Here is a 56,847-nt window from a genome sequence, read left to right as displayed (position 1 = left end):
GAACTGGTTGGCGAGCGGCTGCTGATTGGTCGTCCGTTGGTCGAAGCGATGCCGGAAATCGTCGATCAGGGCTATCTGGGTCTGCTCGATGAAGTGCGTCGCAGTGGCCAGCCCTTCATTGGGGAATCGATGACCGCCTACCTGCAGCGCACGCCCGGCAGTGCGCTGGATGAAACCTTCGTGGATTTTCTCTATCAGCCGATGCGCGATAGCGAAGGCTGCATCGATGCGATTCTGGTGCACGGATTCGACGTCACCCAACAACGCCGCGGCGAGAGTCGCGACAGTTTCCTGTTGATGCTCGAGGACGCGCTGCAGCATGTGTCCGATCCGCGCCAGATCATCGACACCAGCGTGCGTTTGCTCGGCGAACATCTGCAGGCCAATCGCTGTGCGTTTGGTCTGGCGGGTGCGGACGGCAAGACCATGCACGTGATCAGCGACCACGTGCAGGACATGCCGAGCCTGCAAGGCGATTTCCCATTGGAAGTGGCGCAAGGACTGCGCGATGCCTTGCTGGAAAATCGCCCGTGGTTCACCACCGATGCCACCGCGCCCGGTGCACCTGACTATGTGGCAGAGCAGTATCGCCGCTCCGGCCTGCGTGCATCGCTGGCCATTCCGTTGCACAAACACGGCCGTCTGGTCGCGGCGATCGGCGTGCATCAGCGTGCACCACGACGCTGGTTGTCGACCGAGATCGAACTGGTCCGCCTGGTCGCGGCACGCTGCTGGGAATCCATGCAACGGGCCAAGACCCAGCAGCAACTGGCTGCCAGCGAAGCACGTCTGCGTCGCCTGGCAGACACGCTGCCGCAGATCATTTTCATTGCTGCAGCGGATGGGCATCCGCACTACTTCAACCAACGTTGGTACGAGTACACCGGGCTGAATCCCGCAGACAGCGAAGCGGCTGCATGGCAGCAAGCGCATACCGCCGATGGCCTGCAACTGTCCGCGCAGGCGTGGACGCAGGCATTGCGTGGCGAGCGCGCTTACGAGGTCGAATGCGAACTGCGGCGGCACGACGGCCAGACGCGCTGGCATCTAGCGCGTGCGCTGCCGGTGCGCGGTGACGATGGCAGCATCAGCGAATGGATCGGTACCTATACCGACATCCACGACCGGCGCGCGTTCGAGCAGCAATTGCGCGAAAGTGAGACGCGCTTCCGCGCCTTGTGCGAGACCGTGCCGGCAATGATCTGGATGTCCGATGCGCAAGGCGACTGCGTGTACTGGAATCCGCGCTGGTACGACTTCACCGGGCAGGCCGAAGACCAGGCCATGGATCAGGGCTGGTGGGATGTGATGCATCCCGACGATGCCGCGCGCGTGCGCGACGCGTTCGAACAATCGCTGCAGCAGCGCGGTGAATTTCTGGCCGAATACCGCGTGCGTCGCCATGACGGGCAATACCGCTGGTGCATCGATAACGCCTCGCCGCACTTCGCCAGCGATGGACGTTTTCTGGGCCACATCGGTTCGCTCACCGACATCTCCGAACGCAAGCACATCGAAGATGCCACTGCCTCGGACCGCGCCATCCTGAGTCTGATCACCACCGGCGCGCCACTGCAGGTGGTGCTGGACGCCATCGCCTTGAGCGTGGAAGCGCGTGGCGAAATCCCCTTGTATTGCGCGGTGATGGTGCTGGATGAAGTACGAAAAACACTGAGCTTCGGCTCGGCGCCGCATTTTCCGATCGAGTACCGCGGGCATTTTGAAGCCTCGCCGATCGGACCGAACGGGCCGCCCTGCGCGCGCTCGGCCTATCTTGGCCGGCAAGTGGTCTGCGAGGACATCCAGGCAGACCCCAGCTTCAGCGACCATCACGCCGTCTCGTCGGCATTGGGCATCGTGGCTTGTTGCGTGACGCCGATCCTGGACAGCAATGGCCAGGTGCTGGGTACGCTCAACATCTATTACGACCGCACTCACCTGCCCTCGCTGCGCGAACAGGCGATGGCGCGCTCTGCATCGCATCTGGCCGGCATCGTCATCGAACGCACGCGCGTGGATGCCAAGCTCAAGCTGTCGCTGCAAGCGGAAACCAGCGCGCGCGGCCAGGCCGAACATGCCAGCCGGGTCAAGGACGAGTTTCTGGCCACGCTCAGCCACGAATTGCGCACGCCGCTCAACGCCATCCTGGGCTGGTCGCGGCTGATGCAGTCGGACATCTTCGAGCCGGCCAATCTGGGCAAGGGCATGGTCATCATCGAGCGCAGCGCGCGCGCGCAAACGCAGATCATCGACGACCTGCTGGACATGAGCGCGATCCTGTCCGGCAAGCTCCGCCTGCAGCCGGAGCATTTCGACATCGCCGGGCTGGCGCGCAGCACGGTGGAATTGATGCAGCCGGCCGCATTCGCACGCGAGATCAGCTTGGAGCTGGATGCGCCCACGCAGGGCGAATTGTGGTTCTTCGGCGATGCCGGGCGCCTGCAGCAGGTGCTCACCAACCTGCTCAGCAACGCGCTCAAGTTCACCGCCCCCGGCGGCACGGTACGGGTGGCGTTGGACATCGAAGACGAGCGACTGCGGCTATGCGTGCAGGACAGCGGCATGGGCATTGCGGCCGACTTCCTGCCGCACGTGTTCGACCGTTTTCGGCAGGCCGATGCAGGCACCACGCGTCGTGTCGGTGGGTTGGGCTTGGGCTTGTCGATTTCGCGCCAGCTGGTGGACCTGCATGGCGGCAGTCTGGGCGCGTCCAGCGAAGGCGAAGGCAAGGGATCGACCTTCACCATCGTGCTGCCATTCCAGCACGGCGTCAGCGATCTACGTCCGGCCTCGACAGAAACCAAGCAGGTCGGCCCGTTGCCGGCCGATTGCCATGGCCGGTTGGAGGGCGTGCGCTTGCTACTGGTCGACGACGACCAGGATTCGCGCGAGGCGGTGATGCAATTCCTGATGCACGCGGGCGCGCAGGTGCATGCGGCCGGCTCGGTGGACGCCGCCGAACAGTGCCTGGCACAAGGGCAATTCGACGTACTGGTCAGCGACATCGCGATGCCGGTACGCGATGGCTACGATCTCATTCGCACGGTGCGCTCCGGCTGCGCCGACCTGCCGCAGCATATTCCGGCGATCGCGCTGACCGCCTATGTGCGCGAAGAAGACCGCGACCGCGCCGTCATCGCCGGGTTCGATGCACATATGGGCAAGCCGGTGGAGCCGCCCGGCCTGGTCGATCTGATCGAACGTTTGATGTTGCCGAAGCGCGCGCTACTGGACGAGGTTTGATATCGCCGAGAGCTGGTGACTAAAAACGACCTTGTTTGCCATCGGGCGCGCACTTTAGACCGACATTGACGATGCTCAACCGCTTCGTGCGCTGCTCGGCTATTGCGTTGCGGAGATAGGTCAAAAGCTAGTAAATCAGAAGCCTAGTGAGTCGAGTGCGCGGTGCCCTCACCGCTCGCGGGACACGCCGCAAGTACGTCCATGTAGGCTCAGTAGCGGCATCCATGCCGCCACATAGTCCCGCAAGCGGTAAGGACACCGCACCAGAAAGTTAGTCGGTAGCTGGTTTAAAAATCGCGCCATGTCGCGGGTTGCGTTGGCTTGCTTGTGCAGTTCGCAGCACTAGCTGAAAGCTAGCGAGTTGAAACGTCATGCACTTGCTCGCAACCGGAAAAACCGACCATCCCAACTGGTCCTTGCCCGCCCACCGTTGCGGGACCTTATGCGGCATGGATGCCGCAGAAGAGCCTACATGGACGTACTTGCGGCGTGTCCCGCGATGGTGAGAGGGCAAGGGCCCTGCAGCCAAGCTTCAGATCCCCGCCTTACAACTGATCTATCCGCAGCACTACCCAACGTCCCCAAGACAGCAGCCTGACAACATCCCTCAAGTGCGCTTGGCGCGTGCAAACGCGGCTGCTAGCGCGTTGTCGGCCGGCGGTGCAGTGGTGCGCGGTTTGTTGTTGCCCTGCCCAGGGCCTCGCCCACCACCACCGTCGCGGCGGCCCTGCCCCGGGCCGCCATTGCCGCGTTGATCGCGTGATTGGGCTGCCGCATCGGCCGGCGGTGGCGTGTCGGACAGGCGGCAGGTCAGCGCGATGCGCTTGCGCGCCACGTCCACTTCCAACACCTTGACCTTGACGATGTCGCCGGCCTTGACCACATCGCGTGGATCCTTGACGAAGGTGTCCGACAACGCCGAGATATGCACCAGACCATCCTGGTGCACGCCGATATCGACGAAGGCGCCGAACGCGGCCACGTTGCTGACCACCCCTTCGAGCACCATGCCAGGCTTGAGATGCTTGATGTCCTCGATGCCTTCAGCAAACTGCGCCGCCTTGAACTCGGGGCGCGGATCGCGGCCGGGTTTTTCCAGCTCTTTGAGGATGTCGCGCACGGTCGGTACACCGAACTGCTCGTCGGTGAACAGCTCCGGCTTGAGCCCGCGCAGAAAGCTGCCGTCGCCCAGCAAGGCCTTGATCGGCTTGCCGGTGCTGCCGACGATGCGCTCCACCACCGGATAGGCTTCCGGATGCACCGCCGACACGTCCAGCGGCTCGTCGCCATCGGCGATGCGCAGGAAACCGGCGCACTGCTCGAAGGTCTTGTCGCCCAGGCGCGGCACTTTGAGCAAATCCTTGCGGCGCTTGAACGGGCCATTGTCGTCGCGATGGCGCACGATGTTTTCCGCCACCGTGCTCGACAGCCCCGACACCCGCGACAGCAACGCCGCCGAGGCGGTGTTGACGTATACGCCAACCGCGTTGACGCAGTCTTCCACGCGCGCTTCCAACGCCTTGGCCAGACGATATTGATCCACGTCGTGCTGATACTGGCCCACGCCGATCGCCTTGGGTTCGATCTTGACCAACTCGGCCAACGGATCCTGCAGACGCCGCGCGATCGACACCGCGCCGCGCAACGATACATCCAGATTCGGAAATTCCTTGGCCGCAAATTCGGACGCCGAATACACCGACGCACCGGCTTCGCTGACCACCACCTTCTGCAGCTTGGCCGCGCCGCACAGCGCGATTGCTTCACCGGCCAGCTTGTCGGTCTCGCGGCTGGCGGTGCCGTTGCCGATCGCGATCAGTTCCACGTTGTGCTGCAGGCACAGCTTCTTGATGATTTGCAGCGACTGATCCCACTGCCGCTTGGGCTCATGCGGATAAATCGTCTCGGTGGCCACCAGCTTGCCGGTGGCATCGACCACTGCGATCTTGCAACCAGTGCGGATGCCCGGGTCCAGCCCAAGCACCACGCGTGCGCCGGCCGGCGCGGCCAGCATCAGGTCCTTGAGGTTGTCGCCGAACACCGCGATCGCCTCGGCCTCGGCCTTCTCGCGCGCCTGGTTGAACAGGTCCAGCAGCAGATGCATGTGCAGCTTGGCGCGCCAGGTCAGCCGGCAGGCGTCCAGCAGCCAGCGGTCGGCCGGGCGGCCCTGGTTGGACACGCCGGCGCTGAGTGCCACCCGGCCTTCGGCGTACTGGTGGCCGGCCTCGGCGTCGCTGCCCGGGTCCAGGTCCAGATACAGAAATTCCTCGCGACGCGCGCGGAACAACGCCAGCAAGCGGTGCGAGGGAATCTTTGCCAATGATTCGACATGGTCGAAGTAATCGCGGTATTTGGCGCCGGCCTCTTCCTTGCCCTCGGCCACGCGCGCGCGAATCACGCCGTTGTCATTCAACCAGCTGCGCAGCTCGCCGACCAAGGCGGCATCTTCGCCCCAACGTTCCATCAGGATCGCGCGCGCGCCTTCCAGCGCCGCCTTGATGTCGGCAACGCCCTTCTCTGCATCGATGAACGGCGCGGCGGCCACTTCCGGCGCCTGGCTCGGATCGGCCAGCAACCCATCGGCCAGCGGCTCCAGGCCGGCTTCGCGCGCAATCTGTGCGCGGGTACGGCGCTTGGGCTTATAGGGCAGATACAGATCTTCCAGCCGCGACTTGGTGTCGGCCGCGCCGATCTCGTTACGCAATTCGTCGCTGAGCTTGCCCTGCTCGCCGATGCTGGACAGGATCGCTGCGCGGCGCTCTTCCAGCTCGCGCAGATAGGTCAGGCGCGTTTCCAGATTACGTAGTTGGGTGTCGTCCAGACCGCCGGTGACTTCCTTGCGGTAGCGGGCGATGAACGGAACACTGGCGCCCTCGTCGAGAAGGGCGATGGCGGCGCGCGCCTGGGCGGGTTGGGCACCGATCTCATCGGCGATGGTGCGAGCGATCTGCTGGGCAAGCTGACTGTCGATCATGACGGCGCGGTAAGAACCGCTTCACTGAAAAAAGCATTTTCGCAGTGCTGGCCCGCCGCGGGAACCCGTTGACAGGGCACCCGTAAACCTATGCCGACGCGCTCAGCTGACGCGGCGCGCGTAATGGGTGGCTGCGCGCTCGACCAGAATGCTTTCGTGCAGCGATTCGAGCGCCATCACACGGATCTTGCCGACGTCTTTCAGCGGTACCATGCGCTCCACATAGACCTCCGGGCCGGCATCGGTCATCGCACGTGACTTGCTGAACCCATAAGGCACAACGCCTTTGTCGCCATCTTTGCTGCCACCGACGTACAAAACGATCGACATACCCACACCCTCGTTAACAACTGTGACTACGTTAGTGGCGCGAGCATAACGACCGTGCCGTGAGGAGCTTTCCACGCACGTTAACGCCGGCTGTTTGCGGTTTGGTGACGGCCCCGCGTCTGCTCGATCTGCACGACCGCTTCACCCCGCTTGGCCGTCAAATTGCAGACCGCCCGCTCTCTGACGACACCGCATGGACCTCAAAAGTGGCTACCCGTTCTGGTCGATCCGCAACGGATTGATGCGCGCCTATCCGCGCCTGGAACAAGACGCCCACTGCGAGGTCGCCATCGTCGGTGGCGGCGTCACCGCAGCCCTGATCGCGCACGAACTGCTCAAGCACGGGCACGACGTGGTGGTGGTCGAACAACGCGAGATCGGCTGGGGCAGTACCTCGGCCAGCACCGCCTTGCTGCAATACGAAATCGATACACCGATGATCGAGTTGGCCAGGCAACACGGTATGCCGACGGCCGCGCTCGCTTACGGCGCGTGTGCGCAGGCCATCCTCGACCTGCAGGGCCTGTGCAATACGCTCGGCGGCTGCGATTTCACCCGCCAGGACAGCCTGTATTACGCGAGCCGGGCACGCGATCTGAAAGATTTACGCAGCGAGCTGGAGGCACGCCAGGCGCATGCCTTGCCGGTGGAGTGGATCGAGCGCGCACCGCTATGGCAAAACTACGGTGTACGCTCCCAGGGCGCGATCCTCAGCCGCCTGGCCGCCAGCGTCGACCCGTACCGGCTGTGCTATCGCCTTTTCGCCGAGTGCGAGCAGTACGGTGCGCGCATCTACGACCGCAGCACGATCGCCACTCTGGAACCTCACGACCAGCACGTGGTATTGCGCACCCAGGACGGTGTCAACCTGCGCGCGCGCCACGTGATCATGGCTGCCGGTTATGGCAATCAGCAGTGGCTATCGCAACGCGTGGCGCGCAATCGCAGCAGCTACGCATTCGTGACCGACCCCTTGCACGACAGCGAGATGGGTGCGCTCAAGCACACCATGATGTGGGAAACCGCGCGTCCGTATCTGTACTTGCGCAGCACGCCGGATGGGCGCGTGGTGGCCGGTGGCGAAGACGACAACGTTGATCTCCCGGCACGTCGCGATGCGCGCGTCATGCGCAAGCTGAAGACCCTGCTGAAGAAGATCCAGCAGACGATGCCGGATGTGAGCTTGCGCCCGGTGTTTGCCTGGGGCGGCACCTTCGCCGAAACCGCAGACGGATTGCCGTTCTTCGGCACTCACCCTCAATACGGGCCGCGCGTGTCGTTCGCTATGGCTTACGGCGGCAACGGCATCACCTATAGCGCGATCGGCGCCGGGTTACTGCGCGCGCAACTGGAAGGCAGACCTCATCCCTTGTCCGAGTTGTTCGGGTTCTCGCGACTGGGCTGAACCCACCACGGCCACCACCCATGGCCGTGCATCGCATAGTGATCGGCAGCCCGCTCCAGCGGGTTGCGCACATGGATGCCGCCGCACAGGACATAGACCGGCAAGAACAGCGGCCCGAGCAGCATGTATTGATAGACGTGTGCACGTTCGTGATCGCCCAGACGCACCGGCGGATGCTGGCAGCGGCCAGCGGCATGCGCATAGGTGCTGCACTGCAGATCGAGCGAGGCACCTTTCAACAGGATCACGTTGCCCAGCGTCATCGCCCCGCCCGGCCCCCACGGCCAGGCGTGGAAGACCAGTGCCAGCTCCTGGCTGGACCAGCGCGGGCGTGCGCCGAAACAGCTGCCCACCGCACCGATCACGATGCCAAGCACGGTGTTGGGCAGCGTCCACAACGCGCCCAACACCTGCGCTGCGGGCCACCCTCGCGGGGCGGGCGTCAATCGGCCTGATTGGGGATCAGCAGCCACAGGATCAGATAGACCAGGATGCCCGGGAATGCGGCAGAAGCGATCGACACGATCACGAACAACACGCGCAGCAACGTGGAACTCCAGCCGAGCCGGCGCGCGATGCCGCCGACAACGCCAGCGATCATGCGATCGTTGAGAGAACGGGACAGCGTGGTGCTGGTGGACATGGCAAGACTCCTGCAAACGTTGCGTGTAGTCTAAAAAGACCGGCGACAGCGTGTGGTGATGGCGACGGTGGCGTGCTTGATGGCAGACGCCTGGATCACGCCGTCGCGCCGCATCAGGCGTTGCCGCCACGCTCCTGCAGCCAGCGATGGATCGCCACCGGCACTTCGCGCTGCGCACGTCCGGAGACGTAGATACCGATATGCCCGCCGCGAAAACTCAGCTCGCTGTAATCGTCGCTGCCGACCAGGCCACGCAGCGCGCGCGAGGCATCGGGTGGCACCAGGTGATCGTGTTCGGCGTAGATGTTCAGCACCGGCATGTCGACGGCCTGCAGATCGACCGCCTGCCCGCCAATGGTCACCTGCCCCGTCACCAGCCCATTGCGCTGATAGAACAGCTTGACGAACTCGCGGAAGGCTTCGCCGGCCAGGTCGGGCGAATCGAAGATCCACTTTTCCATGCGCAGGAAATCTTCCAGCGCCTGCTTGTCGTCAAGGATGTCGAGCAAGCCGACGTACTTCTGCAGATTCAGCCGGAACGGCTTGAGCATCAGGTAACTGGCATTCATCAAATCCGCCGGCACGTTGCCCATCGTATCGACGAACAGATCCACATCGACCATGCGCGCCCAGTTGGAGAGCATGTTGTCGGGGGTGTGGAAATCCACCGGCGTCACCATGGTGACCAGGTTGCGCACCTTGTGCCGTTGCAATGCCGCGTAGCACAGCGAAAAGGTGCCGCCCTGGCAGATGCCGAGCACATCGACCGCGTCCAGACCTGATTGCGCACGCAGATGATCCACCGCGCCATCGATATAGCGCAGCAGATAATCCTCGAGCGTGAGGTAACGCTCGGAGCGGTCCGGGTAGCCCCAGTCCAGCACATAGACGTCCTGGCCATGACTCAACAGGCCCTTGACCAGCGAGCGGTCGGCCTGCAGGTCGACCATATATGGGCGATTGACCAGCGCGTAGACGATCAGCAGCGGCGTCTTGGCCACCGGCGCCTGTTCGCCGACAAAGCGGTACAGCACCACCTTGCCGTCGCGCCAGATTTCTTCGCGCTCGGTGACGCCGTAATCCACGTCTTCCACCCCGGGCAGCAGCTTGAGCCCCTCGCGCAGCTTGCGCTGCATCGACAGGGTTTCCTGCATCAGGTCTTCGGCGCTGAATCCCAACGGGCCTTTCATGCCTGCGCTCCACGTGGCTTGCGTGCGGCCGCCTTGCTGGCGGGCTTGCCAGTAACTGGCCTGGAGACCGGTTTCGAAGCGGTCGCTTGTTTGGCCGGAGACTTTTTAGCTGCAGTCTTTTTCGCTGCGGTCTTTTTGACGGCGCTCGCTGCATGCGCTGCTTCGGACACTGCGCTCGCCCTGGACGACGACGCACGCTTGGCCGTGGCCGATGCCACCGGATCTGCTGCCGGCGCTGCCGCAGGTTTGCTCGCCGGGCTCGCTGCAGTGCGCAGCATCCGCCGCACCGCTCGCTCCAGCTCGGCAATGCGGCGATGCGCAGCATCCATCTCCGACCGGGTCGGCATGCCGAAGCGCTCGCTCAGTTGCTCCACTTCTTCTTGCAACGCGGCGCGCAGGCGCATATGCGCGTTGGCAAAGCCGCCGTACACCTCGCGGAACCGGTCGGACAACGCAATGTCGGCGTAAGACTCTTCAGCCGCTTCGATCCACAGATCGAACAAGGCGCGCGCACTGGTCAGCTGGCTGCCACTGCTTTCATGCTCGCCCAGCTTGGAGGTAAACCGCCCGAACGCCTGCTCGATGGCCGACTTGAGTTGTTCGCCATAGGCCTGCGATTGCGCCTGATAGTCCTGCTGCGCGCGTGCCAGCGTCTGCAGGCGTGCTTGATGATTGCGGTTCAAGCCGAATGCCGGCATCTGCAGCCAGGGCGCGTTTTCCTGCTGCCACTTTTCCAGACTTTGCGCTGCCTGCTGCAGCCACGGATCGAACCCGCCCGGGCTGCCGCCGCGCAACGAGCCCAGCGTCCACTGCATCAGTTGCTCGCCCTGCCCTTGCACGGCCTGTCGCCAGGCATCGGAGACTTCGTTGGCCGAGGTATCGCGCCCGGCAAACTGCGCGGCCACCTGTTGCATGGTGCCGAACCAGTCGCCGGCCTGATTGCGGAAACGGTCGATCGCCTCCTGCGCCTGCGGCGCGGCCTGGGTGGGCAACAACTGTGACCACCAGTCCATCGCCTTGCGCCAGTCCTGCGGTGCGTCCGTGCCCGACCCCATGCCTGGAACCGCACCCGGCGGCGCAGCGGAGCCGGACTGGCCGTGGCGCATGGCATCTCCCCAGGCGTTCCAGTACTGGCGCGCCTTGTCTTCGTTGCCATTGTCCGAACCGCTGCTTGCCATCATCCCTTCCTGTGCCTGTTCACCGAGCCATCCTACCGCGTGTGTCCCGGCGTGCCGGTCAGGGTTTGGGAATACGCAGCGTCTTGCTGATCATGAGCGAGCCGGAGACCGCAAACAGCAGCACCAACGGATGCAGCTGCCACGGCCCGAGCTGCCACTGGCCCCACCACAGGCTTTGACCGATATGACCGCTACTGGCAGCGATGGCGAGCAGGATCACCAGCAGCAGACTGCTGGGAATCGGCGTGCCTTCGAAATACGGCACCTTGTCGGCCTCGCCTGCGATCTCTTCGGCGGTCACGTTGTAACGCGCCAACCGGCTCACGCCGCAGCACACGAAATAGCTCAGCACCAGCCAGTCCCAGCCGCCGCGCATGCCGCAGGCATAGCCCAGCGCCGCCGGCGCCACGCCGAACGAGATCACATCGGCCAGCGAATCCAGCTCGCGCCCCAGCGTTGAAGAGGCCTTGCGCCAGCGCGCCACGTGCCCGTCCAGCGCATCGAAGACGAACGCCAGCGGGATCAGCGCCATGCCCAGCAGCAGGTCGCCGCGATGGCCTTCCTGCAGAAAGCGCATCGAGGCAAACACCGCACCGGTGCCGCAGAAGGCGTTGGCCAGGGTGAACCAGTCCGCGAGTTGGAAATCGCGCAGCATCGAGAAATGGCGTTTCATGCGCAGCCTGAGGTGATCGAGGCGCAAAGGGTAACGCGCGCGCGCTACGCAGGCGACCGTTTCGCGGGACTCGGCTAGTCTGACGGCCAGCGTTGCCGCCCTGGCCGCGCACGATTCCCGAGAAGGACACCCGATGCGCAGCATCCTGATCACCGGCGCAGGCAGCGGCATTGGCGCCGGCATCGCCACCGAGCTGGCCGCCGCTGGTCACCATCTGATCGTCAGCGATATGGACCTGGCGGCCGCCGAGCGCACTGCGCAGGCCTTGCGCGACGCCGGCGGTTCGGCCGAAGCGCTGGCGCTGGATGTGACCGATGACGACAGCGTCGTGCGTGCGCTGGCCAGCGCGTCGCGCGCGCCGCAGGTGCTGATCAACAATGCCGGGCTGCAGCAGGTGTCTGCGCTGGAAGACTTCCCGATGCAGCGTTGGTCCTTGCTGGTGGAGGTGATGCTGACCGGCGCCGCACGGCTCAGCCGCGCTGTCCTGCCCGGCATGCGTGAAGCCGGCTACGGGCGCATCGTCAACATCGGCAGTATCCATTCGCTGGTGGCCAGCCCGTACAAGAGTGCCTATGTCGCGGCCAAGCACGGCCTGGTCGGCCTGGCCAAGGTCATCGCGCTGGAAACCGCCGACTGCGACATCACCGTCAACACGCTGTGCCCGAGCTATGTGCGCACGCCGTTGGTGGAGCGCCAGATCGCCGACCAGGCACGCACGCGCGGCATTGCCGAAGACGCGGTGATCCGCGATGTGATGCTCAAGCCGATGCCAAAAGGCGCCTTCATCGCGTACGACGAACTCGCCGGCACGGTCGCGTTCCTGATGTCGCATGCCGCACGCAACATCACCGGGCAGTCGATCGCCATCGATGGCGGCTGGACTGCGCAGTAATCGTGGCTGGTGAAAATTTCACCAGCCGACTTGACCGCCTTGCGCCGCAAGGCGCGTGCAGAGTTGTCCACAGACTTGCGCAGGTTTCATCCACAGCGGATGTGGAAAAGTGCGCAGCGCGGCAGGCGAATTCAACGCAGCTTCGACACGCGATGAAGATCCACGCTTGCGCTCGCTAACGCCACCAAGCGCTCAGATGCGCGAATACGTCCACGATTGCATGCGCCCGTCGCGATACGGCATCACGCCATGGAACGGACGCGGGTCGCCGTCGAACACCAGCGGCAGGAAATTGCGGTCGCCTTCCCACATCGGCAACTGATCCATGCGCTCGAGCGCCACCCATTCCAGCGTGCCTTCCGGGTTGGAGGCCTGCGGCGTGCCCTGGAAGCTGTGAATCAAAAAGACGAAGCCCAGCCAGTCCTCGCCGTGCTTGCCGAAACCCGGCCAGCTGATGGTGCCGCGCAGTTGCATGTCGCCGCATTCCACGCCGGCTTCTTCACGGATCTCGCGGCGCATGCCGGCCAGCACGTCTTCGTGCGGCTCCACCTTGCCGCCGAGCCCGTTGTACTTGCCCAGGTGCTGATCGCCGGGGCGGGCATTGCGGTGGATCATCAGGACCTGGCTGCCGTCCGGCGACAACAGGTAGCCAAGTGTGGCGACGATAGGGGTATAGGGCATGGCACGCGATCTGACACGAAGCACATCAGTATGACCGATGCGCCATCAACAGCGGACGCGTCGTCAACGACGAGTGGGCACGGCAGCGACGCGCCCGCTCAGCCGATCTGCGAATTGGCGCGCGGCGGTGCAACGTAATCGTGATCCCGGCGCAGCGTGGCGACACCGTGACCGCGCTCGGCCAGATAGTCCAACCATTTGCCCAGGAACGTATTCATGCGCATGCGATGGCTGATCAGCTCGGCCGGCGGCGGGAACATACCCATCACGTCCTGCCAGCGGCGGCCGACATAGCAATGCGTGGTCTCGGCCTGACGCGCGTCGCGGTACAGCCGCACATAAGCAGAGGGATCGGGTTCCCCGGTCACCGGGTCGCACAGGTCGTAGGTCAGCCGCAGCTCCACCGTGTAGCGGTGGCACTCGATCACGTCCAGACGCAGGTTCAGCCCATCGCCGATTGAAGACACATAGGAGCCGGGAGCGAGGTCGGCCGGTGCGAACAGCCGGGTCAGGTGCTGGAAGTTTTCTGCGTACAAACCCATCAGCCAGCCAAATCGGCTCAACTTGGGGATGCGTTCGAGTTTGCTCAGTGCTTGCGCCATAAACCGATCCTACACGCTGCGCTGCCGCACGGGCAGCATTGACGACTGCCCATCGGCAGGCCTACTTTATTCGAGTACTGTCCCGCCCGCTTGATTTCGCTTGGCTTGTCAGCAAGCCGTCAGCCGCGTCGCGGCAGCACCCGGATTGTGTGTGAACGCGCCGCCTGCTTGCCCAATCCCGAATCCCGCCCCACCAATCCCGGCCTCAAAACATCTCGCGCTGCAGCCCCAGCGTGGACAACACCTTGCTGGAGATTTCCTCGATCGAAGTATTAGTGGTGCTCAAGGTGGGAATCCGCTCCATCTGGAACATGCGCTCGGCGGTGGCGACTTCACGCCGGCAGGTCTCCGCCGCGCTGTAGCGCGAATTGGCGCGCCGCTCCTGACGGATCTGCTGCAGCCGCTCCGGGTCGATGGTCAGACCGAACAGCTTGCTGCGGTAGTTGCGCAAGCGCGGCGGCAAACGTTCGTTTTCCAGATCTTCTTCGGTCAACGGATAGTTGGCGGCGCGGATGCCGTAATGCAATGCCAGATAGATGCAAGTGGGCGTCTTGCCCGCGCGCGACACTGCGACCAGGATCACATCGGCCTCGTCGTAATTGAGCGCGATGCCGTCATCGTGGCTCAGCGCGAAGTTCATCGCATTGATGCGGCGGTGATAGGTCTCGAAGTCCACCATGCCGTGCGCGCGGCCCACCAGCGAGTGCCGCGGCGCGTTGAGTTCGCGCTCCAGCGGCTCGATGAAGGGTGCGAACACATCCAGCATCAACGCGCCGCTTTCGGCCAGGATCATGCTCAATTGTGGGTCGACGCACGAATTGACCACCACCGGGCGCACCTGGTACCGCTCGCCTGCCGCACGAATGCGCAGCGCGGCATCGCGCGCTTTTTCTGCATCGTCAATGAACGACATGCGGTCGGTGACGAAGTTGAATCCACTGAACTGGGTGAGCAGGCTATGCCCAATCGTTTCAGCGGTGATACCGGTTCCATCGGAGACGTAGAACACCGGTCGAATTGTTGACATCAAGGCCACCTCTTTGAACTGGCGTTCAAAACTTACGGGTTCATGCTTGTGCAGATTCCGCTGTGCACTGCATCATAGCGGCTTCTTCCTACGGTCGCGGCCATCCAGCCCGCTCGGGCGATGGCCTTACGGAGCATCGCGCTTGAACGAGAATATCCTGTGGTTGCATGAGCTACGCCTGGTCGATCTGGCCCGCGTAGGCGGTAAAAATTCCTCGCTTGGCGAGATGATTGGCAACCTGGCCGGGCTTGGCGTTTCGGTTCCCGGTGGATATGCGACCACTGCGGAAGCTTTCAAGGACTTCATCGCCCACAACGATCTGTCCAAGCGCATCTTCGACAAGCTGGCCACGCTGGACGTGGAAGATGTCACTGCGCTCACCATCGCCGGCAAGGAAATCCGCGGCTGGGTGATCGATGCGCCGCTGCAGCCGGAACTGGACCGCGACATCCGCACCGCCTACGAACAATTGTGCGCCGAAAACGGCGGCGGCGAAGTGGCCGTGGCAGTGCGTTCGTCGGCAACGGCCGAAGATCTGCCCGATGCCTCGTTCGCCGGCCAGCAGGAAACCTTCCTCAATGTGACCGGCGCCGACGATGTGGTGCACAAGGTCAAGGAAGTGTTCGCCAGCCTTTACAACGACCGCGCGATTGCCTATCGCGTGCATCACGGCTTCAAGCACGAAGACGTGTTCCTCTCGGCCGGCGTGCAGTTGATGGTGCGCTCGGGCGTCGGTGCAGCCGGCGTGCTGTTCACGCTGGACACCGAATCGGGCTTTCGCGATGTGGTGTTCGTCACCTCCAGCTTCGGCCTCGGCGAGATGGTCGTGCAAGGCGCGGTCAACCCGGACGAGTTCTATGTCTACAAGCCCACGCTCAATGCAGGCAAGCCGGCGATCCTGCGTCGCTCGCTCGGCAGCAAGGCAATCCGCATGGTGTATTCGGATGTGCCCGGCGAGCGTGTGCGCACCGAGGACACGCCGGTGGAACTGCGCAACACCTTCTCGATCAGCGATGAAGACGTGCAGGAGCTTTCCAAGCAGGCGCTGGTGATCGAAAAGCATTACGGCCGCCCGATGGATATCGAGTGGGCCAAGGACGGCGTGAGCGGCAAGTTGTTCATCGTGCAGGCGCGCCCTGAGACGGTGAAGTCGCGCAGTCACGCCACCCAGATCGAGCGTTTTTCGCTGGAAGCCAAGGACGCCAAGATCCTGGTCGAAGGCCGTGCGGTCGGCGCCAAGATCGGCAGCGGTGTGGCACGCGTGGTGCGCTCGCTGGACGATATGAATCGCGTGCAGGCCGGCGACGTGTTGATCGCCGACATGACCGATCCCGATTGGGAGCCGGTGATGAAGCGTGCCTCGGCGATCGTCACCAACCGCGGCGGCCGCACCTGCCACGCGGCGATCATCGCGCGCGAACTCGGCGTACCGGCCGTGGTCGGCTCGGGCAACGCCACCGACATGATCAGCGATGGTCAGGAAGTGACGGTGAGCTGCGCCGAAGGCGATACCGGCTTCATCTACGACGGCCTGCTGCCGTTCGAGCGCACCACCACCGATCTGGGCAACATGCCGCCTGCCCCGCTCAAGATCATGATGAACGTGGCCAACCCGGAGCGTGCGTTCGACTTCGGTCAGCTGCCCAATGCCGGTATTGGTTTGGCGCGTCTTGAAATGATCATCGCCGCGCATATCGGCATCCATCCCAATGCGCTGCTGGAATACGACAAGCAGGACGCCGACGTCCGCAAGAAGATCGACGCCAAGACCGCCGGCTATGGCGACCCGGTGAGCTTCTACATCAACCGTCTGGCCGAAGGCATCGCCACGCTGACCGCCTCGGTGGCACCGAACACGGTGATCGTGCGGTTGTCGGACTTCAAGTCCAACGAGTACGCCAACCTGATCGGCGGTTCGCGTTACGAGCCGCATGAAGAAAACCCGATGATCGGCTTCCGTGGCGCCAGCCGCTACGTCGATCCGTCCTTCACCAAGGCCTTCGCGCTGGAGTGCAAGGCGGTGCTGAAGGTGCGCAACGAGATGGGCCTGGACAACCTCTGGGTGATGATCCCGTTCGTGCGCACGCTGGAAGAAGGTCGCAAGGTGATCGAGGTGCTGGAGCAGAACGGTCTGAAGAAGGGCGAGAACGGCCTGAAGATCATCATGATGTGCGAACTGCCATCCAACGCGCTGCTGGCCGACGAGTTCCTGGAGATCTTCGACGGTTTCTCGATCGGCTCCAACGACCTGACCCAGCTGACCCTGGGCCTGGATCGCGATTCCTCGATCGTGGCGCATCTGTTCGACGAGCGGAATCCGGCGGTCAAGAAGCTGCTGTCGATGGCGATCAAGTCCGCGCGCGCCAAGGGCAAGTACGTGGGCATCTGCGGCCAGGGGCCGTCGGATCACCCGGAACTGGCCGAGTGGCTGATGCAGGAAGGCATCGAGTCGGTGTCGCTGAATCCTGACACCGTGGTCGACACCTGGTTGCGTCTGGCCAAGTTGAAGAGCGAGAGCTGATGGGAATGTTGGGTGTGGTGTGGGCGGCGGCTGCAGGAGCAGTCGCCGCAAAGCCGGCAGCGGCAGCCACCAAGGCGGCGGAGCCGGCTTTCAACTGGGCCAACATCCCGTGGGCGCAGTACGCGCTCAACTGGGGGCTGGCGCTGCTGATCGTGGTGGTCGGCATGTGGCTGGCCAAACAGCTCAGCCAGTGGCTGCATCGCGCACTGACCCGCGCGCGCATCGAGATCACACTGACCAACTTCCTGCGCAACGTGCTGTATGCGTTGTTGCTGGTGCTGGTCTTCGTCAGCGCGTTGAGCAAGATCGGCGTGCCGCCGACCTCGTTGATTGCGGTGCTGGGTGCGGCTGGTCTGGCGGTCGGTCTGGCGTTGAAGGACTCGCTGTCCAACATCGCCGCAGGCGTGATGCTGATCGTGCTGCGACCGATGCGCGATGGCGACCACGTGGTGATCGCAGGCCAGGAAGGCATCGTGGACGAGATCCGGATCTTCCAGACCCGGCTGCGCTCGTTCGACGAACGCATGATCACGCTACCCAACAGCACCATCACCACCTCGCCGATCGTCAACTACAGCACCCTACCCAACCGTCGCCTGGAAGTGACCGTGGGCGTGGGCTATGGCGATGATCTTAAGAAAGCCCAGCAGCTGTTGCTGCAGATCGCCAAGGACAACCCGAACATCCTGGAGTCGCCGGCACCGTTCGTGCAGGTCACCAACCTGGGCGAAAGCACGGTGGATCTGATGTTGTTTGCGTATGCCACCAACGGCAACTTCGGCGCGGCCAAGAGCACCACGCTGGAACAGATCCGCAACCAGCTGCTGGAAAACGGGCTCAATATCCCGTACCCGCAGCGCGACCTGCATGTGTATCACCACGATGCCGACGGCAAGCCGATCTCGGATCTGTTGCTGAAGGGCATTGCCGATGATGGCGATGTGAGCAAGGGGCCGTCGCTGGCGCGTTGAGTGCGTTTTCGCGTGTAAAGCAATCTGTCATGCAAAAGGCCGCATCCAGTGATGCGGCCTTTTGTTGTGTGGCGTCTCTGGCGCCTGCTGCATCGAACGGATGAGCCTGAAGATACGCAACTTCCAACTCGCAACGTTCGCTGCACACCAGTATCAGTCGCAGCACGCCGTCGGCGTGCCGCGAACTAGTGCCGCCCTTATCCCTGCGCGTCACCCTGGTTGGCACCGCCCAACGCGCCCATGAACTGGCGATAGTGGCGTAACTCATCGATCGAATCGCGCACGTCGCTAAGTGCAGTGTGTGCCGAGCTCTTGGCAAACCCATTGGCCACCGTGGGCGCCCAGCGGCGTGCCAGCTCCTTGATGGTGGATACATCGAGGTTGCGGTAATGGAAGTAGCGCTCCAGGCGCGACATCTGCCGGTGCAGGAAGCGGCGATCCTGGCAGATCGAGTTGCCGCACATCGGCGAGGCGCCGGCGCGGATCCATTCGCTCAGAAACGCAACGGTCTGCGCTTCGGCCTGCGCATGGGTGATCTGACTGTCTAGCACGCGTTGCCACAGGCCCGAACGGCGATGCTGATTGCGGTTCCATTCGTCCATCGCTTCGAGTTTTTCCAGCGGATGGGCGATGGCCAGTTCCGGCCCCTCGGCAAGCACGTTCAACTGCGCATCGGTGACGATGGTGGCGATCTCGATGATGGAGTCGCGATCGGTATCCAGCCCGGTCATTTCCAGATCGATCCAGATCAGTCGGTCGTTGCCCGCAAGGTTGTCTGCCATATCGCCGTCCTGTGGAGGGCCGTCGCCGGCCAGATGCTGAAGGGCGCGCATCATACCGCGGCCGCGCCGCTCAGGGCGCGAGGGGCGGCTTGCCACGCTTGGCCCTGAAGTAATTGGTCAGCCGCAGGCTCGCTTCTGCTGCAAGCACGCCGCCGCTGACCTGCACGCGATGATTGTGACGCGGGTCGGCCAACAGGTCGAACACGCTGCCGCAGGCGCCGGTCTTGGGGTCGCTGGCGGCGAACACCACCCGCGCGATACGCGCATGGATCATCGCCATCGCACACATCGCGCACGGCTCCAGGGTGACGTACAAGGTGCAGCCGATCAGCCGGTGATTGGCCAGCCGGCGGCCGGCCTCGCGCATGGCCATGATTTCGGCATGCGCGGTAGGGTCGTGGCTGGCGATATTGAAGTTCCAGCCTTCGCCCAGCACGTTGCCATCGGCATCGACCAGCAACGCACCCACGGGGATCTCGTCATAGTCGCGCTCGGCACGCTCGGCCAGTTGCAGGGCGCGCTGCATCCATTGCTGGTCGATCGGCGACTGCGCCGCGTCGAAGGGCATCTCCACCGATGTGCTCACGCAGCGCTGCCGCCCTGGCGATCCAGGAAGGCGGCGAACGCAGCAACGGTGGCTTCGCTGACATGGTGCTCGATGCCCTCGGCATCGCGGCGCGCGGTGGCCTCGTCGATGCCCAGGGCCAGCAGGAAGCGCTCGACGATCTGGTGGCGCTGCCGGCTGGACGCGGCCAGCGCCTCGCCGGCCGGGGTCAGGAACACGCCGCGGTACGGGCGCTGCACCACCCAGCCATCGCGCACCAGCCGCTTGAGCATCTTGGCCACGGTCGGCTGGGCCACGCCCAGGCGCGCGGCGATATCCACCTGGCGCGCTTCGCCACCGTCGACCAGCAGATCGGAGATCAGCTCCACATAGTCCTCGACCAACTCGGCGCGGCGCGCTTCGCGCACCTGACGGAAGCTTTCCATATGCACCTGCGCATCGATCAGCACCGGCGCGGCGGCTTCCTGTTCTTCGCTCTTGCCCACCCTCTTCCTCATCATCGCGTCCGGCGCCAGTGCCGGTCTGCGTAGTGTGAAGCACGCCGCCGATCATTACGATTGAGATTGCCAATGCTCAATAGCATAGCAGTTGCTATATCATCGTTCCGATCCCTCGCTGATGCCGTCTCGCATGTCCGCCGACACCCTCTCGCCCACTCATCCGCCCATCCCCGCAGCGCATTCCGCCAACGGCGGCCTGGGCGAGCACCACGCCAGTGTTGCCGTGCCCAAGGGCGGCCATTGGTGGTTCCGCTTGCTGGCGTTCCTGGGGCCGGGCTACATGGTGTCGGTGGGCTACATGGACCCGGGCAACTGGGCCACCGATCTGGCCGGCGGCTCGCAGTTCGGCTACCTGCTGCTGTCGGTGATCCTGCTGTCCAACGTGATGGCGATCGTGTTGCAGAGTTTGTCGGCACGGCTGGGCATCGCGACAGGGCTGGATCTGGCCCAGGCCTGCCGGGCACGTTACCCGCGCGGGGTGAACCTGGCGCTGTGGGGATTGTGCGAGCTGGCGATCATCGCCTGCGACCTGGCCGAAGTGATCGGCACCGCCATCGCGTTGAAGCTGTTGTTCGGCATCCCGCTGACCATGGGCGCGATCATCACCGCGGTCGATGTGGTGTTGGTGTTGCTGCTGATGAACCGTGGTTTCCGCGCGCTGGAGGCGTTCGTGATGGCGTTGCTGCTGATCATCTTCGTCTGCTTCGGCATCCAGATCGCGCTGGCTGCACCGCCGATCGCGGCCGTGTTGGGCGGCTTCATTCCGCGTGCGCAAGTGATCACCGATCCGCAGGCCTTGTATCTGGCAATCGGCATCATCGGTGCGACGGTGATGCCGCATAACCTGTATTTGCATTCTTCGATCGTGCAGACGCGTGCGTATCCGCGCACCGATGTGGGGCGCAAGTCGGCGTTGCGCTGGGCGGTGACCGACAGCACCGTGGCCTTGATGTTCGCGTTGTTCATCAATGCCTCGATCCTGATTCTGGCAGCGGCGGTGTTTCATGCACAGGGCCGCACCGATGTGCAGGAGATCGAACAGGCACATGCGCTGCTGGCGCCGATGCTGGGCGTGGGCCTGGCTTCGACCTTGTTTGCGGTTGCGTTGCTTGCTTCAGGCGTGAACTCCACGGTGACTGCAACGCTGGCCGGGCAGATCGTGATGGAAGGATTTTTGCAACTGCGGCTAGCGCCGTGGATACGCCGCCTGCTGACCCGCGGCATCGCGATCGTGCCGGTGGTGATCGTGACCTGGCTGTACGGCGAAGCCGGCACTGCGCGGCTGCTGGTGCTCAGCCAGGTGGTGTTATCGATGCAGCTGCCGTTTGCGGTGATTCCGCTGGTGCGCTTCGTGTCGGATCGTCAATTGATGGGAGCGCTGGTGGCGCCGGCGTGGCTGGTGCGCGTCGCCTGGGTGATCGCGGCGGTGATCGTCTGTTTGAACATCAAGCTGTTGTGGGATACCGCGCTGCAGTGACCGGCGATATCGGTTGGGGCTGAGCGAGCATCATCGACTCTCCCAATCCATTCGAAGCGCGTGCACGATTGTCTGCACGATGCACGCTCTTGCCGCACGACCGAGTCTGCTTGACCAACCTGTCTCGCAGCCGCCACTTGCTTTGATCGACCAGATCACAGTCAGCAAGCACCACGGCGACAGTGCGCACGCGTGTGCAATCTGCTTGCTGCTTGCGCGGGTCTACTGAGTGGATGCACCGGTGTGTCCACGGCCTGCGCTGCATTCGCGCTGCGCTTCGCAGACAGCCATGACGCTTCACGCTGTCACGCGACGCCCGGGATGCATGCCCTCGCCCACAGGAGTGTTTATGCATCCGTTCGAGCCCACTCCGGCCGACGCCGGACGCCGCAGCTTTCTCATCTCCAGCACGGCCGCCGTGGCAGCGTTGTCCCTGCCCGCTCTCGCCAGTGCCGCCGCAGCCGTGCGCGCCCCTCCCTCCACACTGCCCCACCCGACCAACAACGGAGTCAACCCGATGTCCACTTTCGTCACCCGCCCCGACGGCACCAACATTTTCTACAAGGATTGGGGCAAGGGCCAACCGGTCGTGTTCTCGCACGGCTGGCCGCTCAGCGCCGATGCCTGGGATGCGCAGATGCTGTTCATGGGCCAACACGGCTTCCGTGTGATTGCGCACGATCGTCGCAGCCACGGTCGTTCGACCCAGACCTGGGACGGCAACGACATGGACACCTACGCCGACGATCTGGCTGCGGTGATCGAAGAACTGGATCTGAAAGACGCGATCCTGGTCGGGCATTCCACCGGCGGTGGCGAAGTGGCGCATTACGTGGGCCGCCATGGCAGCAAGCGTGTGGCCAAGGTCGTGCTAGTCGGCGCGGTGCCGCCGCAGATGGTCAAAAGCCCGACCAATCCGGGCGGCCTGCCGCTGAGCGTGTTCGACGGCATTCGCGAAGGCGTGGCCAAGGATCGTTCGCAGTTTTATCAGGATCTGACCACGCCGTTCTTCGGCGCCAACCGTGACGGCAACAAGGTCACCCAGGGCATGCGCGACTCGTTCTGGCTGCAGGGCATGCTGGGCGGCCATAAGGGCCAGTACGACTGCATCAAGGAATTTTCCGAGGTTGACTACACCGCCGACCTGAAGAAGATCGATGTGCCGGCGCTGGTGGTGCATGGCGACGACGACCAGATCGTGCCGATCGATGCGTCGGGCAAGTTGTCGGCCAAGATCATCAAGCACGCCGAACTGAAGATCTATGCCGGTGCGCCGCATGGTCTGCCGGTCACCCATGCCGACCAGTTCAACAAGGATCTGCTGGCGTTCGCAAAAGCCTGATCTGTTTTGAATCGCTGAGAAGGCCGGCTTGTGAGAGCCGGCCTTTTTCTTGGCGATACTGAGGGTGTGCTTAAAAGCAGCTACACAACCTAGCGAGCGGTCGTGAGATAGGCGCGGACGACGCGTGGGAACTACCGTGTACGAGTGGTACCTGCCGATTTCGAGCATTGTTCGCACTCGCGTGGCAGTGAACGCAGTAGTTTTGTTAGCTGCAGTTTATTGGATGCTGTCACAAGCCTAGTTGGTCGAGCGCGCGATGCCCTCACCGCTCGCGGGACACGCCGCAAGTACGTCCCTGTAGGCTCGGTGGCGGCATCCATGCCGCCACACGGTCCCGCAAGCGGCGAGGACACCGCACCAGAGAGTTTCCTGGCTGCTTTGTTGAAAGCCATGCACCGACCAACTCGACTGGTCCTTGCCCGCCCACCGTCGCGGGACCTTACGCGGCATGGATGCCGCGTAAGAGCCTACACGGACGTACTTGCGGCGTGTCCCGCGACGGTGGGCGGGCAAGGGCCCTGCAGCCAATCAACAGATCAGCCGCCCTGCACCGAAGACCCAGATCAGCCGCTCCGCAACAGACCGGCATGAAGTAATTTTTTCAGCCGCTCCAACACATCAATTCGACATCATTGATTCGTCAGTGCATCTGCGTCACCAGCGCCTATCAAACACCGTGCTGAGTTAACGCAGCACCCAATCTGCCAGCAAAAACCCGCCACTCATCGCGACCACCAACAACGCGCCGGTCAGGCGTGGCGGTGCCGGCAACGGCAGATCCAGCAGCCGGCAACCGACACCAATTGCCAATGCGAGCAGTACGCCAAGCAATGCCAGGCTCATCCTTCGCCATGCCCCGCAATGCGGCCGCTGGGCCCGCCGCAATGCACCAGGTTGCGCGCGTCACGGCGGGCCAGAAAGCGGTCGGCCAGCGCATAGCCGCAAGTCATCGCCAGCACCAGCAGCGCGCCTACAAAGGCTGTCGGTGCAGGCGATGGAATGCCCGCCGCGCGGCAGCCGAAGCCGATTGCCACACCCAACACAACACCGCTGATGAATTTCCAGTTCACGGTCATCAGATATCCGAATGCGCATGCGGTGGCACTGCCACGCCGCCGCCACCGACAAAATGCCGCACCACCGGCGCACGCTCGCCTTGATGCAAAGCGCGGATCCGCTCCTGCAACTGGCGGTCGTCGCCGGTAACGCGTTCGTGCTGGCGCAAGTGCTCCAGCCACGAGGCGACGATGAAATATTCCAGCTGCGTGCCAGGCGTTGCGGCGTCTTCGGCCACGCCCCAGACCACTGCGCCATCGCGGCGGCGTGCGTTGCCGAGTTGCGTCATCAATTGGATGAACGCGGCACGTGCATCTGCGGCAATGCGGTATTCCACTGTCACCAGCACCGGGCCGCGATCGTGTTCGACCGTGTCCGATTGCGCGGGCGTGGGCCAGTGTCCCCCGGGTGCAAGGTCCAGCTGTTCGGTGCCGGCAATGCGCGCGCGCTTGACAAGTACCGCCGCGATCACCGCACCGACGGCAGCGATCTGCAGCGCAGTGGCAATCGAGGTGCGTTGCGCCAACGCCCCCCACAGCAACGAGCCACCGGCCATGCCTGCAGAAAACACCACGATGTACAACGACAGCGCACGCGCACGCACCCATGCCGGCACCGACGTTTGCGCGGCGATCTGCAGCGACGACAGCACAGTGATCCAGGCTAGCCCATTCACCACCATCACCACGCACAACACGCCGATCTGGCGCGACAACGCGAGCCCCAGCAGCGATGCCGCGCACACCAAGGTGGCGACGAATACCAGCAGATCGCGGTCGTAACGCGCGCGCAGCCGCGGCAACAGCAATGCGCCACTGATCGCACCGATCCCGATGCAGCCCAGCAAGATGCCGTAACTGCCCGCGCCCAGTTGCATCTCGCGGCGCACTACCAAGGGCAACAATGCCGTCAGCGCGCTGGCAAACAGAAAGAATCCGCCGGCCTTGATCAACACCGCCTGCAGCACACCGGCACGCGCGGCGTAACGCAAGCCGGCGCGCAGGCCGGCGCCAAAACTCTCCGGTGGCAACGCCGAGGTATGCGTCTCGCGGCGCCAACGCCACACCACCCACAGCATCAATCCGAAGGTGAGCCCATTGAGCAGGAAGGCCCACGGCGGGCCGAACTGCGCCACGATCAGGCCGCCGATCGCCGGGCCGATCGAGCGTGCGATGTTCATTCCAATCGAGTTGAGCGCCACTGCCGAGGCCAGCATCGGGCGCGGCACCAGCTCCGACACGATCGCTGCCTGCGCCGGCATCGCCATCGCCGCGCCGGTGCCCATCGCAAAGGTCAGGCCCACCAGCACCCAGGGGGTGAGCAACTGCAGATGCGACAGCAGTGCCAACATGCCGGCCACCAGCAACATCCACGCTTGCGTGAACATCAGATAGCGGCGCCGGTCGACGATGTCGGCCAGGGTGCCGGCCGCCAGCGCAAACAACACCACCGGCAAGGTGGTGGCCGATTGCACCGCCGCCACCATCAACGGCGAGCCGGTCTGTTCGGCCATCACCCACGAAGCGGCGACATCGTTGATCCAGGTGCCGATGTTGCTACCCAGGATCGCCAGCCACAACGCACGGAAGACCGGCTCGCGCAGCGGCGCCCAGGCACCGCCACCGGCAGGTGCAGCGGAAGAAGTCATTGCGGCCAAGCTCCAGGCAGTGGGATGAAACAGGCGATGCGGCAGCGTGCGCAACGCACGCTAGCGCACGATGGCAGCGGCGTCAGAACGCGAAACACGCGCATCCCAATGCACCCCAGAAACTGCGCAGATCGTCGGACGGTGCAGCGTGCTGCGCCGCGTGGCGATGTGTGCCATGGGTGTGACAGCCGTGGCCGTGCACATGCGTGGCACCGGCAAGCCCGGTGACCACACCACCAACGTGATAGCCGCCGAAACGGTTGACCGGCGACCAGTCCGGCATGGCAGGTGGCAGGGTCGGCGCAAGCGCGGCAAAGTCGCCATCGCCATGCACCACGCGCCCGCCCAACACGGTCAGCACGCTGGTGATGTCGGCGATGGCGGCATCGTCGACGTGCAGGTAATCGTTCGACAACACGATGAAGTCGGCCAGCTGCCCCACCGCCAACGTGCCCTTGTTGGCCTCGTCGCCGGAGAACCACGCACTGCCCTGCGTCCACAATCGCAAGGCCTGTTCGCGATCGAGCAGATTCTCCTCGCCATACAAGGCCAGCCCGCCTACGGTGCGGCCGGTGACCAGCCACGACAGCGCCACCCACGGGTTGTAACTGGCAACACGCGTGGCATCGGTGCCGGCACCGACCGGTACCCCGGCGGCCAGCATGCGACGCACCGGCGGTGTGTGCCGTGCGGCTTGTACGCCATAGCGTTCGACGAAGGCTTCGCCTTGATAGGCCATGCGGTGCTGCACGGCGATGCCGCCATTCAAGGCGCGGATGCGATCGATATTGCGCGGGGTGATGGTCTCGGCGTGATCGATGAACCAGTGCAGGCCATCGAACGGAATCTCCGCATTGACCTTTTCGTAGACATCGAGAATGCGCCCGATGCTTTCGTCGTAGGTGGCATGGATGCGGAACGGCCAACGCTTTTCCACCAACAGCCGCACCACCTGTTCAAGCTCCGGCTCCAGTTCCGGCGGCAACTCCGGACGCGGCTCGCTGAACTGCTCGAAGTCGGCCGCAGAGAAGACCAGCATTTCACCAGCACCGTTGTGACGTAGCAGATCGTCGCCCTTGCGTACCGGCATCATCTCGGTCCAGCCACGGAAGTCATCGACCTCCTTGCCCTTGTTCTGGGTGAACAGGTTGTAGGCGATGCGCACGCTCAGTTGATCGGCTGCATGCAACTGCTCGATGACCTGATAGTCCTCGGGATAGTTCTGGAAACCGCCGCCGGCATCGATCACCGAGGTGATGCCCAGCCGGTTGAGTTCGCGCATGAAGTGGCGCGTGGAGTTGGCTTGGTATTCCAGCGGCAAGCGCGGGCCTTTGGCCAGACTTGCGTACAGGATCAGCGCGTTGGGCTTGGCCAATAGCAGGCCGGTGGGATTGCCGAGTTTGTCGCGTTCGATACGCCCGCCCGGCGGATCCGGTGTCTGCTTGTCGTAGCCGCAGGCGCGCAGCGCGGCGCGATTGAGCAAGGCGCGGTCGTACAGATGCAGCAGAAATACCGGCGTGTCCGGTGCGATCGTATTGATCTCATCCAATGTGGGCAGACGTTTCTCGACGAATTGATGCGCGGTGAAACCGCCGACTACGCGCACCCATTGCGGCGCAGGCGTGCGATCGACCTGCGCCTTGAGCATTGCCATCGCATCGGCCAGCGAACGCACGCCGTCCCAGCGCAACTCGAGGTTGTAATTCAGCCCGCCGCGAATCAGATGGGTATGGCTATCGTTGAGGCCGGGCAGCAGGCGTCGACCCTGCGCATCGATGACGCGTGCGCCCTTGGCTAGCGCCATGATGTGTGCATCGTCGCCGACCGCGACGATGCGTCCATCGGCCACCGCAATTGCGCTGGCACTGGGCTGGCGCGGATCCAGTGTGGTGATGCGCGCATTGCGAACGACAAGATCGACCATGTCAGATGCCTTGGAAGTCGGCGAGGTAGCGGCAGACACCACGCCCGGGAGTGCAGCAACCGCGAGGCTGGCCGCAGCGCCCTGCAGCAGTTGACGTCGTCCGGCATCGTGTGAGGGGTTGTTGCTCATCTGGCGACGCGCCTGCGCCATCCATCCAGCGACCAGTCGCCGCCACCGGTGCCGATCAGTGCCAGCAAGACCAGCAGCCACATCAGCGGATACTCCATGCCGCCGTGCATCCAGAACCAGCCGTTGGGCACTGCCAACACCACGGTGATGGCAATGAACAACGCGGCAAGCGTCGCACTGGCGCGCGTCCATGCGCCGAGCAAGACCGCACCACCGGACAAGGTCTGTACCAGTGCCAACACCAGCGGCAACGGTGCCGCTGCAGGAAAGCCAAAGTGCTGCAATTCAGCAGCGAAGCCGACCAGGCCCGGACCACCGAACCACCCCAGCAACTTGCCTAATCCATGCGGCAACAGAAAGCCGCCACCGGCGATGCGCAGCAGCAACACCGCAGCTGCCTGGCCGGCAGTGCCGCGCAGCAGAGAGCGGTTCAATGCCCGCCTTCCTGTCCGCCGAACATCGTCTTGGCGTACTGGATGCCGATGCCGTAGCCGCCGGCATGTGCGCGTGCGATCCCGGTGGTCAGCTCATAGGTCTCACCGCGCGCCCAATCGCGCTGCAATTCCAGCAGGTATTGCACGCTGGTGATGGGCGCGGCGCCGGCCTGCAGCATGCGCGCGACCGCGCGTTCGTGCGCTTCATCGCTGACATCGCCGCAGGCATCGGTGATGACGTAGACCTCAAACCCCTGTTCGATCGCCGACAGCGTCGGGCCGACGATGCACACGCTGGTCCACAGCCCGGCGATCACCAGCCGCTGCTTGCCGATGGCGTTGACGCGGTCGATCACGGCGGGGTCTTCCCAGGCATTCATGCTGGTGCGGTCGTACACCGGCTCGCCGGGAAAGATCTCCGGCAGCTCGGGAAACAACGGACCGGAGAAAGACTTTTCCGCCACGGTGGTCAGGATCACCGGCACCTTGAAGCCTTTGGCACCCTTGGCAATCAGCGCCACGTTGTTGCGCAGCGTGGAGATGTCGATGGTGTGGGTGGCGAAGGCCATCTGCGATTGATGGTCGATCAGGATCAGGGCGTGATCGCCGGGCGACAGCAGGCGTGTGCCGGGAACTGCAGTAGCGGTGCTCATGGGTGATGCTCCAGGGAAGTTGAAAAGGCGTGGCCGCCGCGTACTTGCGCACGCGATGTGGTCAACGCAGCGCAGGCATCCATCGCGTCTTGCGCGGCAAAGCGCGCCGGTGTGCAGCCGGTGGCATGCCGAAAGCTGCGCACGAAATGGCTCTGATCGAAGAAGCACAGATCGGTGGCGATCTGGCTGATGCTGTGGCGCCTTTCGCGCAGCAACACCTGTGCGCGTTCGATGCGGCGACCACGCAGGTATTCCATCGGGCTGGCACCCACCACCTCGCGAAACACGCGTGCGAAATGGAAGCGGCTCATACACGCCGCACCCGCCAATTGCGCCACGCTGATGGGTTCGCACAGATGCGTGTCGATGTAGTGCATGGCTCTGGCCACCGCACGCACACGTGGGGCAGTCGGTTGGTTGACGCATGCACTGTGCGCATCGGGGCGAGCGGCGGCGATCAGACCTGCCATGCGGCGTCTCCGGCGGGGAATGAGCTCATGGTGAGGTCAGGTGCCGTCGCGCCCTACCCCTGATGGTGAGTCAAATCGCTCACTCTTTCGGGGGTATCGGTCGACGTGCTCGGCAGTAGAGAACGCAGGCAACCGATCACAACCGCATTGCCAACCTGCACGTTACGCCGCCCATCACCACAATCGCCGAGCCCTATAGTTGCGTACAGCGCAGCGCACCCGGCGCTGAAATCCAGCCGTGCCGAATCTCGCTCTCTAGTAGCACCTACTCGAATTTGATCCACACGTCGCTCCCCCGAAAGAGGTGTTGGTGCTTGCCCTGATCTCGCCCGACAATGCCGCGATGCCGCATGCGCCCGCTATTCGATCGTCTTCGCTGCTGCGCCTGTGCATCGCGCTGGCGGCGTTGGCGTGCTGTGGCAGCAACCTGCTGTGCGCACCGGCCTGGGCAAGCGCGATCGCCTCCACGCGCGACGGATTGCTGCAGTTCCACCACACCGCGTGGAGCACCGAGCGCGGTGCGCCGGCCGATATCTGGGACATCCAGCAGGCCGACACCGGCCCGTTGTGGTTGGCCACCGGCTTCGGGCTGTTCCAGTTCGACGGCCAACGCTTCGCGCGGCAGACGCCGCCCGACGGTGAGGCCTATGCCTCGCACAACATGACGACGCTGGCGCTGACGCCGGACAACAGCGCCTGGATCGGCTATTTCAACGCCGGCATCGACCGGATGGCGGACGGCCACCTCACCCACTTCGCACCCGGCAAGGACCTGCCGGCCGGCATGGTGTTCCGGATCGAGCGCGATGGCAGCGGGCGTCTGTGGGCGGCCATCGATGGCGGGTTGTGCTGGTTCGACGGGCAACGTTGGCAACGCGCCGGTATGGATTGGGGCTATGCAGCCACCCGCGCGCAATGGCTGTTGCGCGATCGCCGCGGCGTGCTGTGGGTCAGCGATGGCGCGCAGATTCTGCTGCTGCGGCCCGGCGCCAAACGTTTCGAGCCCAGCGGCCAGCGAATCGGCCATTTCGTCACCATGGCCGAGAGTCCCGATGGCGCGATCTGGGTGGCCGATCCGTATCGCGGCGTGTTCGCGCTGACCGACGCACACGGCCAGGTGCTGCCCGCAGCGGCACGCGCGCAGCCGCAGTTTCCCGGCCTGTTTGCGCACCGCATCCGCTTCACCCGCGACGGTGCGTTGTGGGGCAGCGACTACGCGGCGCGCGGGCTGTTCCGCATCGCATCGCCGGCGTCACCGGCGCCGGTGCTGGAACGCTTCGACACCATGCAGGGCCTGACCTCGACCACCGCCGGCCCGCTGCTGGAAGATCGCGAAGGCAATCTGTGGGCCGGCACCAATCTGGGCCTCAACCGCTTCCGTCATCGCGCGTTGCTGCCGCTTGCGCCGCTGTTGCCGGGTCAGGCGATGGCGGTGGCGCTCTTCACCACCACGCCCAGCCAGACCGCAGCACCGCTACTGGCGACCTTTCGCGACGGTCGCCTGCTGGCGTTGACGCGCGATCGCGTCGAACGTTTGCAGCACGGTGCGTCTGTCGCCGTACTGGACGTCCCGGCGACCGCCAGCGGCTGGGTGCTGGGCAGGCACGACCTGTTACGGCTGCAAGCAGGCCGCGGGCAAGCAGTGCCGCTGCCACATGCATTGTCGGCCGGCTCGGTGCGCGCCCTGGTTGTCGATGCGCACAACCACCCATGGATCTGCACCGAAGCCGATGGAACCTTCCAGTTCGACAACGGCCTCTGGCAACCCATCGCCAGCCTGCAGGACACGCCATGTTCGGTGTTGGCCAACAGCAGCGATGGCGGCATGTGGGTGGGTACCGTCACGGGCGAACTGCGCATGTTGCGCGGCACGCAGGTCCACCGATACAGCGCGGCCGACGGCTTGTCAGTCGGCCCGATCACCGCCGTGCTGCAACGCGGCTCACTCACGCTGGTGGCTGGCGAAACCGGGCTTGCGGTGCTGGGCGAGGATGGCCGCTTTCGGCAGGTACCCGACCAGGCCACTGCGCTACTGCAAGGCATCACCGGCATCGCCCAGGACCGCCGCGGCACGTTCTGGTTGAACGGCAATCGCGGCGTGGTGCAACTCAGTCCGCAAGCGCTGCTGACCAGCCTGCGCACCGGCGTGGCCAGCCCGGCGCTGCACCTGTACGACATCATGGATGGCCTGCCGGGCGTCGCCCAGCAGGCCACGCCGGTGCCCAGCGCACTTGCCGCCGATGACGGGTTGCTCTGGTTCGCCACCAATCAGGGCCTGGCCTGGCTCGATCCCGAACAGACCTACCGCAACCCGATCGCACCGGCGGTGTTCATCACCGAGGTAGTCGCCAACGACCGGCCCTATCCGCGGCAGGACGGCCTGCAACTGCCAAAATGGACCGATCGCCTGCGCATTGGCTACGACGCCATCAGCCTCACTCGCCCAGAACGCGTGCGCTTCCGCTACCGGCTTGAGGGCGTGGACGCGCAATGGCAGGACGCCGGCAATCGCAACGAGGCGTTCTATACCAATCTCGCTCCGGGGCGTTATCGCTTCCACATTGCCGCAGCCAACAACGACGGCGTATGGAACCAACGCGGCGACACGCTGGACTTCGTCATTGCCGCGGCGTTCGTGCAGACCTGGCAGTTCAAGCTCTGCTGCGCGCTCGCGGTGCTGCTGGCGTTGGGCATCGCCTGGCGCATGCGTACCCGCCACGTCGCCGGCCGCTTGCGTGCGCGCCTGGAAGAGCGTTATCGCGAACGCGAGCGCATCGCCCGCGAATTGCACGACACCTTGTTGCAGGGCACGCAGGGGCTGATTCTGCGTCTGCACGCAGCCAGCCGCTCGTTGCCCTCGAACGACCCGCGCCGGCTGGAACTGGAGCAGGCGGTGGACCTGGCCGAAGACGCGCTGATCGAAGGCCGCGACCGCGTCAACGGGCTGCGCGACAGCCAATCCCTGCACGAAGACCTGGCCGGTGCCCTGCAACGGGCACGCAATGCGACCATGCCGCCACCCACGGCGGAACTGCATGTCCTGGTCCAAGGCCGGCCCCTGCGCTTGCGTGCGCTGGTGGCCGATGAGCTGTTCCAGCTCGGCCGCGAAGCGCTGACCAATGCCGACCGGCACGCCAATGCCACCCGTATTGCGCTGGAACTGCGTTACGGTGCACGTGACTTCGTGCTGCGCATCCACGACGATGGCTGTGGTCTCGAACCGGACGTGCTGCACGGCCAGGCCCGCACCGGCCACTGGGGACTTACCGGCATGCAGGAACGCGCGCAACGTATCGGCGCCAAGATGCAGTTGTGGTCGCGCCCCGGCAGCGGTACCGAAGTCCAGATCCTGGTACCCGCGCGTGCGGCCTACGCAAGTCCACCGCGCTGGTGGTGGCCATTTCAACGGGCAACATCCACGGAGAGCCGCAATGGCTGAGATGGTCAAAGCAACCGATGTGCTGGTGGTAGACGACCATCCGCTGCTGCGCGATGGTCTCAGCGCCATGCTCGCGGCCGAGCACGACATGCGCGTGATCGGCGAGGCCGAAGACGGCGAACAGGCGGTGGCCTGCTACAGCAGCCTGCGCCCGGATGTGGTGTTGATGGATCTGCAGATGCCGCGCGTGGATGGTGTGGAAGCGATCCAGCGCATCCGCCGCCTCGACCCGGCTGCCAAGGTCATCGTGCTGACCACCTACACTGGCGATGTGCGTGCGGTACGCGCGTTGCAGGCCGGTGCCTGCGGCTACCTGCTGAAAAGTTCGTTGCGCCGCGAACTGGTGGATACCATCCGCGACGTGCGCCGCGGCCAACGTCGGCATGTGCCGGCGCTGGTGGCCGAAAACATCGCCGCACACGTACTCGACGATGCCCTGTCTGCGCGCGAGACCGAAGTGCTGAGCCTGGTCGCCACCGGCTGCTCCAACAAGCAGATCGGCAGCGCCCTGACGATTTCCGAGGAGACCGTCAAAGCGCATATGAAAAACATCCTGTGCAAGCTCGGCGTGCACGATCGCACCCATGCAGTGACCGTCGCTTTGCGTCGCGGGATCCTGTCGCTGGAGACCTGAGCGGTCCAGCATTCTTGAACGCAGGGCCAGGCAGCGTGACCGCCGCCCTGTCAAATCGACCGGCTTGCGCTATGGTATGCACCGCCGAGCGGCAAGGGGGCCGCTTCAGCATCGTGTGCGACAGCCGATAACGGCTACGTCCGGACGCAGCAAAGCGCAGCGGCGGCACTCGATCCAATCACTAAATGCGTTCAGGGGAATTGCGATGCTTCGTCACTCTTTGCGGGTGCGCCTGCTGTTGCCGGTGCTGGCCTTGGTGCTGGTCGTGGTGGCGGCACTGACGGTCATTCTGGCCATTACCGAAGCGAACCGGGTCAAGTTCGAGACCGGCGACGCGATCGAGCGCCAGTCGGTGTCCTTGCAGACCCTGTTCTCGGTCACTCGCGCGATGATGCTCGACCGCGTCAATTCCTCCATGCGCCAGCTGCGCAAGGAAGCCAACGCACACGGCGCCGCAAGCATCGGCAACGAAGTGCGTGTGGGCGACCGCAACGCCAACGACCTGCTGCTGGGCCAGAAGGCGCAGGCCAACGTCTTCGACATGCTCGACGATGTCACCGCCATCCACGAAGGCACCGCCACGCTGTTCTCACGGACCGGCGATGACTTCGTGCGCATCTCCACCAACGTCAAGAAGGACGACGGCAGCCGCGCCATCGGCACCGTGCTCGATCCCAACGGCCAGGCCGCCGCCAAGCTGCGTAACGGCGAAAGTTTCTACGGCGTGGTAGACATCCTCGGCAACCCGTACGTCACCGGCTACGAGCCGATCTTTGCCGGCAACGACAAGCGCGTGATCGGTGCCTGGTACGTCGGCTACAAGGCCGATACGCAGGCGCTGGAAAACGTGGTCAGCAGCCGCCGCGTGCTCGATTCCGGCTTCATCGCCATCTTCGACAGCAAGAACAAGCTGCGCTTCCAGTCCACCACCGGTGCCACCACCGACACTGCCACCATCGAACGCATCGTCAAGGACAGCCCCGGCGACTGGGTCGTGACCAAGCAGGAAGTGCCCGATTGGGGCTTCACCCTGGTCTCGGCGTACCCCAAGAGCGACGTCAATGGCGTGATCGTGCGCCAGTCGTTATGGATCGCCGGCATCGGCCTGCTGGTCTGCGCGTTGCTGCTCGGCCTGCAATGGGCGTTGATCTGGAGCCGCGTGTTGCGCCCCATCCAGCATTTGACCACCGTGGCCGAAGAACTGAGCCTGGGCAAGTGGAACCACACCATCGACGAGGTCAATCTCAAAGATGAAATCGGTACCCTGGCGCGCGCCATCTCGCGCCTGTCCAACAGTGTTCGGCTGGCCATGGAGCGCCTCAGCAAACGCTGAGCCGCTCGCACCCACTCCGTACCAGATGATGCAAGGAAGACGCCATGTCCACTGAATTCCGTCCGCTGATCGAGATCCTGCGCGAGCTCAAGGCGCTGGCATTGAAGAAGGCGTCCGGCTTTCTGTTCATCGTCACCGAGGAAAACCACTCCTGCATCGTCCGCCTCAATGCCGGGCAGATCGAAGAGGTGGTGTTCCGCATGCTGCGCAACGACGAGGCGGTGCAACGCCTCACCATGGTCAACGCGGCAAAGGCCCGTTTTCAGACCGACCCCGGCGCCGGTATGGGCAAGCCCTCGCTGCTCAGCGATGACTCACGCCAGTGGTTGATGGGTGGTTTCGAGCAGGATCTGGGTGCGCCGGCTGCACCGCGTGCGCCAGTTGCACCGGCAGTGGTGACGGCCGCAGCAACGCCTATCGCGGCACCGAGCGCAGCGCCTGCATCCGTCGGCGGTGGCTCCGCACCTGACGAGCGAGTACGCGATGTATTGGAAAAAGTCGCGTTGAACTACCTCGGCCCGATCGCCGGCATGCTTTGCGACGAAGCCTGGGAGGCATCGAGCGACATCGAGCAAGTGCTCAATCAGCTTGGCGCCAACCTCTCCACCCCGCAGGAAACGCAGAAGTTCATGGCCGACGCGCGCGTGGCGCTGGCCAAGCTGCGCTGACGGATACTTTTAGTAGATCCAGAATCAAGCCGCGCATTGCGCAGTTTTTTTCTATGACACCGCGATCCATTCCCGTACGACTTGGCAGCAACGCTGGACGCGTGTCTGGATTAGCGCCTGCCTTGGATAACAACGTCTGCGACCTGCACGACAACTGGCATGCAATTGGCTCATGCAGTGACACATCGCAACGAGCAGAACGTCCCATCCCCAAACCACGGGAACACAACGACAACGGCGCCTTTCGGCGCCGTTGTCGTTCAACTCACTCCCACTCGATCGTCGCAGGCGGCTTGCCGGAGATGTCGTAGACCACGCGCGAGACGCCGCGCAGTTCGTTGATGATGCGATTGCTGACCGTGCCGAGGAAGTCGTACGGCAGGTGCGCCCAGTGTGCGGTCATGAAGTCGATGGTTTCCACCGCGCGCAGCGCGATCACCCATTCGTAGGCGCGTGCATCGCCAACCACGCCCACCGACTTGACCGGTAGGAACACCGCGAACGCCTGGCTGGTCTTGTCGTACAAATCGGCCTTGCGCAGTTCGTCGATGAAGATCGCATCGGCCTTGGCCAGCAGCTCGGCGTACTCGCGCTTCACTTCGCCCAGGATGCGCACGCCCAGGCCCGGGCCCGGGAACGGATGGCGATACACCATCGTGCGCGGCAGGCCGAGTTCGACGCCGAGACGACGCACTTCGTCCTTGAACAATTCGCGCAACGGCTCGACCAGACCCAGCTTCATGTGCTCGGGCAGGCCACCGACGTTGTGGTGACTCTTGATCACGTGCGCCTTGCCGGTCTTGCTGCCGGCCGACTCGATCACGTCCGGATAGATCGTGCCCTGCGCCAGCCACTTGGCATTGGCCAGCTTGTTGGATTCTTCGTCGAAGATATCCACGAACAGGTTGCCGATGATCTTGCGCTTGGCTTCCGGGTCGCTGACGCCTTCGAGCTTGGCGAAATAGCGGTCGGCCGCGTTGACGCGGATCACCTTGACGCCCATGTGCTCGGCGAACATCGCCATCACCTGGTCGCCTTCCTGCCAACGCAGCAGGCCGGTGTCGACGAACACGCAGGTCAGCTTGTCGCCGATCGCCTTGTGCAACAACGCCGCGACCACCGACGAATCCACACCGCCGGACAACCCCAGAATCACTTCGTCATCGCCCACCTGCGCGCGCACGCGTGCGATCTGGTCGTCGATGATGTTGGCCGCCGTCCACAGCGTCTGACACCCGCAGACATCAACCACAAAGCGGCGCAACAAGGTCTGGCCCTGCAGCGTGTGGGTGACTTCCGGATGGAACTGCACGCCGTACCAGCGTTTGTCTTCGTTGGACATCGCCGCCACCGGAATGCGGTCGGTCACGGCAGTAATCGTGAAGCCCGGCGGCACCTGCGACACGTGGTCTCCGTGGCTCATCCACACATTCAAACGCGAGGCGCCGGCGTGATCGGTCAAGCCGGCGAACAGCGCATCGGCCGCCACAACATCGACTTCGGCGTGGCCGAATTCGCGTTGATCTGCAGCTTCTGTCGCTCCGCCTAGCTGCGCAGCCAGGGTCTGCATGCCGTAGCAGATACCGAACACCGGCAAGCCGCTGTCGAACACTTCCTGCGGCGCGACCGGCGCACCCGGCAAGGTGGTCGATTCCGGCCCACCAGACAGAATGATGCCCTTGGCACCGAAGCCGGCAATCTCGGATGGATCATGATCCCAGGCCCAGATTTCGCAATACACCCCGATCTCACGGATACGCCGCGCAATCAGCTGGGTGTACTGCGCGCCGAAATCGAGGATGAGGATCTTGTCGGTATGGATGTTGGTCATTGAGGGCCGGGATTGGGGAGTTGGGATTGGGGATTCGCAAAAGCGGAAGCGACGACCGCTGCCAGATGAGGAAGCGGTAGGCTCTTGCGAATCCCGAATGCCGAATCCCCACTCCCGCGCGCTGGCTTACCCAGCGCGATAGTTCGGCGGCTCTTTCGTGATCTGCACGTCGTGGACATGGCTTTCGCGTTGGCCGGCGCCGGTGATCTTGACGAACTTCGGCTTGATGCGCATCTCTTCGACAGTGGCGCAGCCGACATAGCCCATGGTCGCGCGCAGACCGCCGATCAGTTGATGGATGATGCCGCCGACCGGTCCGCGATACGGCACGCGGCCTTCGATGCCTTCCGGCACCAGCTTGTCGGCGTCGCTGGCGTCCTGGAAATAGCGGTCCTTGGACCCCTTCTCCATCGCGCCCAGGCTGCCCATGCCACGGTAGCTCTTGTAACTGCGGCCCTGGAACAACTCGACCTCGCCCGGTGCCTCTTCGGTACCGGCCAGCAAGCCGCCGACCATCACCGTGGACGCACCGGCGACCAACGCCTTGCCGATGTCACCGGAGTAGCGGATGCCGCCATCGGCGATCAACGGAATGCGGTCCTGCAGCGCTTCGGCCACCATGTCGACCGCGGTGATCTGCGGCACGCCGACACCGGCGACCACGCGCGTGGTGCAGATCGAGCCCGGACCCACGCCGACCTTGACCGCATCGGCGCCGGCATCCATCAACGCCAGCGCGGCATCGCCGGTGACGATGTTGCCGCCGATCACCTGCAGCTGCGGATAGGTTTTCTTGACCCAGGCCACGCGATCGATCACGCCCTGCGAATGGCCGTGCGCGGTATCCACGATCACCACGTCCACGCCCGCTGCGGCAAGCAGTTCGATGCGCTGTTCGGTATCGCCGCCCACGCCCACCGCCGCACCCACCAGCAAGCGCTTGGCAGCGTCTTTGGCAGCATTAGGGTTGTCGGTCTTTTTCTGGATGTCCTTGACCGTGATCAGGCCGCGCAGCTCGAAGCTGTCGTTGACCACCAGGATCTTTTCGATGCGGTTGCGATGCAGCAGCTCCAGCACTTCCTCATCGCTGGCGCCTTCGCGCACGGTGATCAGGCGATCCTTCTTGGTCATGATGTGGCGGACCGGATCGTCGAGCTTCTTCTCGAAGCGCATGTCGCGGCTGGTGACGATGCCGACCAGCTCGCTGCCATCCACCACCGGCACGCCGGAGATGTTGCGCGCGCGGGTCAGCGCAATCACTTCACCGATCGTGGTGTCGGGGCTGACCGTGAACGGCTCGGTGATCACGCCGGATTCGAACTTCTTGACCCGGGCCACTTCGCCGGCCTGCTGCGCAGGTGTCAGGTTCTTGTGGATGATGCCGATGCCGCCCAGCTGGGCCATGGCCACCGCAAGGCGGTGTTCGGTCACTGTGTCCATCGCGGCCGAAAGAATCGGCAGTTTCAGGCGCAGATCGCGGGTCAGCCGGGTTTCCAGGCTGACATCCTTGGGCAGGACGATCGAATGAGCGGGGACGAGCGAAACGTCGTCGTAGGTGAGAGCTTCAGCCTGGATGCGGAGCATCGGCGGACCCGAGTTTGGGGAAGCGCGGCATTTTACCCTGAAAGCCTTCACGAAGACACAACGCAGCCGCAATGCTGCGTTACGCGCGTGCCTCAGCCGGCTGCGTCGGCCGCTTCCAGCGTGTTCTGCATCAACGTGGCGACCGTCATCGGCCCTACCCCACCCGGCACCGGCGTGATCCAGGCCGCGCGCTGCACGGCGGCGTCGAAACCGACATCGCCGACCAGACGCCCGTCTTCCAGGCGATTGATGCCCACATCGATCACCACCGCGCCCGGCTTGACCCACTCGCCCGGAATCAAACCCGGGCGACCCACCGCGACCACCAGGATGTCGGCGTTGCGCACGCTGGCTTCCAGCACCTCGGGCGGGGTGAACTTGTGGCAGCTGGTGACCGTGCAACCGGCGATCAGCAGTTCCAGACCCATCGGCCGGCCCACGTGATTACTTACGCCCACGATGGTCGCATTGCGCCCGCGCACCGGTTGGTCGGTATGCCCCAGCAAGGTCACGATGCCGCGAGGTGTGCACGGGCGCAGCCCGAATTCGCGCAGTGCCAGGTGCCCCACATTCTGCGGATGAAAGCCATCCACGTCCTTGCGCGGGTCGATGCGCTGGATCAGGCGATTGGCATCGGGAATGCCCGGCAGCGGCAGCTGGATCAGGATGCCGTGGATCTTGGGATCGGCGTTGAGCCGGTCGATCAATGTCGCCAGCTCGGCCTCGCTGGTGCCTTGCGGCAAGTCGTAATCGAAGGCCTCGATACCGACCTTCTCCGCCGCGCGCCGCTTGTTGCGCACATACACCGACGAGGCCGGGTCGCCGCCGACCAGCACCACGGCCAACCCGGGGCGCGCCTTGCCGGCCGCCACGCGCGCATCCACCCGCAGCTTCAATCCGTCGAGCAGGTCCTCGGCAATGCGGCGGCCATCGAGGAGGCGGGCCGGAGCAGAGGCAGCTGGCGCGGAAACGGTCATGGGGCGTCAGGTGTAGAGTCGAAGGCCGTCTATTGTCCCCGATTCCGTCATGACCGACACCACCTCAACGCCCGATTCCATCACCACATCCATCGAAGCGGCCGCATTTCGCCGTCTGTTGCAGCATCTCAACCAGGACCGGCTCGATGTGCAGAACATCGATCTGATGATCCTGGCCGGCTTCTGCCGCAATTGCCTGGGCGACTGGTACCGCGAAGCCGCCGAAGCGCACGGCCAACCGATGAGCAAGGAGCAGGCGCGCGAAGCGGTCTATGGCATGCCGTTTGCCGACTGGAAACAGCAGCACCAGAAAGACGCCACGCCCGAGCAGTTGGAAGCCTTCGCGGCCGCTCAACGCACGCACAGCTGAGTCGATCGGCTTGCGACCTGCGGCTGGCGTCTTGGCGCCGGCCGTTCGTTACCCGACGTGTTTTCTCGACCAGCCAAGGAAACCGCACCGCAGTACCGAACCTGCTTCGGCGCTCACCAGCCACACCCGACTTAGTCGCCGGTCGCTTCTTCTACCTGATCGGCCTGCGGCACCGCATCCGGATTGAGCGTGCGGCTCTCGCGCCGCGGCGGGGTAAATGGCGTGGGCTTGGGCACGGTCGGCGTGATATTGCCGTACATCAGCCCGGACACAGCACCGGCACGCGTGTTGCCGGCCGCAATTTCCAGTTCGAACCGCTCGGCATCGCGACGCCGGATCTCGCGCGCGATGGTGACGGCCTCGTCCTCGTCAACGCCCAGCTCGACCAGGGCCGCTTGACCGAACGCCACCGCCGACTCGAAGGTCTCGCGGATCTGGTAATCCACGCCGGCAGCGACCAACTGCAACGAATGCTCACGATCGTACGAGCGCACCAACAATCGGGCGTGCGGGAACTCGCGCGTTGCCAGCCCCACGATACGATTGGCCGCCTCGCGGCTGTCGACGCACACCGCAATCGCGCGTGCGCTGTGCGCACCGGACGCATGCAACACATCCAGCCGGGTGCCATCGCCGTAGTAGATCTTGAAACCAAACTCCTCCGCGCTCTGGATCATCTCGATGTCGTTATCGATGATGGTCACGTCCACATCGCGCGCCAGCAGCGACTGGCTGGCGACCTGGCCAAAGCGCCCAAACCCGATGATCAGCACGCTGCCGGTCTGGTCACTGACTGCTTCCACGCCCTCCAGCGACGGCTTGGCGGCTGGCGTCAGCCGCCGCTGCAACAGCACGAACAATGGTGTCAGCGCCATCGACACCACCACGATCGCAGTCAGGCTGGCATTGACCTGTGCATCGATGACGCCGGAAGCCGATGCCGCAGCGAACAGCACGAACGCGAACTCGCCGCCCTGCGCCATCAGCACGCCACGGTCAAGCGCCTGGCGATGGTCGCTGCGCATCAGCCGCGCCACTGCATAGATGCACACGCCCTTGCCGACCATCAAGGCCAGCACGCCGGCAACGATCAGCCGCCAATCCGCCGCAACCACGTGCAGGTCCAGGCTCATGCCGACGCCGAGGAAGAACAGCCCCAGCAGAATCCCGCGAAACGGCTCGATGTCCGCTTCGATCTGATGCCGGAAGGTGGATTCGGACAGCAGCACGCCGGCCAGGAACGCCCCCATCGCCATCGACAACCCACCCACCTGCATCAACAGCGCCGCGCCTAGTACCACCAGCAAGGCAGCCGCCGTCATCACCTCGCGTGCCTTGGATGCAGCCAGGATCCGGAACAGGGGATTGAGCAGCCAGCGCCCTGCCACCAATAACCCGACGATGCAGGCCAGACCGATGCCGATGTCCTGCCAGCGCTGCGACGCCGCCTGCGGATCGCCGTTGGACCCCATCCAGGCCACGATCGCCAGCAGCGGCACGATCAACAGATCTTCGAACAGCAGGATTGCCACGATCTTTTGACCCGGCGGCAAGGCGACATCGCCACGCTCGGCCAGCAATTGCATCACCACCGCCGTGGAGGTCAGCACGAAGCCGGACGCGGCGACAAACGCCACCGGCGGCGCAAAACCGAGCAACATGCCGATGCCGGTCAGTACCAGCGTGCAGACCGCAATCTGCGCGGTTCCAAGACCGAAGATCTCCTTGCGCAGACTCCACAGGTGAGACGGCCGCATTTCCAGCCCGATCACGAACAGGAACATCACCACGCCCAACTCGGCCACATGCAGGATCGCCTGCGGCTCATCGAACAGCCCCAGGCCGAACGGACCAATCGCCAATCCCGCGGCCAGGTACCCCAATACCGAGCCCAAGCCCAGACGACGGAACAAGGGGATCGCAACGACGGCAGCGCCCAGCAGGACGACGACATTGATCAGTTCACTGGATTCGGCTGCTTGGCTCATGCCAAGGATTCTAGCGGCACAGGCTTGGCGCTGCCCTGCACCTGCGTGCGCATCGATCCATCAGCCGGCTCTTCCACATCGATCTCGACCAGCACGTCGCTCCTGATCTGCAACGCCTCGAACGACGAACGACGCCAGATGGCGTCGTTCGTGGATGCAGGCAATGACCAGGCAATCAGCCGCGCGCGTCGGCCTCGGCCAGCGCGGCACGCAGGATTTCCTTGGCCGGCCCACCATGCTTCTCGTGCTCGAGCGCGAAATGCACCGTGGCCTCGATCAGGCCGATGTGCGCGCCGCAATCGAAACGACGGCCTTCGAAGCGATACGCATCGACGGTTTCCTGCTGCAGCAGCCCGGCAATCGCATCGGTCAGCTGGATCTCGCCGCCTGCGCCAGCGCCGGTTTCTTCGAGCAATTCGAAGATCTTCGGGCTGAGCACGTAACGACCGACCACCGCCAGATTGCTTGGTGCCACTTCCGGCTTGGGCTTTTCGACGATGGCGTTGATACGCCCCTTGCGACCATCGAATGCATCGGTGGCCACGATGCCGTAACTGGCGGTCTTGTCGTGCGGCACGTCCTCGACGGCAATGACGCTGCCGCCGGACGCTTCAGCCACATCGGCCATCTGGGTGAGCGCACCAGCGCCGCGGTTCCAGATGAGATCGTCAGGCAACAACACCGCGAACGGCTCGTCGCCGACCACGGCCTTGGCGCACAGCACAGCATGACCCAGACCCAGTGCCTCGGCCTGCGTCACGAAAATGGCGCGCACGCCTTCCGGCAATGCATGGCGCACCAGCTCCAGCTGTTCGAGCTTGCCGGCGCGCTCGAGCTTCTGCTCAAGCTCGTAGGCCTTGTCGAAGTAGTCGGCGATCGAGTGCTTGTAGCGATTGGTCACGAAGATCAGCGTATCGCAACCGGCCTGGATGGCCTCGTCGACGGCATACTGGATCAACGGTTTGTCGATGATTGGCAGCATTTCTTTCGGCACTGTCTTGGTTGCCGGAAGAAAGCGGGTCCCAAGACCTGCGACGGGGAATACGGCCTTGCGAATACGCTTGCTCATTAAAGTCTTCTGACCTCACGTGCGGGGAATGGAACGACCGTATCAGATCGCGTGTCGACTTTCCGTCGAGCAGCCGCAAAATCCGGCATCAGACTGCCCAACACAGTCTCCATTGCCTTGATGTCATAGCGGTTAACCGCCTCACGCAAGCGCGTCACCAGCTGCAACACCTGCTCGTGCGAGAACTCGCGCACACCGGCTTCCAGGATCTTGGGATGCGCGGTGGGGCGATAGTCTTCGTCCGAATAGAACAGCGTTTCATGCAGCTTCTCGCCCGGACGCAAGCCGGTATAGAGAATCGCCACATCCTTGCCCGGCTGCTTGCCGGCAAGCCGAATCATCTGCTCGGCCAGCAAGCGGATCGGCACCGGCTCGCCCATGTCCAATGTGTAGATCGCACCATGCGAAGCGGAGGCAGCGGCCTGCACAACCAACTGGCAGGCTTCGGGAATGGTCATGAAGTACCGCGTCACATCCGGGTGCGTCACCGTGACCGGCCCGCCCTGACGGATCTGCTCACGGAACAATGGCACCACGCTGCCGGCCGAATCCAGCACGTTGCCGAAGCGCACGGTGATGAAGCGCGTCGGCGCATCGCGTGCGTCAAGACTCTGGCAGATCATCTCCGCATAGCGCTTGCTCGCGCCCAACACATTGACCGGCTCGACGGCCTTGTCGGTAGAGATGAAGACGAACGTTTCGATACGCGCACGCTGACAGGCGCGCGCCACGTTCTCGGTTGCCAGCACGTTGTTGCGCACGGCTTCGCGCAACTGCTCCTCCAGCAACGGCACCTGCTTGTAGGCGGCGGCATGGAACACCGCATCCGGGGTCGCGGTGTTCAATGCATACGCAACCACGGCCGGGTCGCCGCAATCGCCGAGCACGCGCACCACTTCGATATCGGGGAACAGCCGGCGCAGATCCGAATCGATGGTCAGCAATGCCAGCTCATCGATTTCCAGCAGCACAATCCGACGCGCACCATGCCGTGCGCACTGGCGGCAGACTTCCGAACCGATCGAACCGCCGGCGCCGGTGACCATCACCGTCTTGTTGGTCAGCCAATCGCGGATCAGGCGCCAATCGGGCGTGACCGGCTTGCGATTGAGCAGGTCCTCGATCGCAACCTCCTTCAATTCGCCAGGCAAGGAGCGCCCTTCCAGCACATTGATCAGCTTGGGCACCATGCGGAACGGCAAACCGGTGCTTTCGCAGATCGCCACCACACGCTGCATCCCCGAGGCATCCAGCGACGGAATCGCGATCACCAGCAGCTTGGCCGCCGTCTCCTTGGCGATCGATGCGGCCTGATCCAGGTTACCCAGCACGTTGAGACCCTGGATCTTGGCGCCATGCAGATTGCTGGCGTCGTCCAGATACCCGACCGGTACGAACGTACCGCTACGACGAAGATCGCGCACCAGCCCTTCGGCGGCGCGACCGGCGCCCAGGATCAACACACGCTGCGCGGCATCGCCGGAATGCGCAATCTGATAGTCCTTCCAGGCGCGGTACAGCAGCCGCGGCGTCCCCAGCAATGCCGACAGCGCGAACGGATAGACCACCAGCACCGACAGCGGCACCCCGTCCAGGCGGTCGTAAGACAGCGCCAGCACGATCGCGACCAACCCAAGGAAACTCGATTTGAAGATATTCCACAGGTCCGGCACCGAGGCGAATCGCCACAGCCCGCGATACAAACCCATCTTCCAGAACACCAGCCCCTGCGCGACCAGCACCACCGCAGTGCGCCAATCCCACAGTGGAAGATCAGGCGCCTCACGCAGCATGGAGTAACGGCCGGCGTGCAGCAGTTGCCAGCACACCCACACCATCAACAGGTCATGCAGTACGACTGCCGCTTGCGGCAACACTTTGGTCAAACGGTCACGCCAGGAAATCATAAAAGTCCATTACTCAGGAATTGCGCAGTCCATCGCGCAGAAAGTGCCAGATCGCGGTAGCACCCACACCCCAGCTCAGTGCATCGGCAACCTGCATCCAAACCGGATCATGACGAATTAACACATACAAGCAGAACGCAGCGATGCTGAAAGCGAAATAAACACCCGTTACCGGAACGTGCGTCTCAAGCCTACGTGCAAGGCGTTGATAGACGTGCTGGGCATGCGGTTCCCACCAGCGTTGCCCGGCGAGCATGCGAGACAGCAGCGTGAAGCCGGCGTCTACAAGAAACGCTGTCACTGGCAACCAACCGATCCACCAGCTCACCTGCCCGTTCGCTACAGTGAGTGCCAGCAACGCAGCCAACACATATCCCAGCGCGCCACTGCCGCCATCGCCCAGAAAAATGCGTGCGCGCGGAAAATTGAACGGCAAGAACCCCAGGCAGGACGCCGCAACTGCAAGACCCGCCCACGCCCATGCGCCGGGTAGGACAAACGCAAATGCCAACGCCGCCAAGGCCGCCTGGCTGGAAGCCAGACCGTTGATGCCGTCCATGAAATTCCAGACGTTGATCAACACGACAGACGCCACTGCGCTGAGCACGCCATCCCAGACATTGCCAGCGGAGTGACTGACCAAGACTCCCAGCGACGCCGATGCCATCAGATGGATCGCAAAACGCAGCCTGGCCGACAACGGACGATGGTCGTCCCACCAACCCACACCCGCCACCAGTACCAGCCCGACGGCGAACCAGCCAATGACCAGACGAGCAGTTGGCCAGAGCACCGTGGCAGCGATGCAACCCAGCAGGATTGCCGCCACGATCGCCATGCCACCGCCGCGCGGGGTCGCGACCACATGGCTGCGGCGCTCGCCCGGCTGATCGAGCAGGCGGCGATGCAAGGCATAGCGGCGCAACAGCCAGGTTCCCAGCGCTGCGACCACCAGGTGCGACAGGCACCACAGCCAGACCTGCGGCATTAGACGACCGCGTAATTCAACAGCGGTTTGACCGTGCCCCATTCCTTGCAGCTCGGGCATTGCCAGTGATGCGTCTTGGCGCCGAAGCCGCAACGCGTGCAGCGGTAACTTGGATTACGTACCAGCAGCTGGTCGGTGATGTGCTTGAGATCCTGCAGCGTGCCAACCGGGTCGCTGCCTTCGGCCAGGGTGAGATCGATCAACGCCGATTCGCCACGTACCGACGGCCGATCCTTGAGCTGACGGCCCAGGTACGCCAACGCAGGCGCCACGCCATCCTGCGCTTCCATCAACTGGGTCAGCGCCAATACCGGTGCGATGCCGCGATAGTGCTCGGTCATCTCCGACAGGAAGTTGCGCGCGCCAGCAATGTCGCCGACCCGGCGATAGGCCGCCATCAATGCAGGAATGATTTCCGGCAGGTATTCCGGGTCATGCCGCGCCGCTCGTTCGAATGCGCGTACCGCCGCTTCGTCATGACCGCGCTCGGCTTCGATGCGGCCTTCCAGAATGCCCGCACGCACGGACGTGCCGTCGGCCTGATAGGCGCGGGCGACGGCCTGCAGCGCCTCGTCGGTCTTGCTCGAACCGCGATAGCGATCGGCCAGTTCGCACTCGAATTGGGAAATCAGCTTGCCCATCGGCTCGCCGGTGACTTCTTCGTAGCGAGTGGCGTTGTCGATCGCTTTTTCCCAATCGCGCTCGGCCTGATAGATGCCAATCAGGTGCCGCAACGCCTGTGGCGCGCGTTGATCCAGCTGCGCCAACTCGGTAAAGACTGTTTCGGCGCGATCCAGCAGACCGGACTTCATGTAGTCCTCGCCCAGCGCCAGCAAGGCCTGCACACGCTGCTGATCAGTCAGGTCGGCGCGCTGCACCAGCCCCTGATGCAAACGAATCGCACGATCGACTTCACCACGACGGCGGAACAGATGCCCCAGCGCGACCTGCGTTTCGAAGGTTTCCTTGTCCAGTTCGGCGATGTGCAGAAACAGCTCGATCGCCTTGTCCGGCTGCTCGTTGAGCAGATAGTTCAGACCGCGAAAATAGGTACTGGAAAGACGACTGACCTGCGTATCACCGTGGCGCTGCCCGCCACGACGGCCGACGATCCACCCGCCCAGTGCTGCCAGCGGCACAAACAGGAAGAACCAGATCCACTCGGTCAGAAATTCCATACGTACTTACAGTCCATCGATGGGGCGCGTCTGGACTGCGGCAGGCGCAACGGGCCCGGCGTCGACGCGACTGACCGCAACAGCCTTGTTGGCCTGGCGCAATCTGGAATAGAGGGGAATGACCACACTGACCAGCACCATGCCGGCACCGATCAATACACCGACCAGCAGCGCGACGATGATCGCGACCCCGGAGGTCGTGCGCACACTTGAGAACAGGAAATCGAGAGTGACATCCTGGGAATTGACCGCACCGATGATCAGACCGGCCAGCAGGAAGGCCAACATCACCAGCAAGCGAAACACCTTCATGGACAGACTCCGTCGGGAAGGGGCCTAGCTTAACCGAGCCGACATAAACACAGCGGTAGAACGATCTTCAATCTGCCGTATCGGCCAGATCGACAGGCACCACGGAGCTGACACGCTCACGTAATTCCTTGCCCGGCTTGAAGTGCGGAACATGCTTGCCCGGCAGCGCAACCGATTCGCCGGTCTTGGGATTACGCCCCAGACGTGGCGGACGGTAATGCAGCGAAAAACTGCCGAACCCGCGGATTTCGATCCGATCACCATCGGAGAGCGCTTGCCCCATCATTTCCAGCAGCGATTTGACTGCCAGATCCACGTCGTCCGACTTCAGATGCGCTTGGCGTTGCGCCAGGATTTCAATCAATTCGGACTTGGTCATGGGAAGACTTGCTTTTTTCGACTGACACATCGGAATCGGCCCGGGGCAAGCCCGGGCCGATCCATCACGCTCTTGCGAGCGCTACGCGCTTACTCGGACTTGTTGCTGTTCAACTGTGCACGCAGCAGCGCGCCCAGCTGAGTCATGCCGCCCGACGCTGCGGAGGAGGACTGATATTCCTCCATCGTTTCGCGCATTTCGGCATCGTCCTTGGCCTTGATCGACAACTGCAGGGTGCGGCCCTTACGGTCCATGCCCACGAACTTGGCTTCGATCTTGTCGCCGACCTTCAGGTGCTGGGTCGCGTCGTCGACGCGCTCGTTGGCGATGTCGCGTGCAGCGACATAGCCTTCGATGCCGTCGGCCAGGTCGATCGTGGCGCCCTTGGCATCCACTTCACGTACCACGCCTTCGACCTTCGAACCCTTCGGGTTGGACGCCATGTACTGGCCGAACGGATCCTGCTCCAGCTGCTTGACGCCCAGGCTGATGCGCTCACGTTCCGGATCGACTGCCAGCACAACGGCTTCCAGCGTGTCGCCCTTCTTGTAGTTGCGCACGACATCTTCGCCGGTGGTGTTCCAGCTGATGTCGGACAGGTGGACCAGGCCGTCGATGCCGCCGTCCAGACCGATGAAGATGCCGAAGTCGGTGATCGACTTGATCTGACCGGACACCTTGTCGTTCTTCTTGTGGGTGGCAGCGAAGGTTTCCCACGGATTGGCGGCAACCTGCTTCATGCCCAGCGAGATGCGGCGACGCTCCTCGTCGACATCCAGCACCATCACTTCGACTTCGTCACCAACCTGCACAACCTTGGACGGGTTGACGTTCTTGTTGGTCCAATCCATCTCGGAGACGTGCACCAGACCTTCGACGCCCGGCTCGATCTCGACGAATGCGCCGTAATCGGTGACGTTGGAGACCTTGCCGAACACGCGGCTGTTGGCCGGGTAACGACGTGCGATGTTGTCCCACGGATCTTCGCCCAGCTGCTTCAGGCCGAGGCTGACGCGGTTACGCTCGCGATCGAACTTCAGCACGCGCACGTCGAGCTCGTCGCCGACATTGACGACTTCGGACGGATGGCGCACGCGCTTCCAGGCCATGTCGGTGATGTGCAGCAGGCCGTCGATACCGCCCAGGTCCACGAATGCGCCGTAATCGGTCAGGTTCTTGACGACACCCTTCAGGATCGCGCCTTCCTGCAGCTTGTCCATCAGCTGCTCGCGCTCTTCCGAGTGCTCGCTCTCGACCACTGCACGACGCGACACCACCACGTTGTTGCGCTTGCGGTCCAGCTTGATCAGCTTGAACTCGAGTTCCTTGCCTTCCAGGTAGGCCGGGTCGCGCACCGGGCGCACATCCACCAGCGAACCAGGCAGGAACGCGCGGACATCCTTGATGTCCACGGTGAAACCACCCTTGACCTTGCCGCTGATGCGACCGGTGATGGTTTCGTTCTTTTCCAACGCCTCTTCCAGCTCGTCCCACACCATTGCGCGCTTGGCCTTCTCGCGCGACAGCACGGTCTCACCGAAGCCGTTCTCGATGGAATCGAGGGCAACCTTGACCTGGTCGCCTACGCCGACATCGATCTCGCCAGCGTCATTACGGAACTGCTCGATCGGCACGATGCCTTCGGACTTCAAGCCAGCGTTGATCACCACCACGTCGCCGCGCACTTCCACGACGGTACCGGTGACGATCGAGCCCGGCTTCAGCTTCGCCAGATTGGCTTGACTGGCTTCGAACAGTTCAGCAAAAGATTCTGTCATTTGAATTTTACTCAGTTGAACACACGGGCGTTGATCGTCGGATTGCGACAGATACGAGCCGCCCAGCCTGTTGGTCGACTCCGGACAGCGAGTCGGTTAAGTAGTCATAGAACCGCCACACGGGATGTGCGGCAGAGCCTTGGAACGCCTTACGGTCGGCGGGACGTGCCCGCTTGCGGAACGCTTACGACGACGTGCGAGCGGCTAACAACCCGATCACACGCTGGACGACATCTTCGATTCCCATCCCGCTGGTATCGATCAGCACGGCGTCTTCGGCCGGCCGTAATGGCGCCACCACCCGCTGCGCATCACGCGCATCGCGAGCCATGATCTCGCGCAGCAGGTCGTCAAAGATAACCGAAACACCCTTTTCCATCAACTGTTTATGGCGACGGCCTGCACGTTCCTCGGCACTGGCGGTCAGAAAGACCTTGAATGCGGCATCCGGGAAGATCACCGTGCCCATGTCGCGCCCATCGGCAACCAGGCCGGGCGCTCGCCTGAATGCGCGCTGACGCTCTTTCAGGGCACTGCGCACCTCGGGAATGGCCGCAATTGCAGAGGCCAGCGCACCGGTCGTTTCCAGGCGCAACTCGCTGGTGGCGTCCACGCCGTTGACCAGCACCCGCAGCCCCGCCTCGCCTGCGTCATCGAATTCGACCTTGGTGTCGAAGGTGCAACGCACCAGCGCCGCCGGGTCGGACACGTCCAGATCGGCCCAGCTCGCTGCAACACCGACGGCGCGGTACAGTGCGCCCGAATCGAGGTAGTGCCAGCCCAGCCGGGAGGCCACGATCCGGCTCACGGTTCCTTTGCCGGCACCGGAGGGTCCGTCGATGGTGAGGACGGGCGAAAGGTCGGTCATTCAGGTTTCCGGAAGGTGATAAGGCGCCAGTGTAGCGCCGCTCGCAGCGATTCGGATGCAACCACTTGAAAGCACGACGAAAAGCCGGTTAGAATTGCCGGCTTAATTCCGGGTGCACCCTCGATAGCGGGCACTCTTCCATCGAATCCAACCGTTTACGCCGAGGTGTGCCATGAAAGTCCTGTCCTCCCTGAAGTCTGCGAAGACCCGTCACCGCGACTGCAAGGTGGTCCGCCGCCGTGGCAAGGTGTTCGTGATCTGCAAGTCGAACCCGCGTTTCAAGGCGCGTCAGCGCTAAGCCTTTGCTGCGCGTGCAAGACCCGAGAAAGCCGCCTTCGGGCGGTTTTTTCTTGGCCGATGTTTCCTGGCCGATGGAGACTGCACGGGCATCGTCTTGACGGACACCGTGATGCGCCTGGGTGCGGCGGTCGAGGACGCCCCGGCGCAGCGTGCCGGAACTTGCGCGTCGTCATCGGGGCCAGCAATGGCACCAACGCCTGACCTGGTTTTTTGCTGTAATCACCATTCGAAGTCTTGTCCACTGGGGAGTAGATGACATGCGCAACCGTTTGTTTGTGATGCCGCCGATCATGCTGGCAATCGCGCTGATGGGGATCAGTGCCGTTGCCTCGGCCGACACACTGTTGGTCGATCGTGCAAAGCAAAAGCCCGCCGCCGCCCTGCCCTTGCGTGGCGACAGCATGAGCCAGGTCGAAGGCCGTTACGGCGCGCCGCAGGAAAAGCTGGATCCGCGCGGTGGTCAGAAGCGTCAGTGGCCGACCATCCATCGCTGGGTGTATCCGGCTTTTACCGTGTATTTCGAAAAGAGCCGGGTGATCGACGTGGTGGCCAATCAGGCCGATGCGAACGAGATCGGGCCCAAGCCGCTTTGATGCGAGTCCCTCGCAAGAGCCCGCACATCCATGTGCGGGGATTGAATTAACAGCCTGGGCTCGCTTGGGTATCGATAGGTAATTTTCAGGTATGACCGACAGCGTTCGCTTTCCTGCCGAGTGGGAACCTCAATCCGCCGTGTTGATCGCGTGGCCGCATGCGGGCACCGATTGGGCCGAGCGTCTGGCCGAGGTGGAAGAGACCTATATCGCGCTGGTGACGGCGATTTCCCGTTTCGAGCCGGTGATCGTCTGCGTGGCCGATGACGATCTGCAGATTTATGCCGAAGCGCGGCTGCGCTCGGCGCGGGTGGACATGGCACGGGTGCGCTTTGTGATTGCGGCCTACAACGACACCTGGCTGCGTGATTCGGGCCCGATCACGTTGCGCCAGGATGGCGGTTTCCGGCTGATGGATTTCCGCTTCACCGGCTGGGGCGGCAAGTTCGAGGCCAGCCTGGACGATCAGTTGGTGACCTCGCTGGATGCCGCGCAGGTGTTCGTGGCATCGCAGGTGCAAACCGTGGACTTTGCACTGGAAGGCGGTGCGATCGAGACCGACGGTGCGGGCACCTTGCTGACCACCTGGAAGTGCCTGCATGAGCGGCACCCGCAGCGCACGCGCGAATCGTTGAGCAGCGATCTTGCCGCATGGCTGTCGCAGGACCGCGTGCTGTGGCTGGATCACGGCTATCTGGAAGGCGACGATACCGACGCGCATATCGATACGCTGGCGCGCTTCGCCGGCCCGGATGCGATCGTCTACCAGGGCTGCGATGTAGCCACCGATTCACATTACACCGAACTGCAGGCGATGGGCGCCGAACTGGCTGCACTGCGCAAGGCCGATGGGCAGCCGTATCGCCTGTTCGTGTTGCCGTGGGCCGAGCCGATTCTCGACCACGGCCGTCGTCTTGCGGCCTCGTATGCCAATTTCCTCATCGTCAACGGTGCGGTGCTGATGCCCGCCTATGGCGACAAGGCCGATGCAACTGCGCAGGCAGTGCTGGCCGAAGCATTCCCGCAGCATGAAATCGTGCCAGTGCCGTGTCGGGCGCTGATCTGGCAGAACGGCAGCCTGCACTGTTTGACCATGCAACTGCCCGCCGGTCTGTTGGCCGCCTGAGTCATTCCTGTTCCGGCCGGCAGGCCGGTGTTACGCCATGGCGCGCTACCCTGTGCGCCACCTAGTTGGATGCTGCCATGACCCGTCATCTCCTTCCCGTCGCGCTGATCCAGGAGCGCAACCACGGCGACGCCGAGGCCAATCTGGCCATCATTGAGTCGCGCGTGGCCGAAGCCGCTGCGCAGGGCGCCAAGCTGGTGCTGCTGCAGGAACTGCATAACGGCGCGTACTTCTGCCAGCACGAGTCGGTGGACGAATTCGATCTGGCCGAGCCGATTCCCGGCCCCAGCACCGAGCGCCTGGGTGCATTGGCCAAGCAACATGGCGTGGTGCTGGTGGCCTCGTTGTTCGAGCGCCGCGCTGCCGGGCTGTATCACAACACGGCAGTGGTGTTCGAAAAGGACGGCCGCCTGCTCGGCAAGTACCGCAAGATGCATATCCCCGACGACCCGGGTTTTTACGAGAAGTTCTACTTCACGCCGGGCGATCTGGGTTTCGCTCCGATCGATACTTCGGTGGGTCGTCTCGGCGTGCTGGTGTGCTGGGATCAGTGGTACCCCGAGGCTGCGCGCCTGATGGCGCTGGCCGGTGCGGAACTGCTGCTCTACCCCACCGCGATCGGCTGGGATCCGGACGATGAGCAACCCGAACAAGAGCGTCAGCGCGATGCGTGGATCCTGAGCCATCGTGGCCATGCGGTAGCCAACGGGGTACCGGTGCTGTCGTGCAACCGCGTGGGGCATGAGCCTTCGCCGATGGGCGCCTCGGGCATCCAGTTCTGGGGCAACAGCCATGTGCTGGGGCCGCAGGGCGAGTTCATCGCCGAGGCGGGACAGGATCCGACGGTGCTGGTGTGCGATGTCGATCTGCAGCGCAGCGAGCATGTGCGGCGCATCTGGCCGTTCCTGCGCGATCGCCGCATCGATGCGTATGGCGATCTGCTCAAGCGCTACATCGACTGACCGCATGCCTGTGGAGGTACGCGAGGTCCGCGAGGCGGACATCCCGGCGATCACCGCGATCTATGCGGAGCAGGTCGCCGGGGTCAACAGCTACGAATACAGCGCGCCGTCGAGCGACGAGATGCGCACGCGGGTGCGCGCCACCGTGGATGCGGGGTATCCGTATCTGGTCGCCGAACGCGATGCTGCAGTGGTCGGTTATGCCTATGCTGGCGCGTACCGCGCACGTGCGGGGTATCGCTGGACCGTGGAGAATTCGATCTACCTTGCCGGCGACATGCAAGGACGTGGCATCGGCAAGGCCTTGTTGGGCGAGCTGATCGCACGCTGTGAACAACGCGGCTATCGACAGATGATTGCAGTGATCGGCGATGCCGAGAATCAGGCATCGCGACGGCTGCATGAACGTTTTGGTTTTCGCACGGTCGGAGTGTTCACCGGAATCGGCCGCAAGCATGGCCGCTGGCTGGACGGTTTGCAGATGCAACGCCCGCTCGGCCCCGGTGACACCGCCCCTCCTTCTGATGAATGACCCCATGACTGAGCAAACCACCCACGTTCTGGACGATGCGCTGTCCGGCCAGCCGCATCGCATCGTCGAGCGCGACGGCGTGCGCTACACCTTGCTCGGCACTGCGCATGTCTCGCTGGCCAGCGTGGCTGCGGTGCAGCGGGCGATCGGCAGCGGGCGCTACGACGCGGTGGCGGTGGAACTGGATGCACAGCGCCTGCAGGCGCTCAGCGACCCGGACGCCCTCGCCCGCCTGGACCTGGTGCAGGTGATCCGCAAAGGCCGCGTGGCCTTGTTCGCAGCGAACCTGGCACTGGCGGCTTACCAGCGCCGCCTGGCCAAGCAGCTCGGCATCGAGCCAGGTGCGGAATTGAAGGAAGCGGTGAACCTGGCGCGCACACAAGGCTTGCCGGTGCATCTGATCGATCGCGAGGTCGGCCTGACCTTCAAGCGCGCCTCCGGGCGGCTGGGATTCTTCGGCAAGATGAAGCTGGCCGGCGGCTTGCTGAGCGGCCTGTTCGCCGCCGATGAGGTGGGCGAAGAGGAAATCGAAAAGCTCAAGCAAGGCGACATGCTGGAAGCGAGCTTCGGCGATTTTGCCAGCGAAAGCCCGGAGTTGTACGAGACCGTGATTGCCGAGCGCGATCAATACATGGCTGCGCGTCTGCGCGAGGAAGCCAACGCCGGTCAGCACGAGGTGCTGGCGGTGGTCGGCGCGGGACATCTGGCCGGGCTTGCGCGACATCTGGAACAGGACACCGATGCGCCCGGCCCGCTGCGCGAGTCGCTTGAGTACGTGCAACAGCGCAAGCGCGTTCCATGGATCACGCTGGGCGTGCTGGCGGTCATCATCGTTGGCATCGGGATCGGTTTCTGGCGCGGCGGCCTGAGCATGGGCGCCGATTTGTTGTTGCAATGGGCGATGTACACCGGCGGTATGGCGGCGTTGGGTTGTCTGCTGGCCGGCAGTCATCCGTTGAGCATTTTGACCGCTGCGGTGGTCGCACCGTTCAAGCCGTTCCGACTGAGCGTACCGACCGGTGCGTTCGCTGCGTTGGTCGAGGTGCATATGCGCAAGCCGGCCTACGGCGATTTCCTGACGCTGCGTGACGATGCGCAGACCTTGCGCGGGTGGTACCGCAATCGCGTCTCGCGCGTGGTGCTGACGTTTTTGCTGACCAACTTTGGCAGCATGGCCGGGGTGTGGCTGGCGGGTGTGCAGATCTTCAATCGTCTGCATGGTTGATTGCGGCGGCGGCGGCGGCGGCGATGCGTTGCGCCGCGATCCGCGAAACATCCGTTGCCTTTCGTAGGAGCGCCCCTGGGCGCGATGGGGTTTTACCGGTAAAGCCTCATCGCGCCCAAGGGCGCTCCTACGAGAGCTGGAGCAAGCGCCAGGTTACGGGGCGGCAGGCGCGCCTGGCGCTAGCTGCAAGCGCACCCACACGCCGTAGTGATCCGAGGCCCAGCGACCTTCGGCGTACGGCGCGTCGAACAGAATGCGTGCTTCGCGGGCCAGCAGGCGGTTCTGCTGGAAGAACACGTGGTCGATCCGCGCCGGCTTGTCGAACACGTGCAGGTTCAAGGTGCTGACCGTGGCGTCGCTGTTGCGATGCACGCTGCCGTAGCTGTCGCCGTAGCCTTTGCGTAGCGCTTCCAGATCGAGGGCATCGGCAGCGGTATTGAAATCGCCGGCGATCACGACAGGTGCTTGGTCGCTGTTGGAGGCAATGAAGTCCAGCAGGTCGGCCACCTGCCGCGTGCGCGTGGCGGTGCCGCGTGCATCGGCGCGTTCGTTGAGATGGGTGACGTAGACGTTGATCGGTTGGCCGTCGACATCGACCTGCAAATGCGCGGCGACGCGGTAATCGTCCAAGGGCTGCAGCAGGCGCTGATGCATGGCCAGCACGTTGCGCCGGCTCAATAACGCATTGCCGTAGCGCTTGGGCGCGCCGACCGGATCGACCGAGGCGAAGGCGTACTCGTACCCGAGCTTGCGTGCCAGCCAGGCAGCCTGATTTTCCACGCTGCCGCGGCGTTCGATCACTTCCTGCAGCGCAATCACATCCGGCGCCAGTTGCTTGAGCTGTTTGGCGATGTAGGCGCGACGTGCCGGCCAGTCTTCGCGGTCGTGATGCAGGTTGAGCGTGACCAGGGTCATTTCGCGCTGCACCGCGCCCGGAGACTGCACCGCCCGGGATGCGCGTGCTACGTGATCGGTCTTGTCCAACTGTGCGGGTTGCATGGCCTGCACGGCATGGGTGGCCTGCGTGGCATAGACAGCAACAGAGCACAGCAGCGCAGCCAACGCGACCGGCCATCCGGCACGTCGCCGCGCCGGCGCTGCCCGGGTAGGCCGACGTGCGTCATTCATTGCGTAGCGCGCTCGGCGCGCCGCACCGCGCTGGGCACATCGATCTGCACATTGGCCGGCAGTTGCTGGATGCGCAGTTCACCGTTCTGCCATTCGGCCGATTCGCCGTTGATGCTGGCCTTGCCCGGCGTGCCCTGGTACGGCCACGGCAACACCACCCCGCCCGGCGGCAGGATCAAGCCGGGCTGCAGTTGCAGCACCAGCTGCTTGTCGGTGCGCTGCAGGGTGTAGTTGAGGCGCCCGTACGGCGTGCGCAGTTCGGCAATCCCGATTCCCTTGCCTTCGAACCAGCGCGTGGGCGTGCCGGCCGCAATCACCAGGCTGGCATCGGATTCGCGCCCGTAGGCGAACATGTCCAGCACCGAGCG

51 protein-coding genes, 1 other RNA gene and 2 pseudogenes (2 of these 54 running past the window's edge) are annotated in these 56,847 nt (G+C 63.8%); 19 read left to right on the top strand and 35 right to left on the bottom strand.

The window, feature by feature from the left end; genetic code table 11:
• Both ABS769_RS22695 and ABS769_RS01690 read left to right on the top strand, forming a co-directional pair.
• A pseudogene (locus ABS769_RS22695) lies at positions 1 to 258 on the top strand (PAS domain-containing protein); its annotated part reaches 543 nt to the left of the window's first position; the annotation flags it as partial.
• Positions 253 to 3,243 (top strand): annotated as a pseudogene (locus ABS769_RS01690) (PAS domain S-box protein); the annotation flags it as partial. The pseudogenes ABS769_RS22695 and ABS769_RS01690, both read left to right, overlap by 6 nt.
• A gap of 607 nt (positions 3,244 to 3,850) precedes the next feature.
• On the opposite strand, the gene ABS769_RS01685 reads toward ABS769_RS01690, so the two are convergent.
• On the bottom strand, positions 3,851 to 6,217 hold the full coding sequence (locus tag ABS769_RS01685; protein WP_317062001.1) for a Tex family protein: 2,367 nt from the start codon (positions 6,215 to 6,217) through the stop codon (positions 3,851 to 3,853).
• A gap of 102 nt (positions 6,218 to 6,319) precedes the next feature.
• A complete protein-coding gene (locus ABS769_RS01680) occupies positions 6,320 to 6,547 on the bottom strand; it encodes a hypothetical protein (protein WP_006450935.1) in 228 nt (75 codons plus the stop codon).
• A gap of 193 nt (positions 6,548 to 6,740) precedes the next feature.
• On the opposite strand from ABS769_RS01680, the gene ABS769_RS01675 reads away from it, so the two are divergent.
• A complete protein-coding gene (locus ABS769_RS01675; RefSeq protein WP_317062002.1) occupies positions 6,741 to 7,952 on the top strand; it encodes an NAD(P)/FAD-dependent oxidoreductase in 1,212 nt (403 codons plus the stop codon).
• On the opposite strand, the gene ABS769_RS01670 is transcribed toward ABS769_RS01675, so the two are convergent.
• The 5 genes from ABS769_RS01670 to ABS769_RS01650 form a co-directional block, all read right to left on the bottom strand.
• Complete coding sequence (locus tag ABS769_RS01670; protein WP_317062003.1) at positions 7,910 to 8,398, bottom strand: hypothetical protein; 489 nt, start codon at positions 8,396 to 8,398, stop codon at positions 7,910 to 7,912. The genes ABS769_RS01675 and ABS769_RS01670 overlap by 43 nt on opposite strands.
• On the bottom strand, positions 8,395 to 8,595 hold the full coding sequence (locus tag ABS769_RS01665; protein ID WP_006450932.1) for a PspC domain-containing protein: 201 nt from the start codon (positions 8,593 to 8,595) through the stop codon (positions 8,395 to 8,397). Before ABS769_RS01665 ends, ABS769_RS01670 begins: the two co-directional genes overlap by 4 nt.
• Before the next feature lie 113 nt (positions 8,596 to 8,708).
• Positions 8,709 to 9,785 (bottom strand): class III poly(R)-hydroxyalkanoic acid synthase subunit PhaC, encoded by a 1,077-nt coding sequence (locus tag ABS769_RS01660; protein ID WP_317062005.1) that lies wholly within the window; start codon positions 9,783 to 9,785, stop codon positions 8,709 to 8,711.
• Positions 9,782 to 10,966, bottom strand: coding sequence for a class III poly(R)-hydroxyalkanoic acid synthase subunit PhaE (gene phaE / locus ABS769_RS01655; RefSeq protein ID WP_317062006.1), 1,185 nt, complete (start codon positions 10,964 to 10,966; stop codon positions 9,782 to 9,784). The genes ABS769_RS01660 and phaE overlap by 4 nt, the downstream gene beginning before the upstream one ends.
• A 55-nt stretch (positions 10,967 to 11,021) precedes the next feature.
• Entirely contained in the window at positions 11,022 to 11,636 is a 615-nt protein-coding gene (locus ABS769_RS01650) for a CDP-alcohol phosphatidyltransferase family protein (RefSeq protein ID WP_043909139.1), read from the bottom strand.
• Positions 11,637 to 11,769: 133 nt separating this feature from the next.
• Here ABS769_RS01650 and ABS769_RS01645 point away from each other — a divergent pair, with 133 nt between their 5' ends.
• Positions 11,770 to 12,528 (top strand): 3-hydroxybutyrate dehydrogenase, encoded by a 759-nt coding sequence (locus tag ABS769_RS01645; protein WP_317062007.1) that lies wholly within the window; start codon positions 11,770 to 11,772, stop codon positions 12,526 to 12,528.
• A 192-nt stretch (positions 12,529 to 12,720) separates the two neighbouring features.
• On the opposite strand, the gene ABS769_RS01640 is transcribed toward ABS769_RS01645, so the two are convergent.
• The 3 genes from ABS769_RS01640 to ppsR all read right to left on the bottom strand — a co-directional run bounded on the left by ABS769_RS01640 (position 12,721) and on the right by ppsR (position 14,838).
• A complete protein-coding gene (locus tag ABS769_RS01640) occupies positions 12,721 to 13,209 on the bottom strand; it encodes an NUDIX hydrolase (RefSeq protein WP_317062008.1) in 489 nt (162 codons plus the stop codon).
• Positions 13,210 to 13,307: 98 nt separating this feature from the next.
• On the bottom strand, positions 13,308 to 13,811 hold the full coding sequence (locus tag ABS769_RS01635) for a DUF1249 domain-containing protein (RefSeq protein ID WP_104551538.1): 504 nt from the start codon (positions 13,809 to 13,811) through the stop codon (positions 13,308 to 13,310).
• Positions 13,812 to 14,016: 205 nt separating this feature from the next.
• Positions 14,017 to 14,838 (bottom strand): posphoenolpyruvate synthetase regulatory kinase/phosphorylase PpsR, encoded by an 822-nt coding sequence (gene ppsR / locus ABS769_RS01630; RefSeq protein WP_043889794.1) that lies wholly within the window; start codon positions 14,836 to 14,838, stop codon positions 14,017 to 14,019.
• 142 nt (positions 14,839 to 14,980) lie between these two features.
• Here ppsR and ppsA point away from each other — a divergent pair, with 142 nt between their 5' ends.
• Together ppsA and ABS769_RS01620 are read left to right on the top strand one after the other, a co-directional pair.
• Positions 14,981 to 17,359, top strand: a complete 2,379-nt coding sequence (gene ppsA / locus ABS769_RS01625) for a phosphoenolpyruvate synthase (RefSeq protein ID WP_317062010.1) — start codon at positions 14,981 to 14,983, stop codon at positions 17,357 to 17,359.
• Positions 17,359 to 18,330, top strand: coding sequence for a mechanosensitive ion channel family protein (locus ABS769_RS01620; protein ID WP_317062011.1), 972 nt, complete (start codon positions 17,359 to 17,361; stop codon positions 18,328 to 18,330). Before ppsA ends, ABS769_RS01620 begins: the two co-directional genes overlap by 1 nt.
• Positions 18,331 to 18,527: 197 nt before the next feature.
• Here the strand turns inward: ABS769_RS01620 and orn are convergent, their stop codons facing one another.
• The 3 genes from orn to mntR form a co-directional block, all read right to left on the bottom strand.
• Positions 18,528 to 19,112, bottom strand: coding sequence for an oligoribonuclease (gene orn, locus ABS769_RS01615; RefSeq protein ID WP_317062012.1), 585 nt, complete (start codon positions 19,110 to 19,112; stop codon positions 18,528 to 18,530).
• 70 nt (positions 19,113 to 19,182) lie between these two features.
• Positions 19,183 to 19,680: a tRNA adenosine(34) deaminase TadA gene (gene tadA, locus ABS769_RS01610; RefSeq protein WP_115040309.1), complete on the bottom strand. Its 498-nt coding sequence runs from the start codon at positions 19,678 to 19,680 to the stop codon at positions 19,183 to 19,185.
• Between the two features lie 14 nt (positions 19,681 to 19,694).
• Positions 19,695 to 20,162: a manganese-binding transcriptional regulator MntR gene (gene mntR / locus ABS769_RS01605; RefSeq protein ID WP_043889237.1), complete on the bottom strand. Its 468-nt coding sequence runs from the start codon at positions 20,160 to 20,162 to the stop codon at positions 19,695 to 19,697.
• A gap of 145 nt (positions 20,163 to 20,307) precedes the next feature.
• Between mntR and ABS769_RS01600 the strand changes: the two genes are divergently transcribed.
• Complete coding sequence (locus ABS769_RS01600) at positions 20,308 to 21,654, top strand: Nramp family divalent metal transporter (protein ID WP_317062013.1); 1,347 nt, start codon at positions 20,308 to 20,310, stop codon at positions 21,652 to 21,654.
• A 517-nt stretch (positions 21,655 to 22,171) separates the two neighbouring features.
• The gene (locus ABS769_RS01595; protein ID WP_317062014.1) at positions 22,172 to 22,996 is read left to right on the top strand and encodes an alpha/beta fold hydrolase; all 825 of its coding nucleotides are present in this window, start codon (positions 22,172 to 22,174) and stop codon (positions 22,994 to 22,996) included.
• Positions 22,997 to 23,074: 78 nt separating this feature from the next.
• Here ABS769_RS01595 and ABS769_RS01590 read toward each other — a convergent pair.
• The 8 genes from ABS769_RS01590 to ABS769_RS01555 form a co-directional block, all read right to left on the bottom strand.
• A non-coding RNA gene (locus ABS769_RS01590) (sX9 sRNA) lies at positions 23,075 to 23,149 on the bottom strand.
• A gap of 531 nt (positions 23,150 to 23,680) precedes the next feature.
• Positions 23,681 to 23,839, bottom strand: coding sequence for a XapX domain-containing protein (locus ABS769_RS01585; RefSeq protein ID WP_043889239.1), 159 nt, complete (start codon positions 23,837 to 23,839; stop codon positions 23,681 to 23,683).
• Complete coding sequence (locus ABS769_RS01580; RefSeq protein ID WP_317061029.1) at positions 23,836 to 24,066, bottom strand: DUF1427 family protein; 231 nt, start codon at positions 24,064 to 24,066, stop codon at positions 23,836 to 23,838. Before ABS769_RS01580 ends, ABS769_RS01585 begins: the two co-directional genes overlap by 4 nt.
• 5 nt (positions 24,067 to 24,071) lie before the next feature.
• The gene (locus tag ABS769_RS01575) at positions 24,072 to 25,700 is read right to left on the bottom strand and encodes an MFS transporter (protein WP_317060960.1); all 1,629 of its coding nucleotides are present in this window, start codon (positions 25,698 to 25,700) and stop codon (positions 24,072 to 24,074) included.
• A gap of 82 nt (positions 25,701 to 25,782) precedes the next feature.
• Positions 25,783 to 27,624 carry an amidohydrolase gene (locus ABS769_RS01570; protein WP_317061030.1) on the bottom strand — a complete coding sequence of 614 codons (1,842 nt, stop codon included), beginning with the start codon at positions 27,622 to 27,624 and terminating at the stop codon, positions 25,783 to 25,785.
• A 125-nt stretch (positions 27,625 to 27,749) separates the two neighbouring features.
• The gene (locus ABS769_RS01565; protein WP_317060961.1) at positions 27,750 to 28,187 is read right to left on the bottom strand and encodes a DoxX family protein; all 438 of its coding nucleotides are present in this window, start codon (positions 28,185 to 28,187) and stop codon (positions 27,750 to 27,752) included.
• Complete coding sequence (locus ABS769_RS01560; RefSeq protein ID WP_317060962.1) at positions 28,184 to 28,840, bottom strand: hydrolase; 657 nt, start codon at positions 28,838 to 28,840, stop codon at positions 28,184 to 28,186. The genes ABS769_RS01565 and ABS769_RS01560 overlap by 4 nt, the downstream gene beginning before the upstream one ends.
• Positions 28,837 to 29,310, bottom strand: coding sequence for a helix-turn-helix transcriptional regulator (locus ABS769_RS01555; RefSeq protein WP_168957687.1), 474 nt, complete (start codon positions 29,308 to 29,310; stop codon positions 28,837 to 28,839). The genes ABS769_RS01560 and ABS769_RS01555 overlap by 4 nt, the downstream gene beginning before the upstream one ends.
• A gap of 343 nt (positions 29,311 to 29,653) precedes the next feature.
• Between ABS769_RS01555 and ABS769_RS01550 the strand changes: the two genes are divergently transcribed.
• From ABS769_RS01550 to ABS769_RS01535, 4 genes are all read left to right on the top strand, one after another.
• Positions 29,654 to 32,749: a sensor histidine kinase gene (locus ABS769_RS01550; protein WP_317061031.1), complete on the top strand. Its 3,096-nt coding sequence runs from the start codon at positions 29,654 to 29,656 to the stop codon at positions 32,747 to 32,749.
• Positions 32,742 to 33,383 carry a response regulator transcription factor gene (locus ABS769_RS01545; RefSeq protein ID WP_317060964.1) on the top strand — a complete coding sequence of 214 codons (642 nt, stop codon included), beginning with the start codon at positions 32,742 to 32,744 and terminating at the stop codon, positions 33,381 to 33,383. Before ABS769_RS01550 ends, ABS769_RS01545 begins: the two co-directional genes overlap by 8 nt.
• 205 nt (positions 33,384 to 33,588) lie before the next feature.
• Positions 33,589 to 34,716, top strand: coding sequence for a Cache 3/Cache 2 fusion domain-containing protein (locus ABS769_RS01540; RefSeq protein ID WP_317060966.1), 1,128 nt, complete (start codon positions 33,589 to 33,591; stop codon positions 34,714 to 34,716).
• Between the two features lie 44 nt (positions 34,717 to 34,760).
• Complete coding sequence (locus tag ABS769_RS01535; RefSeq protein ID WP_317060968.1) at positions 34,761 to 35,384, top strand: hypothetical protein; 624 nt, start codon at positions 34,761 to 34,763, stop codon at positions 35,382 to 35,384.
• A gap of 265 nt (positions 35,385 to 35,649) precedes the next feature.
• On the opposite strand, the gene guaA is transcribed toward ABS769_RS01535, so the two are convergent.
• The 3 genes from guaA to folD form a co-directional block, all read right to left on the bottom strand.
• Entirely contained in the window at positions 35,650 to 37,215 is a 1,566-nt protein-coding gene (guaA, locus tag ABS769_RS01530) for a glutamine-hydrolyzing GMP synthase (RefSeq protein WP_317060970.1), read from the bottom strand.
• A gap of 126 nt (positions 37,216 to 37,341) precedes the next feature.
• Positions 37,342 to 38,799, bottom strand: a complete 1,458-nt coding sequence (gene guaB / locus ABS769_RS01525) for an IMP dehydrogenase (RefSeq protein ID WP_317060971.1) — start codon at positions 38,797 to 38,799, stop codon at positions 37,342 to 37,344.
• Between the two features lie 92 nt (positions 38,800 to 38,891).
• On the bottom strand, positions 38,892 to 39,776 hold the full coding sequence (gene folD / locus ABS769_RS01520) for a bifunctional methylenetetrahydrofolate dehydrogenase/methenyltetrahydrofolate cyclohydrolase FolD (RefSeq protein WP_317060972.1): 885 nt from the start codon (positions 39,774 to 39,776) through the stop codon (positions 38,892 to 38,894).
• Between the two features lie 49 nt (positions 39,777 to 39,825).
• Here folD and ABS769_RS01515 point away from each other — a divergent pair, with 49 nt between their 5' ends.
• Entirely contained in the window at positions 39,826 to 40,146 is a 321-nt protein-coding gene (locus ABS769_RS01515; protein ID WP_317060973.1) for a DUF1244 domain-containing protein, read from the top strand.
• Positions 40,147 to 40,277: 131 nt separating this feature from the next.
• Here the strand turns inward: ABS769_RS01515 and ABS769_RS01510 are convergent, their stop codons facing one another.
• From ABS769_RS01510 to cmk, 9 genes are all read right to left on the bottom strand, one after another.
• A complete protein-coding gene (locus ABS769_RS01510; protein ID WP_317060974.1) occupies positions 40,278 to 42,134 on the bottom strand; it encodes a monovalent cation:proton antiporter-2 (CPA2) family protein in 1,857 nt (618 codons plus the stop codon).
• A 175-nt stretch (positions 42,135 to 42,309) separates the two neighbouring features.
• The gene (galU, locus tag ABS769_RS01505; RefSeq protein WP_006451184.1) at positions 42,310 to 43,203 is read right to left on the bottom strand and encodes a UTP--glucose-1-phosphate uridylyltransferase GalU; all 894 of its coding nucleotides are present in this window, start codon (positions 43,201 to 43,203) and stop codon (positions 42,310 to 42,312) included.
• Positions 43,203 to 45,110 (bottom strand): polysaccharide biosynthesis protein, encoded by a 1,908-nt coding sequence (locus ABS769_RS01500; RefSeq protein WP_317060975.1) that lies wholly within the window; start codon positions 45,108 to 45,110, stop codon positions 43,203 to 43,205. The genes galU and ABS769_RS01500 overlap by 1 nt, the downstream gene beginning before the upstream one ends.
• A gap of 13 nt (positions 45,111 to 45,123) precedes the next feature.
• A complete protein-coding gene (locus ABS769_RS01495) occupies positions 45,124 to 46,098 on the bottom strand; it encodes an MraY family glycosyltransferase (protein ID WP_317060976.1) in 975 nt (324 codons plus the stop codon).
• Positions 46,098 to 47,276, bottom strand: a complete 1,179-nt coding sequence (gene lapB, locus ABS769_RS01490) for a lipopolysaccharide assembly protein LapB (RefSeq protein WP_006451181.1) — start codon at positions 47,274 to 47,276, stop codon at positions 46,098 to 46,100. The genes ABS769_RS01495 and lapB overlap by 1 nt, the downstream gene beginning before the upstream one ends.
• Positions 47,277 to 47,282: 6 nt before the next feature.
• Entirely contained in the window at positions 47,283 to 47,588 is a 306-nt protein-coding gene (locus tag ABS769_RS01485; protein WP_104550834.1) for a lipopolysaccharide assembly protein LapA domain-containing protein, read from the bottom strand.
• A gap of 67 nt (positions 47,589 to 47,655) precedes the next feature.
• A complete protein-coding gene (locus tag ABS769_RS01480; RefSeq protein ID WP_006451179.1) occupies positions 47,656 to 47,967 on the bottom strand; it encodes an integration host factor subunit beta in 312 nt (103 codons plus the stop codon).
• Between the two features lie 89 nt (positions 47,968 to 48,056).
• The gene (gene rpsA / locus ABS769_RS01475; protein WP_023904145.1) at positions 48,057 to 49,745 is read right to left on the bottom strand and encodes a 30S ribosomal protein S1; all 1,689 of its coding nucleotides are present in this window, start codon (positions 49,743 to 49,745) and stop codon (positions 48,057 to 48,059) included.
• Positions 49,746 to 49,929: 184 nt separating this feature from the next.
• On the bottom strand, positions 49,930 to 50,613 hold the full coding sequence (gene cmk / locus ABS769_RS01470; protein ID WP_317060977.1) for a (d)CMP kinase: 684 nt from the start codon (positions 50,611 to 50,613) through the stop codon (positions 49,930 to 49,932).
• Positions 50,614 to 50,785: 172 nt separating this feature from the next.
• On the opposite strand from cmk, the gene ykgO reads away from it, so the two are divergent.
• The 6 genes from ykgO (at position 50,786) to ABS769_RS01440 (ending at position 55,351) form a co-directional block, all read left to right on the top strand.
• A complete protein-coding gene (gene ykgO / locus ABS769_RS01465; protein WP_005913193.1) occupies positions 50,786 to 50,911 on the top strand; it encodes a type B 50S ribosomal protein L36 in 126 nt (41 codons plus the stop codon).
• A 259-nt stretch (positions 50,912 to 51,170) separates the two neighbouring features.
• A complete protein-coding gene (locus tag ABS769_RS01460; RefSeq protein WP_104550831.1) occupies positions 51,171 to 51,506 on the top strand; it encodes a hypothetical protein in 336 nt (111 codons plus the stop codon).
• A 91-nt stretch (positions 51,507 to 51,597) separates the two neighbouring features.
• Entirely contained in the window at positions 51,598 to 52,632 is a 1,035-nt protein-coding gene (locus tag ABS769_RS01455) for an agmatine deiminase family protein (protein WP_317060978.1), read from the top strand.
• A gap of 77 nt (positions 52,633 to 52,709) precedes the next feature.
• Complete coding sequence (locus ABS769_RS01450) at positions 52,710 to 53,594, top strand: carbon-nitrogen hydrolase (protein ID WP_317060979.1); 885 nt, start codon at positions 52,710 to 52,712, stop codon at positions 53,592 to 53,594.
• A gap of 4 nt (positions 53,595 to 53,598) precedes the next feature.
• Positions 53,599 to 54,126, top strand: a complete 528-nt coding sequence (locus tag ABS769_RS01445) for a GNAT family N-acetyltransferase (RefSeq protein ID WP_317060980.1) — start codon at positions 53,599 to 53,601, stop codon at positions 54,124 to 54,126.
• On the top strand, positions 54,119 to 55,351 hold the full coding sequence (locus ABS769_RS01440) for a TraB/GumN family protein (RefSeq protein WP_430544143.1): 1,233 nt from the start codon (positions 54,119 to 54,121) through the stop codon (positions 55,349 to 55,351). Before ABS769_RS01445 ends, ABS769_RS01440 begins: the two co-directional genes overlap by 8 nt.
• A 153-nt stretch (positions 55,352 to 55,504) precedes the next feature.
• Here the strand turns inward: ABS769_RS01440 and ABS769_RS01435 are convergent, their stop codons facing one another.
• Both ABS769_RS01435 and ABS769_RS01430 read right to left on the bottom strand, forming a co-directional pair.
• Positions 55,505 to 56,350, bottom strand: a complete 846-nt coding sequence (locus ABS769_RS01435) for an endonuclease/exonuclease/phosphatase family protein (RefSeq protein ID WP_317061032.1) — start codon at positions 56,348 to 56,350, stop codon at positions 55,505 to 55,507.
• Positions 56,351 to 56,475: 125 nt separating this feature from the next.
• Positions 56,476 to 56,847, bottom strand: partial view of a discoidin domain-containing protein gene (locus ABS769_RS01430; protein WP_317060982.1) — the end only. Its footprint extends 2,766 nt past the window's final position; 372 of the gene's 3,138 nt are visible here — the last part of the coding sequence; its start codon lies off the right edge, out of view — the gene reads right to left on this strand; the stop codon is at positions 56,476 to 56,478.

The sequence above is a fragment of the Xanthomonas hortorum genome (assembly GCF_040279205.1).
Classification (GTDB): Bacteria; Pseudomonadota; Gammaproteobacteria; order Xanthomonadales; family Xanthomonadaceae; genus Xanthomonas; species Xanthomonas hortorum_F.
The sequence above is the reverse complement of the archived record's forward strand: the minus strand, read 5'-3'. Positions and strand labels throughout refer to the sequence as shown.

Bases quoted from the DNA above. Each gene is read 5' to 3' on its own strand.
- ABS769_RS01685 (WP_317062001.1), bottom strand. From the start codon at position 6,217: ATGATCGACAGTCAGCTTGCCCAGCAGATCGCTCGCACCATCGCCGAT.
- ABS769_RS01680 (WP_006450935.1), bottom strand. From the start codon at position 6,547: ATGTCGATCGTTTTGTACGTCGGTGGCAGCAAAGATGGCGACAAAGGC.
- ABS769_RS01675 (WP_317062002.1), top strand. From the start codon at position 6,741: ATGGACCTCAAAAGTGGCTACCCGTTCTGGTCGATCCGCAACGGATTG.
- ABS769_RS01665 (WP_006450932.1), bottom strand. From the start codon at position 8,595: ATGTCCACCAGCACCACGCTGTCCCGTTCTCTCAACGATCGCATGATC.
- ABS769_RS01660 (WP_317062005.1), bottom strand. From the start codon at position 9,785: ATGAAAGGCCCGTTGGGATTCAGCGCCGAAGACCTGATGCAGGAAACC.
- phaE (WP_317062006.1), bottom strand. From the start codon at position 10,966: ATGATGGCAAGCAGCGGTTCGGACAATGGCAACGAAGACAAGGCGCGC.
- ABS769_RS01650 (WP_043909139.1), bottom strand. From the start codon at position 11,636: ATGAAACGCCATTTCTCGATGCTGCGCGATTTCCAACTCGCGGACTGG.
- ABS769_RS01645 (WP_317062007.1), top strand. From the start codon at position 11,770: ATGCGCAGCATCCTGATCACCGGCGCAGGCAGCGGCATTGGCGCCGGC.
- ABS769_RS01640 (WP_317062008.1), bottom strand. From the start codon at position 13,209: ATGCCCTATACCCCTATCGTCGCCACACTTGGCTACCTGTTGTCGCCG.
- ABS769_RS01635 (WP_104551538.1), bottom strand. From the start codon at position 13,811: ATGGCGCAAGCACTGAGCAAACTCGAACGCATCCCCAAGTTGAGCCGA.
- ppsR (WP_043889794.1), bottom strand. From the start codon at position 14,838: ATGTCAACAATTCGACCGGTGTTCTACGTCTCCGATGGAACCGGTATC.
- ABS769_RS01620 (WP_317062011.1), top strand. From the start codon at position 17,359: ATGGGAATGTTGGGTGTGGTGTGGGCGGCGGCTGCAGGAGCAGTCGCC.
- orn (WP_317062012.1), bottom strand. From the start codon at position 19,112: ATGGCAGACAACCTTGCGGGCAACGACCGACTGATCTGGATCGATCTG.
- tadA (WP_115040309.1), bottom strand. From the start codon at position 19,680: ATGCCCTTCGACGCGGCGCAGTCGCCGATCGACCAGCAATGGATGCAG.
- ABS769_RS01600 (WP_317062013.1), top strand. From the start codon at position 20,308: ATGTCCGCCGACACCCTCTCGCCCACTCATCCGCCCATCCCCGCAGCG.
- ABS769_RS01595 (WP_317062014.1), top strand. From the start codon at position 22,172: ATGTCCACTTTCGTCACCCGCCCCGACGGCACCAACATTTTCTACAAG.
- ABS769_RS01585 (WP_043889239.1), bottom strand. From the start codon at position 23,839: ATGAGCCTGGCATTGCTTGGCGTACTGCTCGCATTGGCAATTGGTGTC.
- ABS769_RS01575 (WP_317060960.1), bottom strand. From the start codon at position 25,700: ATGACTTCTTCCGCTGCACCTGCCGGTGGCGGTGCCTGGGCGCCGCTG.
- ABS769_RS01570 (WP_317061030.1), bottom strand. From the start codon at position 27,624: ATGGTCGATCTTGTCGTTCGCAATGCGCGCATCACCACACTGGATCCG.
- ABS769_RS01560 (WP_317060962.1), bottom strand. From the start codon at position 28,840: ATGAGCACCGCTACTGCAGTTCCCGGCACACGCCTGCTGTCGCCCGGC.
- ABS769_RS01555 (WP_168957687.1), bottom strand. From the start codon at position 29,310: ATGGCAGGTCTGATCGCCGCCGCTCGCCCCGATGCGCACAGTGCATGC.
- ABS769_RS01550 (WP_317061031.1), top strand. From the start codon at position 29,654: ATGCCGCATGCGCCCGCTATTCGATCGTCTTCGCTGCTGCGCCTGTGC.
- ABS769_RS01545 (WP_317060964.1), top strand. From the start codon at position 32,742: ATGGCTGAGATGGTCAAAGCAACCGATGTGCTGGTGGTAGACGACCAT.
- ABS769_RS01540 (WP_317060966.1), top strand. From the start codon at position 33,589: ATGCTTCGTCACTCTTTGCGGGTGCGCCTGCTGTTGCCGGTGCTGGCC.
- ABS769_RS01535 (WP_317060968.1), top strand. From the start codon at position 34,761: ATGTCCACTGAATTCCGTCCGCTGATCGAGATCCTGCGCGAGCTCAAG.
- guaA (WP_317060970.1), bottom strand. From the start codon at position 37,215: ATGACCAACATCCATACCGACAAGATCCTCATCCTCGATTTCGGCGCG.
- guaB (WP_317060971.1), bottom strand. From the start codon at position 38,799: ATGCTCCGCATCCAGGCTGAAGCTCTCACCTACGACGACGTTTCGCTC.
- folD (WP_317060972.1), bottom strand. From the start codon at position 39,776: ATGACCGTTTCCGCGCCAGCTGCCTCTGCTCCGGCCCGCCTCCTCGAT.
- ABS769_RS01515 (WP_317060973.1), top strand. From the start codon at position 39,826: ATGACCGACACCACCTCAACGCCCGATTCCATCACCACATCCATCGAA.
- ABS769_RS01510 (WP_317060974.1), bottom strand. From the start codon at position 42,134: ATGAGCCAAGCAGCCGAATCCAGTGAACTGATCAATGTCGTCGTCCTG.
- galU (WP_006451184.1), bottom strand. From the start codon at position 43,203: ATGAGCAAGCGTATTCGCAAGGCCGTATTCCCCGTCGCAGGTCTTGGG.
- ABS769_RS01500 (WP_317060975.1), bottom strand. From the start codon at position 45,110: ATGATTTCCTGGCGTGACCGTTTGACCAAAGTGTTGCCGCAAGCGGCA.
- ABS769_RS01495 (WP_317060976.1), bottom strand. From the start codon at position 46,098: ATGCCGCAGGTCTGGCTGTGGTGCCTGTCGCACCTGGTGGTCGCAGCG.
- lapB (WP_006451181.1), bottom strand. From the start codon at position 47,276: ATGGAATTTCTGACCGAGTGGATCTGGTTCTTCCTGTTTGTGCCGCTG.
- ABS769_RS01485 (WP_104550834.1), bottom strand. From the start codon at position 47,588: ATGAAGGTGTTTCGCTTGCTGGTGATGTTGGCCTTCCTGCTGGCCGGT.
- ABS769_RS01480 (WP_006451179.1), bottom strand. From the start codon at position 47,967: ATGACCAAGTCCGAATTGATTGAAATCCTGGCGCAACGCCAAGCGCAT.
- rpsA (WP_023904145.1), bottom strand. From the start codon at position 49,745: ATGACAGAATCTTTTGCTGAACTGTTCGAAGCCAGTCAAGCCAATCTG.
- cmk (WP_317060977.1), bottom strand. From the start codon at position 50,613: ATGACCGACCTTTCGCCCGTCCTCACCATCGACGGACCCTCCGGTGCC.
- ykgO (WP_005913193.1), top strand. From the start codon at position 50,786: ATGAAAGTCCTGTCCTCCCTGAAGTCTGCGAAGACCCGTCACCGCGAC.
- ABS769_RS01460 (WP_104550831.1), top strand. From the start codon at position 51,171: ATGCGCAACCGTTTGTTTGTGATGCCGCCGATCATGCTGGCAATCGCG.
- ABS769_RS01455 (WP_317060978.1), top strand. From the start codon at position 51,598: ATGACCGACAGCGTTCGCTTTCCTGCCGAGTGGGAACCTCAATCCGCC.
- ABS769_RS01450 (WP_317060979.1), top strand. From the start codon at position 52,710: ATGACCCGTCATCTCCTTCCCGTCGCGCTGATCCAGGAGCGCAACCAC.
- ABS769_RS01445 (WP_317060980.1), top strand. From the start codon at position 53,599: ATGCCTGTGGAGGTACGCGAGGTCCGCGAGGCGGACATCCCGGCGATC.
- ABS769_RS01440 (WP_430544143.1), top strand. From the start codon at position 54,119: ATGAATGACCCCATGACTGAGCAAACCACCCACGTTCTGGACGATGCG.
- ABS769_RS01435 (WP_317061032.1), bottom strand. From the start codon at position 56,350: ATGCAACCCGCACAGTTGGACAAGACCGATCACGTAGCACGCGCATCC.